This window comes from Streptomyces olindensis (assembly GCF_040645895.1).
In the GTDB taxonomy this organism is placed as follows: Bacteria; Actinomycetota; Actinomycetes; order Streptomycetales; family Streptomycetaceae; genus Streptomyces; species Streptomyces olindensis.
The window spans coordinates 173,014-221,304 of the sequence record NZ_JBEYZD010000004.1; the positions used below are offsets into that span (position 1 = coordinate 173,014).

At 72.5% G+C, this 48,291-nt stretch carries 41 protein-coding genes (1 of these 41 only partly in view); 14 read left to right on the forward strand and 27 right to left on the reverse strand.

Going from position 1 to position 48,291, the window contains the following annotated elements:
* Positions 1-605, forward strand: the final stretch of a protein-coding gene (locus ABZ948_RS03820) for a glycosyltransferase (RefSeq protein ID WP_359756936.1). 1,123 nt of this gene lie to the left of the window's left edge; the window shows 605 of its 1,728 coding nt (coding positions 1,124-1,728); the start codon falls outside the window, past its left edge; its stop codon occupies positions 603-605.
* A 72-nt stretch (positions 606-677) separates the two neighbouring features.
* Here the strand turns inward: ABZ948_RS03820 and ABZ948_RS03825 are convergent, their stop codons facing one another.
* From ABZ948_RS03825 to ABZ948_RS03850, 6 genes are all read right to left on the reverse strand, one after another.
* Entirely contained in the window at positions 678-2,102 is a 1,425-nt protein-coding gene (locus ABZ948_RS03825) for a polysaccharide deacetylase family protein (protein ID WP_359756937.1), read from the reverse strand.
* A 17-nt stretch (positions 2,103-2,119) separates the two neighbouring features.
* Positions 2,120-3,559 (reverse strand): cellulose binding domain-containing protein, encoded by a 1,440-nt coding sequence (locus ABZ948_RS03830; protein WP_359756938.1) that lies wholly within the window; start codon positions 3,557-3,559, stop codon positions 2,120-2,122.
* A 161-nt stretch (positions 3,560-3,720) separates the two neighbouring features.
* Entirely contained in the window at positions 3,721-5,850 is a 2,130-nt protein-coding gene (locus ABZ948_RS03835; protein ID WP_359756939.1) for a 3-hydroxyacyl-CoA dehydrogenase NAD-binding domain-containing protein, read from the reverse strand.
* Complete coding sequence (locus ABZ948_RS03840; RefSeq protein ID WP_359756941.1) at positions 5,847-7,064, reverse strand: thiolase family protein; 1,218 nt, start codon at positions 7,062-7,064, stop codon at positions 5,847-5,849. Before ABZ948_RS03840 ends, ABZ948_RS03835 begins: the two co-directional genes overlap by 4 nt.
* A gap of 100 nt (positions 7,065-7,164) precedes the next feature.
* Positions 7,165-8,211 carry a LacI family DNA-binding transcriptional regulator gene (locus ABZ948_RS03845; RefSeq protein ID WP_359756942.1) on the reverse strand — a complete coding sequence of 349 codons (1,047 nt, stop codon included), beginning with the start codon at positions 8,209-8,211 and terminating at the stop codon, positions 7,165-7,167.
* Positions 8,208-10,580: a glycoside hydrolase family 2 protein gene (locus ABZ948_RS03850; RefSeq protein WP_359756944.1), complete on the reverse strand. Its 2,373-nt coding sequence runs from the start codon at positions 10,578-10,580 to the stop codon at positions 8,208-8,210. Before ABZ948_RS03850 ends, ABZ948_RS03845 begins: the two co-directional genes overlap by 4 nt.
* 163 nt (positions 10,581-10,743) lie before the next feature.
* Here ABZ948_RS03850 and ABZ948_RS03855 point away from each other — a divergent pair, with 163 nt between their 5' ends.
* From ABZ948_RS03855 to ABZ948_RS03865, 3 genes are read left to right on the forward strand one after another with little or no spacing between them, the layout of a single operon-like run.
* Positions 10,744-12,057, forward strand: coding sequence for an ABC transporter substrate-binding protein (locus ABZ948_RS03855; RefSeq protein ID WP_359756945.1), 1,314 nt, complete (start codon positions 10,744-10,746; stop codon positions 12,055-12,057).
* On the forward strand, positions 12,057-13,004 hold the full coding sequence (locus ABZ948_RS03860) for a carbohydrate ABC transporter permease (protein ID WP_359756947.1): 948 nt from the start codon (positions 12,057-12,059) through the stop codon (positions 13,002-13,004). The genes ABZ948_RS03855 and ABZ948_RS03860 overlap by 1 nt, the downstream gene beginning before the upstream one ends.
* Positions 13,001-13,831, forward strand: coding sequence for a carbohydrate ABC transporter permease (locus ABZ948_RS03865; protein WP_359756949.1), 831 nt, complete (start codon positions 13,001-13,003; stop codon positions 13,829-13,831). The genes ABZ948_RS03860 and ABZ948_RS03865 overlap by 4 nt, the downstream gene beginning before the upstream one ends.
* Positions 13,832-13,901: 70 nt before the next feature.
* On the opposite strand, the gene ABZ948_RS03870 is transcribed toward ABZ948_RS03865, so the two are convergent.
* The 3 genes from ABZ948_RS03870 to ABZ948_RS03880 all read right to left on the reverse strand — a co-directional run bounded on the left by ABZ948_RS03870 (position 13,902) and on the right by ABZ948_RS03880 (position 17,053).
* On the reverse strand, positions 13,902-15,191 hold the full coding sequence (locus ABZ948_RS03870; RefSeq protein WP_359756951.1) for an HRDC domain-containing protein: 1,290 nt from the start codon (positions 15,189-15,191) through the stop codon (positions 13,902-13,904).
* Positions 15,192-15,377: 186 nt separating this feature from the next.
* On the reverse strand, positions 15,378-16,040 hold the full coding sequence (locus ABZ948_RS03875) for a response regulator transcription factor (protein WP_003993737.1): 663 nt from the start codon (positions 16,038-16,040) through the stop codon (positions 15,378-15,380).
* A gap of 338 nt (positions 16,041-16,378) precedes the next feature.
* Positions 16,379-17,053, reverse strand: coding sequence for a DUF3000 domain-containing protein (locus ABZ948_RS03880; protein ID WP_359756952.1), 675 nt, complete (start codon positions 17,051-17,053; stop codon positions 16,379-16,381).
* Positions 17,054-17,155: 102 nt separating this feature from the next.
* On the opposite strand from ABZ948_RS03880, the gene hemE reads away from it, so the two are divergent.
* Positions 17,156-18,223 carry a uroporphyrinogen decarboxylase gene (gene hemE, locus ABZ948_RS03885; protein ID WP_359756954.1) on the forward strand — a complete coding sequence of 356 codons (1,068 nt, stop codon included), beginning with the start codon at positions 17,156-17,158 and terminating at the stop codon, positions 18,221-18,223.
* Positions 18,224-18,245: 22 nt separating this feature from the next.
* Here hemE and ABZ948_RS03890 read toward each other — a convergent pair whose 3' ends face one another.
* The 4 genes from ABZ948_RS03890 to ABZ948_RS03905 are packed head-to-tail and all read right to left on the reverse strand — an operon-like array spanning position 18,246 to position 22,877.
* The gene (locus tag ABZ948_RS03890; RefSeq protein WP_359756956.1) at positions 18,246-19,463 is read right to left on the reverse strand and encodes an MFS transporter; all 1,218 of its coding nucleotides are present in this window, start codon (positions 19,461-19,463) and stop codon (positions 18,246-18,248) included.
* 49 nt (positions 19,464-19,512) lie between these two features.
* Entirely contained in the window at positions 19,513-20,586 is a 1,074-nt protein-coding gene (locus ABZ948_RS03895; protein WP_359756957.1) for a Gfo/Idh/MocA family protein, read from the reverse strand.
* Between the two features lie 58 nt (positions 20,587-20,644).
* Positions 20,645-21,508 (reverse strand): HAD-IIB family hydrolase, encoded by an 864-nt coding sequence (locus ABZ948_RS03900; RefSeq protein ID WP_359756958.1) that lies wholly within the window; start codon positions 21,506-21,508, stop codon positions 20,645-20,647.
* Positions 21,509-21,512: 4 nt separating this feature from the next.
* Positions 21,513-22,877, reverse strand: coding sequence for a DegT/DnrJ/EryC1/StrS family aminotransferase (locus ABZ948_RS03905; RefSeq protein WP_359756960.1), 1,365 nt, complete (start codon positions 22,875-22,877; stop codon positions 21,513-21,515).
* A gap of 391 nt (positions 22,878-23,268) precedes the next feature.
* Here ABZ948_RS03905 and ABZ948_RS03910 point away from each other — a divergent pair, with 391 nt between their 5' ends.
* On the forward strand, positions 23,269-24,057 hold the full coding sequence (locus ABZ948_RS03910) for a helix-turn-helix domain-containing protein (protein WP_359756962.1): 789 nt from the start codon (positions 23,269-23,271) through the stop codon (positions 24,055-24,057).
* Between the two features lie 175 nt (positions 24,058-24,232).
* Complete coding sequence (locus ABZ948_RS03915) at positions 24,233-24,562, forward strand: hypothetical protein (protein WP_359756964.1); 330 nt, start codon at positions 24,233-24,235, stop codon at positions 24,560-24,562.
* A gap of 68 nt (positions 24,563-24,630) precedes the next feature.
* On the opposite strand, the gene ABZ948_RS03920 is transcribed toward ABZ948_RS03915, so the two are convergent.
* The gene (locus tag ABZ948_RS03920; protein WP_359756966.1) at positions 24,631-26,022 is read right to left on the reverse strand and encodes an FAD-dependent oxidoreductase; all 1,392 of its coding nucleotides are present in this window, start codon (positions 26,020-26,022) and stop codon (positions 24,631-24,633) included.
* Positions 26,023-26,049: 27 nt separating this feature from the next.
* Positions 26,050-27,066, reverse strand: coding sequence for a DUF4349 domain-containing protein (locus ABZ948_RS03925; RefSeq protein ID WP_359756967.1), 1,017 nt, complete (start codon positions 27,064-27,066; stop codon positions 26,050-26,052).
* 156 nt (positions 27,067-27,222) lie between these two features.
* On the opposite strand from ABZ948_RS03925, the gene hemG reads away from it, so the two are divergent.
* On the forward strand, positions 27,223-28,746 hold the full coding sequence (hemG, locus tag ABZ948_RS03930; protein ID WP_359756968.1) for a protoporphyrinogen oxidase: 1,524 nt from the start codon (positions 27,223-27,225) through the stop codon (positions 28,744-28,746).
* Positions 28,747-28,751: 5 nt separating this feature from the next.
* A complete protein-coding gene (gene hemQ, locus ABZ948_RS03935; protein ID WP_359756970.1) occupies positions 28,752-29,495 on the forward strand; it encodes a hydrogen peroxide-dependent heme synthase in 744 nt (247 codons plus the stop codon).
* Here the strand turns inward: hemQ and ABZ948_RS03940 are convergent, their stop codons facing one another.
* The 3 genes from ABZ948_RS03940 to ABZ948_RS03950 all read right to left on the reverse strand — a co-directional run bounded on the left by ABZ948_RS03940 (position 29,496) and on the right by ABZ948_RS03950 (position 32,844).
* Positions 29,496-31,127: an alpha/beta hydrolase gene (locus ABZ948_RS03940; RefSeq protein ID WP_359756972.1), complete on the reverse strand. Its 1,632-nt coding sequence runs from the start codon at positions 31,125-31,127 to the stop codon at positions 29,496-29,498.
* A gap of 113 nt (positions 31,128-31,240) precedes the next feature.
* Positions 31,241-32,011, reverse strand: coding sequence for a TIGR04222 domain-containing membrane protein (locus ABZ948_RS03945; RefSeq protein WP_359756974.1), 771 nt, complete (start codon positions 32,009-32,011; stop codon positions 31,241-31,243).
* Between the two features lie 86 nt (positions 32,012-32,097).
* The gene (locus ABZ948_RS03950) at positions 32,098-32,844 is read right to left on the reverse strand and encodes a DUF4142 domain-containing protein (protein ID WP_359756976.1); all 747 of its coding nucleotides are present in this window, start codon (positions 32,842-32,844) and stop codon (positions 32,098-32,100) included.
* A gap of 570 nt (positions 32,845-33,414) precedes the next feature.
* Between ABZ948_RS03950 and ABZ948_RS03955 the strand changes: the two genes are divergently transcribed.
* The 3 genes from ABZ948_RS03955 to ABZ948_RS03965 are packed head-to-tail and all read left to right on the forward strand — an operon-like array spanning position 33,415 to position 37,976.
* Positions 33,415-34,881, forward strand: a complete 1,467-nt coding sequence (locus tag ABZ948_RS03955) for an aldehyde dehydrogenase family protein (RefSeq protein WP_359756978.1) — start codon at positions 33,415-33,417, stop codon at positions 34,879-34,881.
* 24 nt (positions 34,882-34,905) lie between these two features.
* Positions 34,906-36,477 (forward strand): GMC family oxidoreductase, encoded by a 1,572-nt coding sequence (locus ABZ948_RS03960; protein ID WP_359756979.1) that lies wholly within the window; start codon positions 34,906-34,908, stop codon positions 36,475-36,477.
* Positions 36,474-37,976, forward strand: coding sequence for an APC family permease (locus tag ABZ948_RS03965; RefSeq protein ID WP_359756980.1), 1,503 nt, complete (start codon positions 36,474-36,476; stop codon positions 37,974-37,976). Before ABZ948_RS03960 ends, ABZ948_RS03965 begins: the two co-directional genes overlap by 4 nt.
* Positions 37,977-37,998: 22 nt before the next feature.
* Here ABZ948_RS03965 and ABZ948_RS03970 read toward each other — a convergent pair whose 3' ends face one another.
* The 6 genes from ABZ948_RS03970 to ABZ948_RS03995 all read right to left on the reverse strand — a co-directional run bounded on the left by ABZ948_RS03970 (position 37,999) and on the right by ABZ948_RS03995 (position 43,729).
* Positions 37,999-39,399: an MbnB/TglH/ChrH family RiPP precursor modification enzyme gene (locus ABZ948_RS03970; protein WP_359756981.1), complete on the reverse strand. Its 1,401-nt coding sequence runs from the start codon at positions 39,397-39,399 to the stop codon at positions 37,999-38,001.
* 129 nt (positions 39,400-39,528) lie between these two features.
* A complete protein-coding gene (locus ABZ948_RS03975) occupies positions 39,529-39,990 on the reverse strand; it encodes a DUF7144 family membrane protein (protein WP_031119130.1) in 462 nt (153 codons plus the stop codon).
* Positions 39,991-40,060: 70 nt separating this feature from the next.
* Complete coding sequence (locus ABZ948_RS03980; protein ID WP_359756983.1) at positions 40,061-40,822, reverse strand: peptidyl-tRNA hydrolase; 762 nt, start codon at positions 40,820-40,822, stop codon at positions 40,061-40,063.
* 280 nt (positions 40,823-41,102) lie between these two features.
* The gene (locus ABZ948_RS03985) at positions 41,103-41,282 is read right to left on the reverse strand and encodes a hypothetical protein (RefSeq protein ID WP_031119132.1); all 180 of its coding nucleotides are present in this window, start codon (positions 41,280-41,282) and stop codon (positions 41,103-41,105) included.
* 18 nt (positions 41,283-41,300) lie between these two features.
* Positions 41,301-42,149, reverse strand: a complete 849-nt coding sequence (locus tag ABZ948_RS03990) for a polysaccharide deacetylase family protein (RefSeq protein WP_359756984.1) — start codon at positions 42,147-42,149, stop codon at positions 41,301-41,303.
* 62 nt (positions 42,150-42,211) lie between these two features.
* Positions 42,212-43,729 carry an FAD-dependent oxidoreductase gene (locus ABZ948_RS03995; protein WP_359756985.1) on the reverse strand — a complete coding sequence of 506 codons (1,518 nt, stop codon included), beginning with the start codon at positions 43,727-43,729 and terminating at the stop codon, positions 42,212-42,214.
* A 98-nt stretch (positions 43,730-43,827) separates the two neighbouring features.
* Here ABZ948_RS03995 and ABZ948_RS04000 point away from each other — a divergent pair, with 98 nt between their 5' ends.
* Positions 43,828-44,280, forward strand: a complete 453-nt coding sequence (locus tag ABZ948_RS04000) for an ArsR/SmtB family transcription factor (protein WP_359756987.1) — start codon at positions 43,828-43,830, stop codon at positions 44,278-44,280.
* Positions 44,277-44,762 carry an SRPBCC family protein gene (locus ABZ948_RS04005; protein WP_359756988.1) on the forward strand — a complete coding sequence of 162 codons (486 nt, stop codon included), beginning with the start codon at positions 44,277-44,279 and terminating at the stop codon, positions 44,760-44,762. Before ABZ948_RS04000 ends, ABZ948_RS04005 begins: the two co-directional genes overlap by 4 nt.
* Before the next feature lie 7 nt (positions 44,763-44,769).
* On the opposite strand, the gene ABZ948_RS04010 is transcribed toward ABZ948_RS04005, so the two are convergent.
* The 3 genes from ABZ948_RS04010 to ABZ948_RS04020 form a co-directional block, all read right to left on the reverse strand.
* The gene (locus tag ABZ948_RS04010) at positions 44,770-45,624 is read right to left on the reverse strand and encodes a PPK2 family polyphosphate kinase (RefSeq protein WP_359756990.1); all 855 of its coding nucleotides are present in this window, start codon (positions 45,622-45,624) and stop codon (positions 44,770-44,772) included.
* A 90-nt stretch (positions 45,625-45,714) separates the two neighbouring features.
* A complete protein-coding gene (locus tag ABZ948_RS04015; RefSeq protein ID WP_359756991.1) occupies positions 45,715-47,097 on the reverse strand; it encodes a PhoX family protein in 1,383 nt (460 codons plus the stop codon).
* 90 nt (positions 47,098-47,187) lie between these two features.
* Positions 47,188-48,057 (reverse strand): slipin family protein, encoded by an 870-nt coding sequence (locus ABZ948_RS04020; protein ID WP_359756993.1) that lies wholly within the window; start codon positions 48,055-48,057, stop codon positions 47,188-47,190.
* Positions 48,058-48,291: the final 234 nt, after the last annotated feature.

Below are 48,291 nucleotides of genomic sequence, written 5' to 3' on the forward strand. Positions count from 1 at the left end.
TCCTGAACCACATCGGGGACTACCTGATCTTCATGGTGCTCATGGGGTACCTGCGCAACGTCCGCTACCTGGACTTCCCGCGCCGCGGCATGGGCTTCGTCAAGCGCTTCGGCATGTTCCTGCTCGCGCCGATCTACGGCGTGATCCAGCTGACCCTGCTCACCCCGCTGCGCTTCTACGCCCTGTTCACCCTGCACAAGGGCAGTTGGGGCACCCGCCAGGGCGGAGTCGAGGTGTCCGTGGCCGGCGACCACGAGCACGACGTGACGGAGATCTTCGAGGAAGAGGACCCGTACTCCGACAAGAAGGTCACCGAGACGCTCCAGCTGATGCGGCTGGAGGGCGTGGCGCTGCGCACCCGGCCCCGCCCGGCGGGCGGCATCCCTGCCCAGCCCCAGCCGCTGCCCGGCTACGACGAGCAGCACGCGCACGTACCCCAGCAGCCCGTGACCTGGGGGACGCCCGCACCGGCCGGGCAGCAGCAGTGGCAGGGCGGGTACGAGGGCTATCCCGACCCGTACCAGCAGCAGTATCCGCAGCAGGGCGCCTACCCGTACCAGGAGAACCCCAACTGGCAGCAGGGGAACGGTCAGGGCGGCTGGTAGAGCCGTGGAAGAGCGAAGAGAGGGGCGGCCCCGTGGCCGCCCCTCTCTCGTGCGTACTCGTGTGGCCGGGCCTCAGGTGTAGGAGGCCATCGCTTCCTCGACCGTCAGCACCGGGATGTCCCGGTCGTCGATCGCCTTCATCAGCGTCTCCAGGCCCGCCTTGCCGATCTCGGTGCTCGTCGCCGGGGCGCCGTCCACGACCTTGTGCAGGCAGAGGATCAGCCAGTCGCCGCTGTTCACGCACCGGTCGAGCCGGCCGCCCGCGCCCGTCAGCTTCGACAGCGCCGTACCGCCGATGCCCGTGCCGTCGTTGATGCCGGTCAGCGCCTTGAGGCGGTAGGGCATCGCCGGGGCGAAGGACTCGATGGTCTCGGAGATGATCGACCGGGCGGTGGTGAAGTGCCGGCTCGCGATCTGGTCCACCGGGACGCCGTCGGAGGTCTTCTGGAACGCGCCGTGCGGATAGGCGAAGTGCTCGCTGGTGAAGCCGTTGGACACCAGCCACTCGCGCAGCTTGCGGAAGTCGTCGTCGGCCTGCTCGGCGGTCAGCTTGGGGTAGCTGGCCGTGTGGACGGCGTTCGCGTACGAGTGGCCCGCCATCTCCCAGCCGGAGAAGTCCTGCATGGAGCGCATCTGGCCCATCGTCAGGAAGCTGCCGGTGCCGATGGCGTCGGCGATGTTGTAGACCGTGCCGGGGAAGCCGAAGCGGTCCATGACCGGCCGGGCCAGGTCGTGGACCGACTTGTGGGAGTCGTCGAAGGTGATGGAGACGACGCCCTTGGGGAAGACCGAGACGGTGTCCGGGATCAGCTCCACGGCCTGGAGGCGGTAGGTGACCGGGCCGCCCGCGTTGTCGTACACCGCGAACGACATGTCGGTGAAGCCGGTCTTCGTGGACGGCTTGCCGTCGGCGCCGATGGAGTACGTACCGGCCGCCCCGGCGACGTCCGCCCACTGGAGGTGGACCGTCACCCACTCGCCGGACTGGACGTAGTTGGCCGCCGTCTTGGAGTGCGCGTGGAACGTCCAGGAGAAGTGGTTGGCGAGGGAGCCGCTGCCCAGGTAGAAGACCATCTTGGCCAGGTTCGTCACGTCGTCGACGCGGAAGACCAGCCGGATCATCTTGCCGGTCAGGCTCATCGCGGTCATGCCGGTCCTGCGGACGTAGGACTGCTTGCCGGTGCCGTTGGTGGTCACCCGGACCGACTGGGTGCCGCGCACGAACTGCGTCTTGTCGTTCGCCTCGGCCGAGGCCGTGCCCGCGCCGCCGGGGGTCCAGCCGTGGCCGGACTGGAACTGCTGGGACCAACTGGCCCGGCGGTACTTGGGGCGGCGGCCCGAGGGCGCGTAGGCCGGCGGGGTGGTCAGTCCGCCGATGGCCGCCTCGACCGCCGGAGCGGCGGCGGGCTGCGCCGCCACGTTCCCCAGCCAGGCGCCACCGCCCGCCAGGGCGGCCCCTCCCGTTCCGCCCAGGAGCAGCGCGTTGCGCCGGCTCACCACTGGTTGTTTCTTCCTCACCCGGACCCCCGGACCGTGTCGAAGTAGTGCATGCCGTCGTTCGTGAAGCCCTCCACCTCGGACTGGACTTCCTTCGCCGACAGCGTTTCGTTCGCGTTGTAGTACAGCCAGTCGACCTTCATGTCCCAGGCGCGTTCCCCCTTGAACGGCAGATCAATGAACCAGTGGTTGAAGTTCACGGACATGTCAGCTCGCGGGGCGTACTTCCCGCTGCTGACGAAGAGCTTCCTGCCGTCGAGCCAGTAGGCGACGACACCGTCCTTCACCCTGATCAGCATGGTGTGCCAGGCGTCGAGGCTCTTGTTCGTGGTCTCGTAGACGCGGTCGTTCGTCTTGTGGTCGTACCAGGTCACGGTGTCGAGCTTGGGCCCGGGCCGGCCCCAGCCGCCGTTCGGCATGTACTCGTTGTCCAGCTCGCTGTACTTCGAGCCCTTGCCGCCGATGGTGTAGAAGGTCTGGTTGACGTGGTCGCCGCTGTCCCCGGTGGCCGGCTCGTCGCTGAGATGGATGCGGGCCGCGTAGGTGCCGTCGCGGAACTTGGCCGCGGCCGTGCCGAGGCTCGCCTGCCTGGTCCCCGCCTTGGTGCCGTCCGTGCTCGCCCGCAGGTTGAGCACCTGGCCGTCCGCGTGGGAGCCCTCGGCGGTGGGGAAGCTGACGCCCTGAGCCGACCAGGTGTTCTCGATGCCGGGGCCGCCCTTGCTGGTGCGGACCAGCCAGCCGTGCTTGAACAGGGCGGGGTCCTTGGGGCCCAGGTAGGAGAAGTCGTCGAACAGCACTCCGGCCGGCGGGGCCGGCAGCGCCTGAGGTGCGGCCTTCGCCGTGGCCTTCTTCTCGTCGCTCGCCTTCGTGCCGTCCGGCTCCTCACCCCAGGCGAGGACGCCCCGCTTGTACGCGGTGACCTTCTCGGCCTCCTTGTAGGACGTCATCCCGGCGTCGAAGGAGCGGTCGTCGGACTGCTTCAGCTTCTTGTGGTCGGTGCGGAACAGCTGGACGTCGATGCCCTTGCTGTTGGCGCCGGGCTTCAGGTCGCCGGCGCCCTCGGTGAACCGGAGCTCCAGGTAGTGGTCGGCGGTGTCGGTGGGCTTGTCCATCGCGACGATCCGCCCGGCCACGTTCGAGCAGCCGAAGACGGCGTTCACACAGTTGAAGGCGTACGCGGCGGAGTCCTCGGCGGTGAACCAGTACCGGAGAGTGACGTCGCTCAACGGCAGGGGCTTGCCGGTGTCGTTGAAGACCTCCAGCGACGGCTTGGCCGCCGCGGCCGTGGCCGGGGTGTCGGTCCGGTAGCGGACCTTCAGCTCGGGCGGGTCCGGGTTCGCGGCCTTCCACACGGGATAGAGGGCGGTGCCGCCGGCCGCGACCACGGCCACGAGGAGCAGGAGCCTGATCTTGGGCCAGACCCGGCGTCGGGGTGTTCGGCGACGGGAGGACGCCACGGAAGACTCCTTCGAGGACACCCGGCGGTCTCTGGTGGAGACCGTCAGAGCCAGGTAAACAATGGTCGGATTGTGTGAGGATCCTATCTGTGGCGGCATACGCAAAGGGGGGCGGGTGTGCGGATTGTTACCGCACACCCGCCCCCCTCAGGGGTGGCGCGTTACGCCGGGACGCTCGCGACGCCCGGAGCCAGGAACTTCTTGCCGTTCACGCGCTCGGAGACGCCCTCGCGGTCCAGGTACGGCGTGATGCCGCCCAGGTGGAAGGGCCAGCCGGCGCCCGTGATGAGGCACAGGTCGATGTCCTGGGCCTCGGCGACCACGCCCTCGTCGAGCATGATGCCGATCTCCTGCGCCACCGCGTCGAGCACGCGGTCGCGGACCTGCTCCTCCGTCAGGACGGTGTCGCCCTGCTTCAGCAGCGCGGCGACCTCGGGGTCCAGCTCCGGCTTGCCGGAGTCGTAGACGTAGAAGCCGCGCTTGCCCGCCTCGACGACCGCCTTGAGGTTCGGGGAGACCGTGAAGCGGTCCGGGAAGGCCCGGTTGAGGGTCTCCGAGACGTGCAGGCCGATCGCCGGGCCGACGAGCTCCAGCAGCACCAGCGGCGACATCGGCAGACCGAGCGGCTCGACGGCCTTCTCGGCGACCTCGACGGGGGTGCCCTCGTCGATGACGTTCTGGATCTCGCCCATGAAGCGGGTCAGGATGCGGTTCACGACGAACGCCGGGGCGTCCTTCACGAGGACCGCGGTCTTCTTCAGCTTCTTGGCGACGCCGAACGCCGTGGCGAGGGAGGCGTCGTCGGTCTGCTCACCGCGGACGATCTCCAGCAGCGGCAGCACGGCGACCGGGTTGAAGAAGTGGAAGCCCACGACCCGCTCGGGGTGCTTCAGCTTCGACGCCATCTCCGACACCGACAGCGAGGAGGTGTTGGTGGCGAGGACCGCGTGCGCCGGGGCGACCGCCTCGACCTCCGCGAACACCTTCTGCTTGACGCCCATCTCCTCGAACACGGCCTCGATGATGAAGTCCGCGTCCGCGAAGCCCTCGGCCTTGTCCAGCACACCGGACACCAGCGCCTTCAGGCGGTTGGCCTTGTCCTGGTTGATGCGGCCCTTGCCGAGCAGCTTGTCGATCTCGGCGTGGACGTAGCCCACACCCTTGTCGACGCGCTCCTGGTCGATGTCGGTCAGCACGACCGGCACCTCCAGGCGGCGCAGGAACAGCAGCGCGAGCTGGGAGGCCATCAGACCGGCGCCGACGACACCGACCTTGGTGACCGGACGGGCCAGGGACTTGTCCGGGGCACCGGCGGGGCGCTTGCCGCGCTTCTGCACCAGGTTGAAGGCGTAGATGCCGGAGCGCAGCTCACCGCCCATGATGAGGTCGGCGAGCGCCTTGTCCTCGGCGTCGTAGCCCTGCTGGAGGTCGCCGTTCTTGGCGGCGGCGATGATGTCCAGGGCGCGGTAGGCGGCCGGGGCGGCGCCGTGCACCTTGGAGTCGGCGATGAAGCGGCCCTTGGCGACGGCCTGGTCCCAGGCCTCACCGCGGTCGATCACCGGGCGCTCGATCTCCAGCTCGCCCTTGAGGACGGAGGCGGTCCAGATCAGCGACTGCTCCAGGAAGTCCGCGCCCTCGAAGATCGCGTCGGCGATCCCGAGCTCGTAGACCTGCCTGCCCCCCAGCTGCTTGTTCTGGTTGAGGCTGTTCTCGATGATCACCGAGACGGCCTTCTCCGGACCGATCAGGTTCGGCAGCAGCGTGCAGCCGCCCCAGCCCGGGACCAGGCCCAGGAAGACCTCGGGCAGCGAGAACGCCGGCAGGGCCGCGGAGACGGTGCGGTAGGTGCAGTGCAGACCGACCTCGACACCGCCGCCCATCGCGGCGCCGTTGTAGTAGGCGAAGGTCGGCACGGCCAGCTTGGAGAGCCGCTTGAAGACCTCGTGGCCGCCCTTGCCGATGGCGAGCGCGTGCTCGTACTCCTTGAGGATCTCCACGCCCTTGAGGTCGGCGCCGACCGCGAAGATGAACGGCTTGCCGGTGATGCCGACGCCGGTGATCTCGCCGTCCGCCGCCTCCCTCTCGACCTGGTCGATCGCGGCGTTCAGGTTCGCCAGCGAGGCCGGGCCGAAGGTGGTCGGCTTGGTGTGGTCGTGGCCGTTGTCCAGGGTGATCAGGGCGAAGCGCCCGGCACCGAGGGGGAGGTCGAAGTGGCGTACGTGCGCACTCGTGACGACCTCGTCCGGGAACAGCTCGGAAGCCTGCTTGAGAAGCTCGGCGGTGGTGCTCACTTGTCCCCCTCGAAGTGCGGGTTCTCCCAGATGACCGTCGCGCCCATGCCGAAGCCGACGCACATGGTGGTCAGGCCGTAGCGGACGTGCGGCTGCTCCTCGAACTGGCGGGCCAGCTGCGTCATCAGGCGGACGCCGGAGGAGGCCAGCGGGTGGCCGAAGGCGATGGCGCCGCCGTACTGGTTGACGCGCTCGTCGTCGTCGGCGATGCCGTAGTGGTCGAGGAAGGCCAGGACCTGGACGGCGAAGGCCTCGTTGATCTCGAACAGGCCGATGTCGGAGATCGACAGACCGGCCTGGGCCAGCGCCTTCTCCGTCGCCGGGATCGGGCCGTAACCCATGACCTCCGGCTCCACACCCGCGAAGGAGTAGGAGACCAGGCGCATCTTCACGGGGAGGTCGTGCTCCCGCGCGAACTCCTCGGAGGCGATGAGGGAGGCGGTGGCGCCGTCGTTCAGACCGGCCGCGTTACCGGCGGTGACCCGGCCGTGGACGCGGAACGGGGTCTTCAGACCGGAGAGGTTCTCCAGCGTCGTGCCCGGGCGCATCGGCTCGTCGGCGGTGACCAGGCCCCAGCCCGTCTCACCGGCCTCGGGGGAGGTGCGGCGGACCGAGATCGGCACCAGGTCGGCCTGGATCTTGCCGTTGGCGTACGCCTTGGCGGCCTTCTCCTGGGAGCGCACGGCGTACTCGTCGGCGCGCAGCTTGGTGATCTGCGGGTAGCGGTCGTGCAGGTTCTCGGCGGTCATGCCCATGAACAGGGCGGACTCGTCGACCAGCTTCTCGCTGACGAACCGCGGGTTCGGGTCGACGCCCTCGCCCATGGGGTGGCGGCCCATGTGCTCGACACCGCCGGCGATGGCGATGTCGTACGCCCCGAAGGCGACGGAGCCGGCCACCGTGGTGACGGCGGTCAGGGCGCCGGCGCACATGCGGTCGATGGAGTAACCGGGCACGGACTGCGGCAGCCCGGCGAGGATGCCCGCCGTGCGGCCGATGGTCAGGCCCTGGTCGCCGATCTGCGTGGTCGCGGCGATGGCGACCTCGTCGATCTTCTTCGGGTCGAGTCCGGGGTTGCGGCGCAGCAGCTCCCGGATCGCCTTCACGACGAGGTCGTCGGCACGGGTCTCGTGGTAGATGCCCTTCGGGCCCGCCTTGCCGAACGGGGTGCGGACGCCGTCGACGAAGACGACGTCCCTGACGGTACGAGGCACGATGGCTCTCCTCCAGGGTCCAGGACGCTGAGCGCTTGCTCAGCCCATGCTACTTATGAGTAACGTAGCTGCCCAGTCCCATGGCCGGGAGCGGTGAAGGTCACACACGAATGCCGGGCGGCGCGGTGGACCCCCGAGGGGTCAGCACCGGCGTCGCCACGGGATGCGACTCGGCCTCGCCGCTCCCCGTGATCACCGAGAACAGGGTCCGGGCGACCTCCGCCCCGAACCCGTGCACATCATGGCTCATCGCCGACAGCGTCGGATGCGTCAGCCGGCACAACTGCGAGTCGTCCCACGCCAGCAGCGACACGTCCTGAGGCACCCGCAGCCCCATCTCCGCCGCCACCGACAGCCCGGCCACCGCCATGATGTCGTTGTCGTACACGATCGCCGTCGGCCGGTCCGGCGGCGCGGCCGTCAGCAGCGACCGCGTCGCCCGCGCCCCCGCGTCCCCCGAGAAGTCCGTCGCCACCTGCCACGCCCCGGCCAGCGCCAGCGCCCCCGCCGCCTCGTCGAACGCCGCCGTCCGGATCGACGTGTGCCCGAGGTCCGCCGCCCCGCCCACCCGGGCGATCCGCCGGTGCCCGAGCGCGGCCAGGTAGCGCACCGCCTCCGTCACGGCCGTGGCGTCGTCGGTCCACACCGAGGTGAGCCCCCCGGTCAGCGACGGGTGCCCGACGGCGACCACGGGCAGCCCCAGCCGCCCCACCAGGTCCACCCGGGGGTCGTCGGCCCGGAAGTCGACCAGGATCGACCCGCCGATCTGCCGTCCCCTCCACCACGCCGCCTGGACGGCCACCTCCTCGTCCAGACTCCGCACGAGCCGCAGCAGCAGCGAGCAGGAGTGCTCGGCCAGCACGCTCTCCACGCCCGAGACGAACTCCATGTACCAGGGCTCCAGGCCCAGCATCCGCGCCGGCCGGCACACCGCGAGCCCCACCACGTCCACGCGCGACCCGGCCAGCGTCCGCGCCGTGAGGTTCGGCGCCCAGCCCAGCTCCCGCGCCGCCCGGAAGATCCGGTCCCGGGTCGCCTCGGACAGGCCCGGCTTGTGGTTGAACGCGAGCGACACGGCCCCCTTGGACACGCCCGCCCGGGCGGCGACGTCCTTGATGGTGACGCGGGGGGCCGGCGTCGCCGTCATCGGGTGGGCTCCACGCAGTACAGGGCGGAACGGGCGGCCTCCCGGTCCGGAGTCCGCCAGCCGCTCACTTTGATGGTCACCTCTTCGCCCGGCAGCAGCGTGACCAGCCCCCGGTCGGCCCGCGCACCCGGATCCAGCCGGTCGGCCTGGAGGAGGAGGTCCCGTACCAGGGTGCGGGCGGTCACCGTGATCCCCTCCGGGGCGAGGGCGACCTCGAACTCCGGCCGGGGACAGGCGACCTCGCGGTCGGGCACCGGGAAGTGCACCGCCCGCAGCCCGTCCAGGTCCGCGACCAGGAACTCCTTCGGCCCGGCGGGCGTCAGCTCGTCCGGCACCCCGACCCGCGCCACGGTCCGCCCCCCGGCGGCCACCTCCATCCGCGCCCGCGCCAGCACCTCGCCCTCGACGGACATCCGGCGCAGGGTCAGCGTCCCCGTCCAGTCCCCGGCCGCCTGGTTGACGGCGGCCACCTCCAGCGCGGCCTCGCGCGGCTGCAGCGTCAGCAACCGGTCCGCGTACAGCCGCTTCAGCTCGTGGTACAGCGGCTTCTCACGCCCGTCCCCGTCGATCGCCGCCCAGGAGGTCACCGGCCAGCAGTCGTTGAGCTGCCAGACGACCGTGCCCGCGCACACCGGCCAGTGCGCGCGCCAGTGCTCGATGCCGGCGGCGACCGCCCGCGCCTGGTTGACCTGCGTCAGGTAGTGCCAGCGGTCGAAGTCCCCGTCCGGAACGGCGAAGTGCCGGGCCAGTCCGCGCTCCAGCTTGCCGTTGCCGTCGTCCGCCTTCTGGTGGTGCAGCATGCCGGGGGAGTCCGGCGCGAGTTCCTCCCCGGGCAGCGCCCGGCGCAGCGTGGCGTACGCGGGCGGGGCCTGCCAGCCGAACTCGGCGACGAACCGCGGCACGCTCAGCCGGTAGTCGGCGTAGTCCTCCCGGTTCCACACCTCCCAGGAGTGGTGCGTGCCGTGGTCCGGGTCGTTCGGGTGGTGCCGCCAGGAACCGGACCACGGACTGCCCGCCGTGTACGGCCGGGTCGGGTCCAGCTCGGCCACCACACGCGGCAGCAGGCCCAGGTAGTAGCCCTCGCCCCAGGAGTCCCCGGCCAGCCTCGGCTCCCAGCCCCAGTCCCGGAAGCCCCACAGGTTCTCGTTGTTGCCGTTCCACAGCACCAGCGACGGGTGCGGCATCAGCCGTACGACGTTCTCCCGCGCCTCGGCCTCCACCTCACCGCGCAGCGGCTGCTCCTCCGGGTAGGCCGCGCACGCGAAGGGGAAGTCCTGCCAGACCAGCAGGCCGAGTTCGTCGCAGGCGTCGTAGAAGTCCTCGCTCTCGTAGATCCCGCCGCCCCAGATCCGTACGAGGTCCACACCGGCGCCGGCGGCCTGCTCCAGCCGCTCCCGGTAGCGCTCGCGGGTGATCCGGGACGGGAAGACGTCGTCTGGGATCCAGTTGACGCCCCGCGCGAAGAGCCGCTCGCCGTTGACGACGAGGGTGAAGCCGGTGCCGTGCGCGTCGGGCCGCCGGTCCAGCCCGACGGTCCGGAAGCCGATCCGCCGCCGCCACACGTCCAGCGCGTCGTCCCCGTGCAGCAGCGTCAACTCGACGTCGTACAGCGGCTGTTCGCCGTACCCGCGCGGCCACCACAGCCGCGCGCCGGGCACCCGCAGCCGTACGGTCCCGCCCGCCCCCTCGACCTCCGCGCGGACCCGCACCCCGGCGACGGTCGCCTCCACGGCGAGCGGTGCCTCCACCCGGGTCCGCTCGACCTCGACGGCCAGCTCGACGACCCCGGTGCCCTCCTCGACGCTCACCAGGGGCCGCACCCGGGCGATCCGGGCCGTCGACCAGTGCTCCAGCCGCACCGGACGCCAGATCCCGGCCGTCACCAGGGTCGGCCCCCAGTCCCAGCCGAAGGAGCAGGCCATCTTGCGCAGGTACTGGTAGGGCTCCGCGTAGGCGGCGGGCCGCTCGCCCAGCCGTCCCCGGACGGCCTCCGCCTCGGCGTAGGCGGAGACGAACCGCACCGACAGCCGCCCGGACAGGCCCGTCACGTCGAACCGGTACGAGCGGTGCATGTTCCGCACCGTGCCCAGCAGCCGCCCGTCCAGGGAGATCTCGGCGACGGTGTCGAGCCCGTCGAAGACCAGGTCGGTCTGCTCCTGCGCCGAGGACGGGGCGGGCAGCTCCCGCTCGTACGTCCAGTCCCGGCGCCCCACCCAGGCCACGTCGGTCTCGTTCCGGCCCAGGAAGGGATCCGGGATCACCCCGGCCGCCATCAGGTCGGTGTGCACACAGCCCGGCACCGAGGCCGGCAGCGCCTCCGACTCGTGCCGCAGGATCCATCCGTCGCCGAGCGGTGTGGCCTGAAGCATCCGCACTCCCTAAACCGGTGTAGTGACGAGTCCTGATCCGATTTCACATCCTTGGCGGGAATGGGACTTTACCGGTTGAGAAAGCGCTGTCAGAGTGCCGAACCAGCCATACCGCACGTGCTCGTCCGTCCCGAGTTCCTCTCCGCGAACGGAGCTGATGCACATGAACCGCCGTACCGTCCTGGCCCTGGCCGTGGGGGCCGCCCTGCTGGCCTCCGGCTGCACCGGCACCGGAGGCACCGCGAAAGGCGCGGATGCCGAGGCGCCCGACGATCCCGCCAAGGTCAGTGGAACCATCACGGTCCTCACCCACCGCACCGACCTCGTGCAGGACGGGACGATGAAGAAGTACGCCGCCGCGTTCAACGAGACGTACCCCAAGGTGAAGGTCGAGTTCGACGCCATCACCGACTACGAGGGCGAAGTCAAGATCCGCATGAACACGGAGAACTACGGCGACGTCCTCATGATCCCGGGCGTGATCGAGAAGAAGGACTACCCCAGATTCTTCGCCTCGCTGGGCAGTCAGGCCGAACGCAGCGAGAAGTACCGTTTCACCGACTACACGACCGTCGACGGCAAGGTCTACGGCCAGAGCCCGCTCGGCGCGGTCCCGGGCTTCATCTACAACAAGAAGGTGTGGCAGCGGGCCGGCATCACCGACTGGCCCACCACGCCGGCCGAGTTCCTCGACGATCTGAAGGCGATCAAGTCGAAGACCGAAGCGGTCCCGTACTACACCAACTTCAAGGACATGTGGCCGCTCACCCAGTGGACGCAGGTCAACGGCTCGGTCGGCTGCGACGAGCAGGCCACCACGAAGCTCGCGGAGGGCGATCCGTGGGCGGAGGGCGCCGATCTGCGCACCGCCGACACGCTGCTGTACGACATCGTGAAGTCGGGCCTCGTCGAGAAGGACCCGACCACCACCAACTGGGAGGCGTCCAAGCCCAAGCTGGCGAAGGGCGAGATCGCCACGATGTGGCTCGGCTCCTGGGCCGTCATCCAGATGCAGGGCGCGGCGAAGCAGGCCGGCGCGGACCCCGGCGACATCGGGTTCATGCCCTTCCCCGCCCAGAAGAACGGCACCTTCTGCGCGGTGGCGCTGCCCGACTACAACCAGGCCGTCAACATCCACTCCGAGCACAAGGCCGCCGCCCGCGCGTGGATCGACTGGTTCACCGACAAGTCGGGCTACGCGGCGGACAACCTGGCACTGTCCCCGCTCAAGTCCGCCCCGCTGCCCGACGTCCTGAAGCCCTACGAGGAGGCGGGGGTCAGGATCCTCGACCTCGACGACACCAAGGGCGCCCAGGTGAAGTCCATCGACAACCAGTCCGAGGTCGGCATCAACAAGCCGGACTACCGCCAGGACCTCGTCGACCTCGCCCGCGGCGCCACCAAGGGCAGCCTGGACGAGTTCCTCAAGGGCCTCGCCGAGAAGTGGACCGAGGCGCAGAAGTCGCTGGGGTCCTGATGACGGACACGACGGAGAAGGCGGCCGTCGAGCCCGCGCCGGGTCCGGCCGCCCCCGAACCGGCTCCCGCCCCGCGCCCGGCACGTCTGTGGCGCGGGGCCACCCCCTGGCTCTTCCTGCTCGCCCCGCTCGCCCTGCTGATCGTCTTCACCTACGCGCCGATCGCCAACATGGTCGCGTACAGCTTCACCGACTGGGACGGCGTGAGCCCCGAGCTGCGCTACACGGGCGCCGAGAACTACACCGAACTCTTCACCCGCCCCGACCTGTTCGAGGTCTTCTGGGTGAGCGGCTACTACCTGGTCGCCTCGGTCGTCCAGATCGTCGCTGCGCTCTACTTCGCGACGATCCTGAGCTTCAACGTCCGCTTCCGGAACTTCTTCAAGGGCGTGCTGTTCTTCCCGTACCTGATCAACGGGGTCGCGATCGGCTTCGTCTTCCTCTACTTCTTCCAGGACGGCGGCACCCTCGACTCGGTGCTGGGCCTGTTCGGCGTGGAGACGGACCGCGCCTGGCTGGGCACCCCGGAGTCGGCGAACACCTCTCTCGCCGCCGTCTCGGTCTGGCGCTACCTCGGCCTGAACTTCGTCCTCTTCCTGGGCGCGATCCAGTCCATCCCCGGGGAACTGTACGAGGCGGCCGAACTCGACGGCGCCAACCGCTGGCACCAGTTCCGGCACATCATCGCGCCGGGCATCAAACCGGTCCTGAGTCTGACGGTGATCCTCTCGATCTCCGGCTCGCTCTCGGTCTTCGAGATCCCGTACATCATGACCGGCGGGGCGACCGGCACCGAGACCTTCGTGATCCAGACCGTGAAGCTGGCCTTCCAGTTCAACAAGACGGGGCTCGCCTCGGCGGCCGCGATCGTGCTGCTGCTGATCGTCCTGGCGGTGACCTGGGTGCAGCGCCGCCTCGTCCCCGACGACAAGGTGGACCTCGCATGACACGACGTGCGGTCTCCCGCGCCCTGGTGTACCTGTCCCTGATCGCCGCGACGGTGGTGGTCCTGCTCCCGCTGGCCGCCGTGCTCCTGACCTCCCTGAAGTCGGAACGGGAGATGGCGGACGACAGCGGGGCTCTCGCCCTCCCCGACGACCTGCTGAACTTCCAGAACTACGTGACGGCCTTCCAGGACGGCCGCATGCTCTCGGCGTTCGCCAACACGGCGGTGATCCTGCTCTTCGCCATCGGCGGCACGGTCCTCATCGGCTCGATGACGGCGTACGCGATCGACCGGTTCACCTTCCGCTTCCGGAAGCTGGTCGTGGGGCTGTTCCTGGTCGCCGCCCTGGTCCCCGGCGTCACCACACAGGTGGCGACCTTCCAGATCGTCAACAGCTTCGGCATGTTCGACAGCCTCTGGGCGCCGGTCGCCCTCTACATGGGCACGGACATCGTCTCGATCTACATCTTCCTGCAGTTCGTCCGCTCCATCCCGACCTCACTGGACGAGGCGGCCCGCCTGGACGGTGCCAACGCCTTCACCATCTACCGCAAGATCATCTTCCCGTTGCTGAAGCCGGCGGTCGCGACGGTGGTGATCGTCAAGGGCATCACCACCTACAACGACTTCTACATCCCGTTCCTCTACATGCCGTCGGAAGATCTTGGCGTGATCTCGACGTCCCTGTTCCGCTTCAAGGGCCCCTTCGGAGCCCACTGGGAGACGATCTCGGCAGGAGCGATCCTGGTCATCCTCCCGACCTTGATCGTCTTCCTGTGCCTGCAGCGCTACATCTACAACGGCTTCACGAGAGGGGCCACCAGGTAAGGGCCTCAGGGGCGCGGGGAACGGCGCGACCGGCCAAGGACGACCCGCACCCGCCGTACGGGAGAACCCCCTACGGCGCCTTGGCGGACAGAGCAGTCACCAGCACAGGCGTGACCTGCTCCACCTGCCAGGCCCGAGCCCCATGCCCGGCCAGCGCCTCCGCGACGGACGCGGCGTCCACCACCGCCGGAGGCTCCCAGCACACCCGCCGCACCGTGTCCGGCGCGATCAGATTCTCCTGCGGCATGGTGAGCTCCTCGGCGAGCGCGGAAACCGCGGCCCGGGCGGCGGACAGCCGCGCCGCCGCCGCGGGATCCTTGTCGGCCCAGGCACGGGGCGGCGGCGGCCCCGCCACCGGCTGTCCCGGCTGCGGCAACTGCGCCTCGCTCAGCCCCTTCGCCCGGTCTACCGCCGCCTGCCACTGTTCCAGCTGCCGCTTGCCCATCCGGTGTCCGAAACCGTTCAGTGCGGCGAGGGCGTGCACGTTGGCCGGAAGGGCCAGCGCGGCCTCCACGATGGCCGCGTCCCCGAGCACCTTGCCCGGCGAGACGTCCCGCCGCTGCGCGATCCGGTCCCGGGTCTGCCACAGCTCCCGGACGACGGCCAGCTGCCGCCGCCGGCGGACCTTGTGCATGCCGGACGTGCGCCGCCAGGGGTCCTTGCGGGGCTCGGGCGGCGGGGCCGAGGCGATCGCGTCGAACTCCTGCCGGGCCCACTCCAGCTTGCCCTGCCGGTCCAGCTCCTTCTCCAGCGCGTCGCGCAGGTCGACGAGCAGCTCGACGTCCAGCGCCGCGTACCGCAGCCAGGGCTCGGGCAGCGGCCGGGTGGACCAGTCGACGGCGGAGTGGCCCTTCTCCAGCACGAAGCCGAGGACGCCCTCGACCATCGCGCCGAGGCCGACCCGGGGGAATCCCGCCAGCCGCCCGGCCAGCTCCGTGTCGAACAGCCGCGTCGGCACCATGCCTATCTCGCGCAGGCACGGCAGGTCCTGGGTGGCGGCGTGCAGCACCCACTCGACGCCGGACAGGGCCTCGCCCAGGGCGGACAGGTCGGGGCAGGCCACGGGGTCGATCAGCGCCGTGCCGGCGCCTTCGCGGCGCAGCTGCACGAGGTAGGCGCGCTGGCCGTAGCGGTAGCCGGACGCCCGCTCGGCGTCGACGGCGACGGGGCCGGATCCCGCCGCGAAGGCGGCGATCGTCCGGGCCAGGGCGTCCTCGTCCGCGATCACGGGCGGAATGCCCTCGCGCGGCTCCAGCAAGGGGATCGGCGCCTCCGTAGCAGAAGATCCGCCGTCGTCCGGAGGGGCGCCTCCGGTGGTTCGCAGTGAGCTGTCTGCTGCGGTGTCGTGGGCGTCGGTCACCTGTCAAGGGTATCCATGTATGGACAGCGCCCGTCGACGGAACGTTCCGTCGACGGGCGCCCGGGGGTCGCAAACCAGTCATGTCGGGGAAGTGGCGGATTCGCGAGCCGTGAGTGACGTGATCGGGACCGGCGGCCGGGCCCGGTCACCTGAGTGAGGGGTCATCGGGGGTCGGGGCGGAGCGGGTCAGTGGATGATCCCGGTGCGCAGCGCCACCGCGACCATCCCGGCCCGGTCGCCCGTGCCGAGCTTGCGCGCGATGCGGGCGAGGTGGCTCTTGACGGTCAGCGCGGACAGGCCCATCGAGACGCCGATCGCCTTGTTCGACTGGCCCTCCGCGACCAGGCGCAGCACCTCGACCTCGCGGCCGGACAGCTCGCGGTAGCCGCCCGGGTGGCTCGGGGCACCCGGGGGGCGGCGGTGCAGGCGCGCGGCGGCGGCGCCGATGGGGGCGGCGCCCGGCCGGGTGGGGAGCCCGACGTTGGTACGGGTGCCGGTGACGACGTAGCCCTTCACACCGCCGGCGAGCGCGTTGCGCACGGCGCCGATGTCGTCGGCCGCGGAGAGAGCGAGGCCGTTGGGCCAGCCCGCGGCGCGGGTCTCCGACAGCAGGGTGAGGCCGGAGCCGTCGGGCAGGTGGACGTCGGCGACGCAGATGTCGCGGGGGTTGCCGATGCGGGGACGAGCCTCCGCGATGGACGAGGCCTCGATGACATCGCGCACACCGAGCGCCCACAGGTGGCGGGTGACGGTGGAGCGGACGCGCGGGTCGGCCACGACCACCATGGCGGTCGGCTTGTTCGGGCGGTAGGCGACCAGGCTTGCGGGCTGCTCGAGGAGAACGGACACCAGGCCTCCTGGGGTGCGGGACGGGGCCGGCTCGTGGGGGTGAAGCCGGGACGAACCGTGCTTTCAAGGTCACAGTCGTCTTCGGCACCGAACCCGTCCGCCTTTAGAGAATGATCACGATTCGGTGATAACAATCCGTGCAATTCGGACACGCGGTCGATCATTCGAAGGCCGGACGGTTTCGGTCTGGGTCGCTACGCGGTCGAAAGTGGCCGTATCGACAAAGTGATTCGGCCAAGAGGGGGACGCAGGTGTGATCGTCGACAGGGCAGCGTTGACCACCCCGTACAGGTTCGATCAGTACGGGGTGGGAAGCGGGTCGGTCAGCGGGACTGGGATCAGCGGGACTGGGGTCCGCGCCGCTGGGGGAGCGTCACCACCGAGGCGTCACCCGGGCCGGCCGGCGGCAGCCCCGCGACCTGGGCGAGCAGATCACACCAGGACGCCAGGTGCGCGGCGGTGTCCGGGACGTCGCCCAGGCCCTCGCGGGGCGTCCAGGACGCACGGATCTCGATCTGCGAGGCGGCCGGCCGGGCCGACAGACCCCCGAAGTAGTGGGAGCTCGCGCGCGTGACCGTGCCGCTTGGCTCCCCGTAGGTCAGCCCGCGCGTCTGGAGCGCGCCGGTCAGCCAGGACCAGCACACCTCCGGCAGCAGCGGGTCCGCGGCCATCTCCGGCTCCAGCTCCGCGCGCACCAGCGTCACCAGCCGGAACGTGCCCTGCCAGGCGTCGTGCCCGGCCGGGTCGTGCAGCAGCACCAGGCGGCCGTCGGCCAGGTCCTGGTCGCCGTCGACGACGGCGGCCTCCAGCGCGTAGGTGTAGGGGGCGAGCCGCTTGGGCGGGGGCGTCGGCTCGACCTCGATCTGGGGCCGCAGCCGCGCCGCCCTGAGCGCCTCGACGGCGGCCCGGAAGGGCAGCGGGGCGGAGTCCGCCTCCCGCCGGTCGTTCTCGGTGTCCTTCGCTTCGTCCATTCCGCCAGCGCCGTCCGACAGTCGTCCCTGAGCCGCAGCCATGCCGGAAGGTTACGGGGACCGGAGCCCGGGTGCCGGGCTAGACACCCCGCGCCTCTCCAGGGGCTGAATCGCGCTGTCCGGCGGCGTGCGAAACTTGGCCCCGTGAGTGCCAACGACGCCCCCCGGGCCCCGCAGCCGTCCGCCCCGTACGACTCCGCCTTCCTCAAGGCGTGCCGGCGCGAGCCCGTGCCGCACACGCCGGTGTGGTTCATGCGGCAGGCCGGGCGCTCACTGCCGGAGTACCGCAAGGTGCGCGAGGGCATCCCGATGCTGGAGTCCTGCATGCGTCCCGAGCTGGTCACCGAGATCACGCTCCAGCCCGTCCGCCGGCACGGCGTGGACGCGGCGATCTACTTCAGCGACATCGTCGTCCCGCTCAAGGCCATCGGCATCGACCTCGACATCAAGCCCGGCGTCGGCCCGGTCGTCGAGAACCCGATCCGCACCCGCGCCGACCTCGCCCAGCTGCGCGACCTCACCCCCGAGGACGTCTCCTACGTCACCGAGGCCATCGGCCTGCTCACCGCCGAACTCGGCGAGACCCCGCTCATCGGGTTCGCGGGCGCCCCGTTCACCCTCGCCAGCTACCTCGTCGAGGGCGGCCCGTCCCGCACGTACGAGAACGCCAAGGCGATGATGTACGGCGACCCCGAGTTGTGGGCCGACCTGCTCGACCGCCTCGCCGAGATCACGGCCGCGTTCCTGAAGGTGCAGATCGAGGCCGGCGCCTCGGCGGTCCAGCTCTTCGACTCCTGGGCCGGCGCGCTGGCCCCCGTCGACTACCGGCGCTCGGTGCTGCCCGCGTCGGCGAAGGTCTTCGAGGCCGTGGCCGGCTACGGCGTGCCGCGCATCCACTTCGGCGTCGGCACCGGCGAGCTGCTGGGCCTCATGGGCGAGGCCGGCGCGGACGTCGTCGGTGTCGACTGGCGCGTCCCGATGGACGAGGCCGCCCGCCGCGTCGGCCCCGGCAAGGCGCTCCAGGGCAACCTCGACCCGACCGTGCTGTTCGCCCCGACCGAGGCCGTCGAGGCCAAGACCCGGGAGGTCCTGGACTCGGCGGCGGGCCTGGAGGGCCACGTCTTCAACCTCGGCCACGGCGTCATGCCGTCCACGGACCCGGACGCGCTGACCCGGCTCGTGGAGTACGTCCACACGCAGACCGCCCGCTGACCCGGGTCCGCGCTGCCGGCCCTCAGGGCCGCACGCGCGTCGCCCGGATCAGCCACCAGGTCGCCGCCAGGCAACCGGCCGCGGGCAGGGCCAGCAGCACCGGCACGGCGTCGACGCCGGCCAGTTCGATGCCCTTGCCCAGGACCGGCCCGGCGGCGACCCCGCCGATCATCGAGGCGGCGATCACATACGCCCCGGCCCGTCGCGCCCGGGGCACCGCCCGGGACAGCCACGGCAGGCCCGTGGGGAAGATCGGCGCGTGGAACAGGCCGACGCCGGCGTACGCGTACGGGGCCGCCGCCGGGATCAGGGCCAGCAGCAGGCAGAGCACCATGCCGACGGAGCTGACCACCATGATCGTCTGCACGGACCAGCGCAGCGTCAGTGGTGCGACCAGCAGCCGTCCCACGGTCACCATCAGCCAGAACGCCGAGGTGGCCGTGGCCACGGTCGCCGCGTCGTGCCCGACGGACTCCAGGTGCGTCGGCTCCCAGCCGCCGACCCCCGTCTCCACCGCCACCATCAGGACGTACAGCACGATGAAGACGGTGACGACCAGGGCCGCCGAGGTCCGCAGCCCGGGTCCCCGCCCACCGGTCGCCTCGGTGTCCCCGGCCTCGTCGGCGGGTTCGGCGGATGCCTCCCCGCCCTCGCGGACGCCGCGCTGCGCCAGCACCAGGACGGCGGACAGCGCGGCGAACCCCGCGAAGACGGCGGGATAGCCACCGGGGCCGAGCAGCCCCAGGAGGGCCGGGCCGCCCACGGCACCGAGTCCGTAGGCGGCGCCGATGATGTTGAGCATCGCCGGGCTGCGGCGGCCGAACCCCACCGAGAACAGCTGGTTGAGGCCGTAGTCGATGCCGCCGAAGCCCACCCCGGTGACCAGCGCCGAGGCCAGCGCCCACCCCCAGGCGGGAGCCAGCGCGAAGCCGGTCCCGCCCAGGGCCATCAGCGCGTACGAGGCGGACAGCAGCGTTCTGTTGCCCAGCCGCCCGTGCACCCGGTTCAGCAGCAGCACCCCGGCCACGCCGCCGACGAAGTGGGCGCTCAGGCTCAGCCCGGCGGCGGCCGGCGACAGGCCGAACTCCGTGCGGAACGCGGGGATCGCCGGGCCGTACAGCGCCTGCAGGGCCCCGATGAGGGCGAAGCCCACGCAGGAGGCGACGACGGCGAACGGGCTGAACAGGGGCCGCGCCAGGGTGGTGCCGGGCGGCGCGGCCTCGGTGGAGGTGCCGGTCAAGGGACGTTCCTCTTCCCTGTGTCGCGTGGGCCGGGCCGCTGCCGCCGGATCACCGGCTCACCGGAGCGGCGAGCGCGTCCCGCTGGTCGCCGGCCAGCAGGCGTTCCAGCACCCGCTGGCTGCGCAGCCCGTCACCGAACCCGGCCAGGGCGCTGTCGGCGCTCCGCCCGGTGCCGCCGTCCCGCGCGGTGACCGCGTCGCGCCACTCCCGCAACTGGTGCCGGAAGGTGTCGCTCCACCCGGGCACCTCGCCGGGCGGCGAGGCGAGCACCTCCTCGCGGGCGAAGGTGCCCTGCTCCCAGGTGACCCGGGACTTCAGGAAGTACGTCGTGTCGTCCTTGGAGTGGTAGTACAGCTCCTTGCGGTCGCCGATGATCTTCAGGGAGAAGCCGAGCTCCTCAGGCAGCGAGGACTTGGACGTCGTCAGGTTGAAGAACGTGCCGTTCTCCAGCCGGCCGCTGACGAAGGCGTAGTCGTCGACCTGGACGTCCTGGCCCTCCTTCTGCGGCACGTTCACCTGGAGCTTGGTGCGGCAGCTCGTGCTGTCGACCGGGCTGTCGAAGAGCCGGTCGAGCATGTCGACCAGGTGCACGCCCAGATCACCGAGGGAGCCGCTGGTCGACCGGCCCAGGGCGCTGTCCCGCCAGGTGAAGCGGGAGCGGGTCAGGGCGCTGCCGCGCCGGAAACCGGCCTCGGCGAAGAGGACGGAACCCAGCTCCCCGCTCCGCACCAGGTTCCGGATCTCTCCGACGGCGGCCAGGTAGCGGTAGTTGAAGCCCATGGCGCACACCAGGCCGCTCTCCTCGGCCAGCGCGGTGATCCGCTCGGCCTCCGCCACCGTCGTCGTCATCGGCTTCTCGCACAGCACGTGCCGGCCGTGCCGGAGGGCCTCCTCGGCGTAGTCGGCGTGCGTGTGGTTGGGCGAGGCGATGACGACCGCGTCCACCCGCTCGTACAGCTCGGTCGTCGTGGAGAAGGCGGCGCAGCCGAAGCGTTCGGCCAGCTCCGCGGCCTTGTCGGGCATCACGTCGTACACACCGGCGCATGTGACGCCGGGGACGGTCTCGGCGGCCCGCAGGTGGGCGAGGGCGATGCCGCCGGCGCCGATGATTCCGATCTTCATGGTCTTCCTCTTTCAGGGACGGCCCTCCGGCCCGGAGCGGCCGGGCCGGGGGAGCGGTTCAGTGGCCGAGGTGGTGACGGAAGGCGTGCAGGAGGGCCTGGGTGTGCGGGTGGGGCGAGACCCGCGGGAAGCGGTCGCGGGCCTCCGGTGTGCAGTTGGCGACGAGGTAGCCGTGGCGCACGGCGCCCAGCATCTCCAGGTCGTTGCCGCTGTCGCCGAACGCGAGGGTGCGCTCCGGGTCGACGCCGAAGCGGGCGCACAGGTGCCGGACGACGTTGCGCTTGCCGCACACCGGCGGCAGGAAGTCGACGTCGTAGCAGTCCGCGGGGTCGCCGGTGGCCGGGTTGCAGCGGCTGATGTTGAGGCCGAGGCCGTACTCGGCGGCCAGCTCGCGCACCAGACCCAGGCCGTGCTCGTCGCGCCGCGGGTCGCCGAGGGAGCGGAAGTAGTAGTTGACCAGGAACTCGGTGCGGTGGCCGGTGTCCTGCGGGAACAGGTCGACGCCGTGCCGGGCGAGCCGTTCCACGGCCTGTTCGACCCGGGCCCGCTCGAACCCGCTGTCCCGCAGCACCTGCCGCCACTCGGGGTCGGGGCGGGCGACGCCGTCGGGGAAGAACGTCAGCTCGGTGCCCAGGGCGCCGGCCACGAAGTGCGGCAGCACGCGGGCGCCGCAGCGGGCCATCTTCTCCCGGACGGAGGCCGCGGAGCTGCCGGTGACCCAGCCGAACAGCAGGCCGTGCCGCACGGCCTCGGTCAGCAGGTACTCCTCCAGGGCGGCCAGGTGGGCGCGCTGTTCGGGGGTGGCGGCATGGGCCAGGTAGGTCTCGTCGAAGTCGGAGAACGCGGCCCAGCCGACCCGGTCCGGGAGCCGCAGCGCGGGCGACGGGGCGGGGGCGCCGTCGAGCGACAGGGTGTCGGTCACGGCGTCACCGGCCCGGGCGGGTCGCCGCGTACAGGGCGTCGACCACGCGGTCCTGCTCGCCGAGGGACAGCCCCGCGTGCAGCGGAAGGTGCAGCACCCGGTCGTGCAGCCACTCGGTCCGCGGCAGCCGCGCGTGCCCGAAGAACCGCTCGCGCACCGGGGTCTGCTGCCGGTGCGTCAGAACGGGGTAGTAGACGTCCGTCTCCACGCGGCTCCGCAGCGCCAGCTCGTCCCGCAGGGCGTCGCGGGTCGGCGCACCGCCGTCCACCAGCACCGGGAACAGGTGCCAGGAGTGGTCGGGGGCGAAGGCGGGCGTCTCCAGGACGCCCTCCTCGGCCAGCGGGCGCAGCGCCTCCACGTAGCGCCGGGCGAGGTACGTCCGCCGCAGTCCCCGCAGGCCCGTGAAGGGCAGCAGGGCCAGGCCGATCGCGGCCATGGTGTTGTCGATGCGCGCGTTGAGGCCGAACGCCTCGCACTTGACGTTCTTCCGGCCCGGCTCGAAGCCGTGGTAGCCGGCCACCCGGCAGCGCTCGGCGATCTCGGCCGAGTCGGTGACGACCGCACCGGCCTTCCCGCACAGCCCGACGTTCTTGTACGGGTTGAAGCTGAGGGCCGCCGCGTCGGAGTACCGCCCGACACCGCTCACCCCGATCGCCTGGCAGGCGTCCTCGACGATCCGCAGCGCGTACCGGTCCGCGACGGCCCGCAGCCCGGCCATGTCGGCGAGCTTGCCGTAGAGGTGGACGGGCAGGACCGCCACGGTGCGCGGGGTGACGTGCTCCGCCACCGACACCGGGTCCAGGTTGCCGTCGGGCGTGGTCACGTCGGCGAGGACGGGGACCGCGCCGCAGGCGAACACCGCGTTCTCGGTGGCGGCGAAGCTGTTGGCCGGGAGGATCACCTCGTCGCCCGGCTCGACGCCCACGGCGCGCAGGGCGATGACGAGCGCGTCGGTTCCGCTGCCGGTCGCGACCGCGCAGTTCGTGCCCGAGAGGTCGGCGACGGCGTCCTCGAACGCGGTGACCGCCGAACCGCTCGTGAACTCACAGCTCTCCAGGACCCGCGCGAAGGCCTCGGCGGCGGCGTTCTTCTCCCGCGGCGACAGCAGCCGTTCCTTCGGCAGGAACGGGACGTGCGCGACCTGCGCGGGCTCCGGGAACAGGGAGGCGACGAACAGGTCGGGGTCCCCGGGAGCGGAGTTCCACGACGACAGGGCGCTCGCCAGCTCCTGGTCGGCGAGGGCGTCCCGCCCGGGGTGGGTGGTCCTCACGCCGCCGGCGAGGTCCTCGACCACCCGGTGCAGGCTGCCGCTGTCGCTGAGGAGGGCGGAGCCGGTGGTCGTGGTGGGGTCGGCGGTGGAGACGGTCATGCGTACTCCTTGCGTTCGAAGAGCGGAGAAATCCTGCGCCGAAGCGCGCGCACGGGCATCGGGAATACGGAGGGAATGACTGTCGAAAACTGCTCGGATCTATTTCCGTGTGGGATGGGGGAGCGGCTCACGTCGGCGATGCTGGCAGCGGTCTCCAAGCTCCGTCAACCGGCATCTTTTTGCCGCGCCCAAGGGTCGAGGAAATCCCTGGAAAACCCGGTGATCGGCCCTGGAAAACGGGGCGGACAACCGGTCGAAAACCGGCAGAATTCTGCCGGTCCCCTGGGTGCACCCCGACGAGCAGGGCATATGCGACCCGCTTTCGCCCGCCCCGACAGGCCTTGTTACGGTGTGTTTCCCCGGCAATACGCAGAGGGAGTGTGTGCGAGCCGTGTCACGAGATGCCCTGCCGGATCTGCTGCGCGCTTGGCGGGTCGATGCGGGAAACAAAATGAACAGGGGAAGACAGTTACCTCAAAAAGAGGTGGCGCAGCGCATGGGGGTGAGTGAGCGCTGGTATCGGAATCTCGAGACCGGGGCACACGTACCGCTTTCCATGGAAATCCTGGAGCGTCTTTCCCGGGCGCTGCTGCTCGGCCCCGACGAGCGCATGGCCCTGCACGGCCACGCCCTCGGCGGTGCCGGCGGACGGCAGCCCGGTGAACAGGACCCGCGCGACGCCACCGACGAACTGGCCGCCCTCACCTCGGCGCGGATCGGCTTCCCCAGCTATCTGACCGACCAGGCGTGGAACGTCCTCGACCACAACGCCGCCATGGCCCGCTGGTTCCCCTGGGTCCGGGAACCGGGCGCCAACCTGATGCGCTGGGCCCTGACCACGAACGCCGCCCGCGAGCAGATCGTGGACTGGCCCCGGCACGCCGCGCAGTACCTCGCCCTGCTGCGGTTCGCGCTGGTGACCCGGCCCGAGGACACCGGCCTCGGTGCCCTGCGCGACGCCGTGCTGGCCGACCGCGCCTGCCGCGACCTGTGGCACCGCGCCCCCAAGGTCCTCGCCTACCGGCACGGCCACCGCTACGAACTGCGCCTGCCGCACGTCCGCCGGGAGACCATCAAGGTCACCTCGCAGGTCCTGCTCCCCGCGTACCGGCAGGAACTCCGCTACGTCCTGCTGCTGCCCGCGGACGACCCGCCGGACGACCCGCCGGACGACCCCTGAACCGCGCGGGCGCGCTCACGGTCGGGAACGGGGACGACCACATCACGCGTGTGCCCGGGGCGCCGCCGGTGAATCGGCGGGGCCGGTGAACGCGGCCGGTTGGGCGTGCGTATGTGTCGGCAACCGCCCGCGGCGCGGGGAAGGCGGGTCGCGGGGCCGACGTGAGGATCAGGCGATGAACGACCGAGTTACTCCTCCCATGCACGCGCTGCCGGACGGCGAGGCGGAGCTGACGCTGGTGGTGAAGCTGCCCTGGGAGGACGTGGCCCGCCTCGGCCAGGAGGCCGGGCGGCTGGCCGCGCAGTGGCGGCGTTCGGTGACGCTGGAGGAGGCGGTGAGCCACCGGCTGCGGTCGTCGCGGGTCGCCGCGCACGCCAAGCCGGCGGGGGAGCAGCCGCCGGCTGTGACTTCTTCGGCCTCGGTGTCGTCGTTGCCGTCGCGGCCGCCGGCGGAGCAGGCTCGGCAGGCCATCGACCGGATCAACGGGACTGCCGGGACCGCGTAGCGTTTCGCCGTCGGGGTGCGGGTTCCGTTGCGGGGTGCGGGCTCGTGGTGGCTGCTCGCGCCCACTCCCTACGCAGAACCGCGCACCTTCGTCGCCGCCTTGCGGGCCGCCACCAGGACCGGGTCCCAGACGGGGGAGAACGGTGGGGCGTAGCCCAGGTCCAGGGTGGTCATCTGTTCCGCCGTCATGCCCGCCGTGAGGGCGACCGCCGCGATGTCGACGCGCTTGCCCGCGCCCTCCCGGCCCACGATCTGCACGCCGAGCAGGCGGCCGGTGCGGAGTTCGGCGAGCATCTTCACCGTCATGGGGGAGGCGTTCGGGTAGTAGCCCGCGCGGCTGGTCGACTCGATGGTGACCGCCTCGAAGCGCAGCCCGACCCGGTGGGCGTCCTTCTCGCGCAGACCCGTGCGCGCGATCTCCAGGTCGCAGACCTTGCTGACCGCCGTGCCGACCACCCCCGGGAACGTCGCGTAGCCGCCGCCGACGTTGGTGCCGATGACCTGGCCGTGCTTGTTGGCGTGGGTGCCGAGGGCGATGTGCCGCTCCTGGCCGGAGACCAGGTCGAGGACCTCGACGCAGTCGCCGCCCGCCCAGACGTTCTCGTGGCCGCGCACCCGCATCGAGCGGTCCGTGAGGAGCCCGCCGTGGGTGCCGAGCGGGAGTCCGGCCGCCCGCGCGAGGGCCGTCTCGGGGCGCACGCCGATGCCGAGCACCACCACGTCCGCCGGGAATTCGCGCTCCCGCGTGGCCACCGCCCGCACCCGGCCGTCGTCCCCCGTCAGGATCCCGGTGACCTCGGCGTCGTTCACCATCGTGATGCCCAGGCCCTCCATGGCCTCGTGCACCAGGCGGCCCATGTCCGGGTCCAGGGTCGACATGGGCTCGCTGCCGCGGTTGACGACCGTCACCTCGTAGCCGCGGTTGATGAGCGCCTCGGCCATCTCCACGCCGATGTACCCGGCGCCCACGACCACCGCGCGGCGGCCACGCGTGCGTGCCAGCGAGTCGAGCAGCTCCTGGCCGTCGTCCAGCGTCTGCACGCCGTGCACCCCGGGGGCGTCGGCCCCGGGCATGTCCGGCCGGATCGGCCGGGCCCCGGTCGCGATCACGAGCTTGTCGTACGACGTCCAGGACTCGGCGCCGGAGTCGACGTCACGCGCGCGGACCCGCCGCCCGTCGAGGTCGAGCTCCGTGACCTCGGTGCGCAGCCGCAGGTCGATGTCCCGCGCGCGGTGCTCCTCGGGTGTGCGGGCGATCAGCCGGTCCCGGTCGGTGACGTCGCCGCCCACCCAGTACGGGATGCCGCACGCCGAGTACGACGTGAAGTGGCCCCGTTCGAACGCCACGATCTCCAGCTCGTCGGGGCCCTTCAGGCGGCGCGCCTGCGACGCCGCGGACATCCCCGCGGCGTCACCGCCGATCACGACCAGTCGCTCCCCGCGCGTACGGCTCTTGTTCATGCGGACACGCTACGGGAGCAGGGCACTTCAGTCCTGCTCGCCGGACTCCCGGGCGGGGCCGGACTCCGGGGCGGTCCGGGCCACCGGCAGCGGGCCCAGGGCGCTCGCCGCGGACGACGCGGGAGCGGGCCACGGGCGGCGCGGCAGGCGGGGCCGTACGACGCGCAGCCACAGCAGGACGAGCAGGGCCGCAACCGCGGCGAACGGCAGGACCGCGCCGAGCACCACCGCGAGCCAGCGCAGCATCGTCACGAACGCGTTCCAGCCGCCCGCGAGCGCGTCGAGGAACCCCGGGTCCTCGTCCTTCTTCTCCTGCTTCCGCACAGGCGTCTCGGACAGCGACAGCGTGATGGTGGCCAGGCTGGTGCGGTCCTTCAGGGACGCCTGCCGGGCGAGCAGCGCCTCCAGGTCGGCCTGGCGGGAACTCAGCTCGCCCTCCAGGGTCACCACGTCGCTGAGCTTGTCGGCCCGGTCCATCAGCTCGCGGATCCGGGCCACGCTGGCGCGCTGCGAGGTGATCCGGCTCTGCACGTCCACGACCTGGTCGGTGACGTCCTGCGCCTTCGCGCTGCGGTCGATGAGCTTCCCGGCGCCCTCCAGTCCGGCGAGGACCTCGTCGTACTCGGCGGCGGGCACGCGCAGCACGACCCGGGTGCGCTCGTGGCCCCGCGTGTCCCGGGTGGTGGTCTCGTTGCCGACGTAGCCGCCCGCGTTCTCGGTGCGGGTGCGGGCCTCCTCCAGGGCCTTCGGGACGTCCTTGACCTGCACGGTCAGCGAGGCCGTGCGGATGATGTGCTGCGTGGGGAGCTTCGCCGGCGCGGTCGCCCCGGCGTCGCTGCCGGCCCCGCTTCCGGCGCCGCCCGGGGCGGCCTCCTTCGCTCCGGCCCCGTTGTCCGCCTCGGAGCCGGCGTAGCCGCGGTCGGCCGCGGTGCTGCCGGCGGAGTCCTCGCCCCCGGCGCTGCACCCCGTGAGGGCGACGGCCGCGGCGAGGAAGAGCGCGGCCAGGGCCGTGGCAGGGCGTCGTACGGATCGTCGTGTGCGCATGGGCATCCCCCGAGCGTCGGTTCGGCTGACGCTTCTTCGACGCCCGAGCCGCGCCGGACGTTTGGCCCGGGAGGGTTCCGATGCGGTCACGGTCCGGACTCGTCCGGGACACCGGGTCGCCGCGGCGCTGTCAGTGGGGTCTGAGAGGCTGGGGCCATGCGCGAAGTTCAGACCCGTGCGGGCACGGGGCAGGTCGTCGTCATCGGGGCGGGCATCGCGGGCCTGGCAGCCGCCCACCGGCTGCTGGAGCGCGGGGCGCGGGTCACCGTGCTGGAGGCCTCCGACCGGATCGGCGGCAAGCTGCTGCCCGGGGAGATCGCGGGCGCGCGTGTGGACCTCGGCGCCGAGTCGATGCTCGCCCGCCGCCCCGAGGCGGTGGCGCTCGCGCGCGAGGTGGGCCTCGCCGACCGCCTCCAGCCGCCCGCGACCGCGACGGCCTCGATCTGGACGCGCGGCGCCCTGCGCCCCATGCCCAAGGGCCACGTCATGGGCGTGCCCGGGACCGCCGCCGCCCTGTCCGGCGTGCTGTCCGACGAGGGCCTCGCCCGCATCGAGCGCGACGCCGACCTGCCCCGCACGGAGGTCGGCGACGACGTGGCCGTCGGGGAGTACGTGGCGGCGCGCCTCGGCCGCGAGGTCGTCGACCGCCTGGTGGAGCCCTTGCTGGGCGGGGTGTACGCGGGCGACGCGTACCGCATCTCGATGCGCTCGGCCGTCCCGCAGCTCTACCAGGCCGCCCGGTCCCACGCCTCCCTGACGGAGGGCGTCCGCGAGATCCAGGCCAAGGCGGCCGCCGCGCAGCAGACCGGCCCGGTGTTCATGGGCGTCCAGGGCGGTGTGGGCACCCTGCCGCTCGCGGTGGCGGAGTCGGTCCGGGCCCGCGGCGGCGAGATCCTCACCGGCGCCCGGGTGACGGAACTGCGCAGGGCGGCGCCGCCGGCCGGTGCGACCGAGTCGCCCGCCCCGGGTGACGACGCGAGCGCGCCCGACGGGTCGCCCTCGGCCTGGCGCGTGGTCGCCGGTGACCGCGTGCTGCATGCCGACGCGGTCGTGCTCGCCGTCCCCGCGCCCGCCGCCGCCCGGCTCCTGCGCGCCGAGGCCCCCGGGGCCGCCGCCGAGCTCGACGCCGTCGAGTACGCCTCCATGGCCCTGGTCACCCTCGCCTACCGCCGCGCCGAGGCGGACCTGCCCGACGGCAGCGGCTTCCTGGTGCCGCCGGTCGACGGGCGCACCATCAAGGCCTCCACCTTCGCCTCCCGCAAGTGGGGCTGGATCGCCGAGGAGAACCCCGGCCTGATCGTCCTGCGCACCTCCGTCGGGCGGTACGGCGAGACGGAGATCCTCCGGCGCGACGACGAAGAGCTCGTGGACGTCTCCCGGCACGACCTGAAGGCCGCGACCGGTCTGGCCGCCACCCCCGTCGCCACCCGCGTCACCCGCTGGGACGACGGCCTGCCCCAGTACCCGGTCGGCCACCACGCGCGCGTGGCCCGCGTCCGCGAGCGCGTCGCCCTGCTCCCCGGGCTCGCCGTCTGCGGCGCCCCGTACGACGGCGTCGGCATCCCGGCCTGCATCGCGAGCGCGTACGCCGCCGTCGACCAGATCCAGGGTGACCTGCGCGGTGTGGAGGAACTCACCGCCCACCCGGTGCAGAGCCTGCACGGCGGAGCGGGAGAATGAGAACCATGAGTGACGACGCCTCCACCACGCCCTCCGGCACCGCGCCCGACCGCATCCCGAACAAGGGCAAGCTGGCCAAGGACCTCAACGAGGTCATCCGCTACACGCTCTGGTCCGTCTTCAAGCTGAAGGACGTGCTCCCCGAGGACCGCGCCGGGTACGCCGACGAGGTCCAGGAGCTGTTCGACCAGCTCGCCGCGAAGGACGTGACGATCCGCGGCACGTACGACGTCTCGGGCCTGCGCGCCGACGCCGACCTGATGATCTGGTGGCACGCGGAGACCAGCGACGCGCTGCAGGAGGCGTACAACCTCTTCCGCCGGACGAAGCTCGGCCGCGCCCTGGAGCCGGTCTGGTCGAACATGGCGCTGCACCGCCCCGCCGAGTTCAACCGCTCGCACATCCCGGCGTTCCTCGCCGACGAGACGCCCCGCAACTACGTGAGCGTCTACCCCTTCGTGCGCTCCTACGACTGGTACCTGCTGCCCGACGAGGACCGCCGCCGCATGCTCGCCGACCACGGCAAGATGGCCCGCGGCTTCCCGGACGTGCGCGCCAACACCGTCGCCTCCTTCTCCCTCGGCGACTACGAGTGGCTCCTCGCCTTCGAGGCCGACGAGCTGTACCGCATCGTCGACCTCATGCGCCACCTGCGTGCCTCGGAGGCCCGCCGGCACGTCCGCGAGGAGGTCCCCTTCTTCACGGGCCGCCGCAAGGACATCGCCGAGCTGGTCGCCGGTCTGGCCTGATCAGCGCGGCTGTCCGGCCGTCCCGGCCCGGTCCGGGACGGCCGGCCGCCGCTCGGCCGCGGGAGCCGGCTCCGGCTCGGCGTGCGGCGCGCACTCCGCGCGCCGCCCCGGCAGCCGGCCGTTCAGCAGATACGCCTCCATGTGCCCGTTGACGCAGGCGTTCGGTCCGCCCGCGAGGCCGTGGGTGCCGGCGTCCCGCTCCGTCACCAGGACGGAGCCCGCGAGGCGGCGGCGGAGTTCGAGGGCGCCGTCGTAGGGCGTGGCGGCGTCCCGCTCGGCGGCCAGGATCAGCGTCGGCGGCAGCTCGCCCGGCCCGGTGCCGACGTCCAGCGGCTGCTGCCGGGGCGCCCGCCAGTAGGCGCACGGCAGGTTCGTCCACACGTTGTGCCAGGTCTCGAAGGGCGCCACCCGCGCGAGCCGGGTGTTGTCCCGGTCCCACACCTCCCAGTCCGTCGGCCAGGGGGCGTCGTTGCACTCGACGGCCACGTAGACCGCGCGCGAGTTCTCCGCCTCGGCGGCGGCCTCCGGATGCCGGGCCGCCTGCTCGACCAGCGGCCCGGGGTCGCCCTTCAGGTACGCCGACAGCGCGTGCGCCCGGTGCGGCCACTGGTCGTCGTAGTACCCGGCCTGGAGGAACGCCCCCTGCAACTGGCCCGGCCCGACCTTGCCGCCCGCCGGTTCGGCGGCCAGCCGTGCCATCGCCCGCTCGTAGCTGCGCCGCACCTCCCGCGCGGTCCTGCCCAGCCCGTACACGCCGTGGTGCCGGGCGATCCACGTCCGGAAGTCGAGCCAGCGGCCCTCGAACGCCGCCGACTGGCCGAGGTTGTTGCGGTACCAGATCCGCTCCGGGTCGGGGTCGACGGCCGAGTCGAACACCATCCGCCGTACGTGCGCGGGGAACAGCGTCGCGTAGAGGGCGCCGAAGTACGTGCCGTACGACGAGCCCAGGAAGGTGAGCCGCTCCTCGCCGAGCGCGGCGCGCAGCACGTCGAGGTCGCGGGCGTTGTTCAGCGAGTGGTAGTGCCGCAGCGCGTCCCCGGTCCGCTCGGCGCAGCCGCGCGCGTACGCCCGCGCCTGCGCGATCCGTTCTCTCTTGTACGCCTCGGAAGGATGTGTCGGTGCCTGCGTGGGCCCCTTGAAGAACTGCTTCGGGTCCTTGCAGGACAGCGGCGCCGAAGGGCCCACCCCGCGCGGGGCGTAGCCGACGAGGTCGTACGCGGCCGCGATCCGCTTCCACTCCGGGAGCAGCCCGATGAGCGGGAAGTACAGCCCGGTGGCGCCCGGTCCGCCGGGGTTGTACACCAGGGCGCCCTGCCGGGGGACCGCGCGCTCGCCCTGGTGCGGGTCCTTGCGCGTGGCCCGGGCCCGGCTGACGGTGAGTTCGATCTGCCTGCCGTCCGGCCGGGCGTAGTCCAGCGGGACGGTCACCGTGCCGCACCGCATGCTGCCCGGCAGGTCCTGCGCGTCGGGGCACCGGCCGAAGTCGACGCCGGCCGCCTTCGCGCGGGCGGCGGCCACGGCGGTGCCGCGCATCTCGGCCGTCCCCGACCGGTCCGCGGCGGCCTCCGGGGCGGCGGTGAGGGCGCTCAGCAGCAAGGACCCGGCGGCCGAGTAGAGGAGGGCGGCTCTCATCGCGTATCCCTTCGGTGCACGGTGGCGACGGAAGGGATGCTTCGTCCGGCGAAGGGGGAAGGCAAGCACTGTCCGCCGGTGTCGGCGCCAATGCCCCCGGTGCGCCCCCTGCGTCAGTCGCGTGCCTCGCGGTGCGTGAAGGCGGCGCGCAGGTCCGGTTCGCCGATCGCGCTGACGCCGCGCACGGCCACGGAGGTGAGGTACGTACGGTCGTCGGCGGTGCCGTCCGCGTGCCGGGTCAGCGCGCCGAGCAGCCGCTGACCGGCCGGGGAGGCCCAGCGCGAGTACGGGTGGATCTCGATCCGCGCGACCGCCAGGCAGCTCAGGGCCAGGGCGAGCGGCAGCGCGAACCACAGGGCGACCAGATGCCGCGGCATGTCCGGCGGAAGGGGCGTCAGCAACGCGGCCGCGCCCAGCCCGAGGACGGCGACGGCCGCGCCGCGCACCTGCCGGACCGCCGCGGCGACCGTCGTACGGGCGCTGTCCGGCACCGCCAGGCCCGCGCGCACCAGCCCGTCGGCGATCCCGCGCACCGCGTCCGCCGCCGCTGCGGTGGCCCGCACCGGCGCGATACGGGACTGCCCCTCGGGGCCGATGGCCCCTATGACCGACCGCTCCATCTCGTCCCGCCCGCGCGGATCGACGACCGTGGCCCAGCCGGTGTGCGCCAGGAGCAGGCGGCGCTGGCGCGCCATGGCGACGAGGGTCACGTCGGCGACCCGCCCGGGTCCGCCGGAGAGGAACGCGGCCTCGTACAGCGTGAGTTCACGGACGCGGCCGGTGTCCGCGTCGATGGCCGCGGCGCGCACGGCGGCCAGGCACAGGCGCGTGCACGCCGTGCCGGCCACGGCCCAGGCCGCCAGCAGGAAAAGAACCCAGAGCATATGTTGTTTGTATGTGACACGGTCGTGAGAGCACCATGCCTCGTTCACGATCCGGACGGAGTGTTGTCGGTATGTGACGTTCCGCTTCACCGCTCCGGAGGCGGGCTGAAGGTGGGCGGCGGAAGCGGGAAGGTCGAGCCGGGCTGCGGGCCGGAGGGCGGGACCGGGGCCGGGGCCGGGGTGGCGGGCGTGCCCCCGCCGGCCAGGTCGCGGGCCACCGCGTCGAAGTCGACGTAGCCCGTGGCCTCCAGGACCTTGATGTGGTCGAGGACGGTGGTGTTGGCGTCGTCGGCGAGTTCCCGCACCAGGGAGTTGCGGGTGCTCGCGCGGACCTGGGCGACGACCGAGAACACCCTGCCGTGGGCGATGCGCGCGATGTTGGCGAACCGGCGGTCGTACTCCGCGCCCCGCGCCGCGTCCAGGGTGGCCAGCCACTGCTTCTGCTCGTCGCCGGGCTCGTCCGGCAGGGCGAGGTCCAGCCGGGAGGCGACGTCGAGAACCCGCTCGTCCAGGAACCGGTGCCCCTCGACGAGGTGCCGGCCCGCCGTCCGGACGGCCGGAGTGGTCCCCTTGGTCTGCGCCTGCCGCCCCGCGGGCAGCTCCCACAGCCCGGCCAGCCGCACCTTGACGAGGAAGTCCTGGTCGAGGGCGGACAGGGGCCCGTAACTCGTCTGCAGGGTGTGGGCGCTCAGCAGATTCGGTGCCGTCCCCGGCCGGTCGGTGAAGGACCAGAACGAGAGGACCAGCGCGGCGAGCGTCGCCGTCAGGCACGTGACGATGAGCCCCGTGCCGCTGAAGATGCCTCGCCCCTTGACGGGGGGTCGCGGTCGCATGGTGGTGCCTCCTGGTACGGCACCGCACGCTAGTGCGCTTCGGGTGCGGAGTTGACATGTTACTGGGGCGTCTACGTCAACTGCCGTACAGAACCGAAGGGTTGCATCGGGGGCAAGACGGGACGATTGGGGGAGGTGCGAGGGGGGACTCACCGGGGCAAAGAGGAGCAAACCATTCCATGGCTTCGGGCGGGCGTGCCGCGGGTGTTAACCCCGGCACAGTCGGCCCCGCACGGGTGGGGTGGGACGACTAGGGCCTGTCGTTTGGATCAGGTCGCAGGAAATCGACGGTGCTGTTCAGTGCCGGTGAGCGGGGTCTGGTGCGTGCAGCTGCAAGGCGGAGGAGGGAGTCGACGCGGAGCGTCGGCGAGTGACGACAACGCGGCAGATGCGCGTGCCAGGCCCCGCGTCTGCGGCGTGATCCAAACGACAGGCCCTAGCCCACCCGGGTCCTTGGGGCCGTCCGGACGCCGGCGCGGCGGTGTGGCCCGTGGCCGCCGCCCGTCCGATGGGCCATGTTGCTGACCGTCGGGCCGAACGGCCCGGGCCGGAAGCGAAGGAGGCCCCGCGGTGGGTGAGCTGTACATCGACGGCAAGTGGACGGCGGCGGCGGCCGGCGGACGCCGGGACGTGATCAACCCCTACGACGCGTCCGTCGTCACCACCGTCGACGAGGCCGACGCCACCGACGTGGACCGCGCCGTGCGCGCCGCCCGGCGTGCCTTCGCCGAGGAGGACTGGGCGAATGCCCCCTCCCGCCGCCGGGCCGACCTGCTGATGCGCGTCCACGACCTGCTGCTGCGCGACCGGGAGGACATCGCCCGCACCGAGACCCTCGACACCGGCAAGACGCTGACCGAGGCCCGCATCGACGTCGAGGACGTGGCGAACGCCTTCCGCTACTTCGCCGAACTCGCCGGCAAGGACGGCGGCCGGGTCGTCGACGTCGGCCCGGACGTCCTCAGCCGCGTCGTCTACCAGCCGGTCGGCGTGTGCGCGCTCATCGCCCCCTGGAACTACCCGCTGCTGCAGGCCTCCTGGAAGGTCGCCCCGGCGCTGGCCGCCGGCAACACCTTCGTCCTCAAGCCCAGCGAGACCACACCGCTCACCACGATCGCCATGATCCGGCTCATCGAGGAGGCCGGCGCCCCGCCCGGCGTGGCCAACCTGGTGCTGGGCTCCGGTTCGAGCGTCGGCGCGGCCCTGACCGAGCACCCCGAGGTCGACCTGGTGTCCTTCACCGGAGGCCTCGCCACCGGACGCCGGATCATGGCCGCCGCCGCCGAGGGGCCGAAGAACATCGCCCTGGAACTCGGCGGCAAGAACCCCAACGTCGTCTTCGCGGACGCCGACTTCGACGCCGCCGTCGACTACGCCCTCGACGCCGCCTTCCTGCACTCCGGGCAGGTCTGCTCGGCCGGCTCGCGCCTGCTCGTCGAGGACTCCCTGCACGACCGGTTCGTCGACGCCCTCGCCCGCCGGGCCGAGGCCATCCGGCTCGGCGACGGCCTGGAGGAGGGCACCGAGAGCGGCCCCCTCAGCTCAGCCGAGCACCGCGAGAAGGTCGAGGGCTACATCGCCGTCGCCCAGGAGGAGGGCGCCCGGCTCGTCACCGGCGGCACCCGTCCCGACGACCCCGCCCTGAGCCGCGGCTTCTTCCTGCTGCCGACGATCTTCGCCGACTGCGACCGCACCATGCGCATCGTCCAGGAGGAGGTCTTCGGACCGGTGGTCACCGTCGAGCGCTTCACCACCGAGGACGAGGCGGTGGAGCTGGCCAACGACACCCGCTACGGCCTGGCCGGCGGCGTGTGGACCTCCGACGCGAGCCGCGCCCAGCGCGTCGCCCAGCGACTGCGGCACGGCACCGTGTGGATCAACGACTTCCACCCCTACGTGCCGCAGGCCGAGTGGGGCGGCTTCGGCCGCTCCGGCGTCGGGCGCGAACTCGGCCCCACGGGGCTGCGGGAGTACCAGGAGGCCAAGCACATCTACCAGAACCTCGCCCCCGCGCCCTCCGGCTGGTTCAAGGGCTGACCCGCACAGAAAGCAGAGCACCGCATGGCCACCACCCCCGCGCACGGCACCGAGTCCGCCTACGACTACGTCATCGTCGGCGGCGGCACCGCCGGCTGCGTGCTAGCCGCCCGGCTGAGCGAGGACCCCGACTGCCGCGTCTGCGTCATCGAGGGCGGCCCCAGCGACGTCGGCGACGAGCGCATCCTGCGCCTGCGCAACTGGATCAACCTGCTCGGCTCGGAGTTCGACTACGGCTACACCACCGTCGAACAGCCCCGCGGCAACTCCCACATCCTGCACTCCCGCGCCCGCGTGCTCGGCGGCTGCTCCTCGCACAACACGCTCATCAGCTTCCTGCCGCTGCCGCAGGACCTCGACGACTGGGTGAGCCGGGGCTGCTCCGGCTGGGACCCGGCGACGATCCTGCCCTACCGCGACCGGCTGCTCACCGAGATCGTCCCGGTGGCCGAGGCCGACCGCAATCCCATCGCCAAGGACTTCGTCACCGCGGCCTCCCGCGCCCTCGGCGTCCCCGTCGTCGACGACTTCAACGCCGAGCCCTTCGCCGACGGCACCGGCTTCTTCTCGCTGGCCTACCAGCCCGAGGGCAACCTGCGCTCCTCCGCGTCCGTCGCCTACCTCCACCCCGTCCTGGACCGCCCCAACCTCACCCTCCTGCTGGAGACCTGGGCGCACCGGCTGATCCCCGACGAGTCGGGGCGGCCGACCCGCGTCGCCGTCCGGGGCGCCGACGGCGAACCCGCCACCGTGCGCGCCGAACGCGAACTCCTGCTGTGCGCCGGGGCCATCGACACCCCGCGTCTGCTGATGCTCTCCGGCATCGGACCGGCCGACGACCTGCGGGCCCTGGGCATCGACGTCCGGGCGAACCTGCCCGGCGTGGGGGAGAACCTGCTGGACCACCCCGAGTCCGTGATCGTCTGGGAGACCGAGGGCCCGCTGCCGCCCAACTCCGCGATGGACTCCGACGCCGGCCTGTTCCTGCGCCGCGACAAGGGCCAGCCGCGCCCCGACCTGATGTTCCACTTCTACCAGGTGCCGTTCACCGTCAACACCGAACGCCTGGGCTACCCCGTGCCGCGGCACGGGGTGTGCATGACGCCGAACGTGCCGCGCGCCCGCTCCACCGGCCGCATGTGGCTGCGCAGCAGGAACCCCGCGGAGCATCCCGCCCTGGACTTCCGGTACTTCACCGACCCCGAGGGCCACGACGAGCGCACGATCGTCGACGGGCTGCGGGTCGCCCGCGAGGTCGCCGCGACCGACCCGCTGCGCGACTGGCTCGTCCGCGAGGTCGCGCCCGGCCCGGACGTCGTCTCCGACGCCGACCTGTCCGCGTACGGGCGCCGCGCGGCACACACCGTCTACCACCCGGCCGGCACCTGCCGCATGGGCTCCCCGGACGACCCGGCGGCCGTGTGCAATCCCGACCTGAGACTGCTCGGCGTCGAGGGCGTGCGGATCGTCGACGCGTCGGTGTTCCCGACGATGCCCACCATCAACCCCATGGTGACCGTGCTGCTCGCCGCCGAACGCGCCGCCGACCTGATCACCGGCCGTCCCGGGCCGGCGGAACGGGGGGCCGTGCGGTGACCGGTCCGCAGTCTCCCGCCCCGGCGACCGGCACCCCGCAGGGGGAGCCGGGCTCGGAGTTCCGCAAGGACATGGGCCCGTGGGCCAACTTCGCCCTCGGCTTCACCTACCTCTCCCCGGTGGTGAGCACCTACACCCTCTTCGGCACCGCGCTCGTCGACGGCGGGCCGCCGATGGTCTGGGCGTTCGTGCTCGCCGGCTGCGGCCAGTTCCTCGTCGCGCTCGTCTTCGGCGAGATCGTCGCCCAGTACCCCATCGCGGGCGGCGTCTACCCGTGGGCGCGCCGGCTGTGGGGCAAGCGCTGGGCGTGGATGACCGGCTGGGTGTACATGTGGGCGCTGCTGGTGACCATCACCTCGGTCGCCTACGGCGCGGGCCCCTACATCGCCATCCTCTTCGGCTTCGACCCCACCGTGCACACGACCGTGCTGTGCACCGCGGTGCTGATCGTCGTCGCCGTCCTCATCAACTACGCGGGCACCAAGGCGCTGTCGGCGGCGGCGGTGATCGGTTTCGCCGGTGAGCTCATCGGCGCGCTCGTCGTCGGCGTCTACCTGCTGGTGACCCACCGCCACCACGGCCTCGGTGTCGTCTTCGACTCCTATGGCGCCGAGGGGGACGGCTCCTACCTGCCGGCGTTCCTGGCCGCGGCGATCATCGGCTTCTACCAGTACTACGGCTTCGAGGCCTGCGGCGACACCGCGGAGGAGGTCGCCCACCCGGGGCGCGTCATCCCCAAGGCGATGCGCCGCACCATCTACGTCGGCGGCGCGGCGGCCACGTTCACCTGCATGTCGCTGCTGCTGTCCGTGACGGACTTCGGCGCGATCATCTCCGGCGAGCAGGCCGACCCGGTGGTGGACGTGCTGTACGACGCGATGGGCGAGACCGGGGCGCGGCTGGTGATGGCCGTGGTGCTGATCTCCTTCCTGTCCTGCACGATCAGCCTCCAGGCCGCGGCCGGGCGGCTCATCTACTCCTACGCCCGCGACGAGATGGTCGTCGGGCACCGGCTCCTGCGGCGCTTCTCCCACGCCCGCGCGGTGCCCGGGTACGCGCTGCTGGTGGCGGCCGCGGTGCCGCTGCTCATCGCCTTCGGCTCGCTGCTCTCCGAGGACGCCCTCACCAACATCGTGTCGTTCGCGATCCTCGGCATCTACGGCTCGTTCCAGATGGTGGTCCTCGCGGCCCTGCGCGCCCGGCTCAAGGGGTGGCGCCCGGCCGGGGAGTTCACCCTGGGCCGCTGGGGCCTCGCGGTGAACGCCGGTGCGCTGGCCTACGGCGTCTTCGCCATCGTCAACATCTGCTGGGCGCGCAGCCCCGAGAAACCCTGGTACGAGAACTGGATCGTGCTGCTGTGCGGCGGGGTGGTGCTGGTCACCGGCCTGCTCTACATGTTCACCACCCACCACTACGGCCGCGGCGACGCACCGGCGGGCGACGCCGTGCCGGACAAGCGGGAGACGACGCCGGCCGGGTCCCGGCCGGGGCGCGAGTGAGGCGCGACGGGCGCGGGTTCCGTCAGCGGCGCAGCAGCGCCCTGCGCGTGGCGCGGACGAGGCGCTGGGCGGGGCGGCGGGAGCGCGGGGCGGGCCCGGACCGGTCCCGCCACCACTGGCGCAGTTCCCGCCGCGCCCGCGGGTCCCCGGGCCGCCCGGCGTGCAGCAGGTGCTCGGCGAAGGTGAGGGCGTCGCGGCGGTAGCCGCCGGTCATCGGCTGGGTCTGGGCGTAGCCGAGGAAGGCCGGGCGGTAGTCCGCCCCGAGGATCTCCGGTAGTTCGGGCGCGACCTTCGCCACGACGTCCGCCCGCTTTGCGGCGAGCGCCCGCGCCTGGACGCCGACCCGCACCCGGTCGAACCCCTCGGGCACCGGCGTCCCGGCGACCAGCGCCGACAGCAGCGCAGCCTGCGCCAGCCCGAGCCGCTGCCGGGCGGCACCGGCGTCCGCCGGGTGGGGCAGGCCGGAGGCGCCCCGTGTCGCCCCGGCCGCCCCGGTCTCGTCGCCCTGCGGCGGGGCACCGGCCCCGGCCACGGGCGGGTCCGCCTCCCGGAGGGCCGCCCGGCCCGCCGAGCGGAGCTCCGACTTCACGCGCTCCACGGCTCCCGCCTCCAGGGCCCGCCGGATCGAGGCCAGCTCGCCCTCCAGCTCGGCCGGTTCCGGGAAGTTCTCGTCGCGTTCCAGCAGGACACCCGGCGGCGAGACGCGGGAGGCGAGGTCGGTCAGGATGCCGAGGACCGGCTCGGGCACCGGGTGGGCGTGGCTGTCGTGCCAGACGCCGTCGCGTTCGAAGCCGCCCGCGACATGGACGTAGGCGATGGCCTCCAGCGGCAGCTCGGCGAGGGCCTTGGCCGGGTCCTCGCCGCGGTTGACGTGGTTGGTGTGCAGGTTGGCCACGTCGATGAGGAGGCGGACGCCCGTGCGGTCGGCCAGCTCGTACAGGAACTGGCCCTCCGTCATCTCCTCGCCCGGCCAGGAGATCAGCGCGGCGATGTTCTCCACGGCCAGCGGCACCGGCAGCGCCTCCTGCGCGATGCGCACGTTCTCGCACAGCACGTCGAGGGCGTCCCGGGTCCGGGGGACGGGCAGCAGGTGGCCCGCCTCCAGGTGCGGGGACGCCGTCAGGGCGCCGCCCGCCCGGACGAACGCGATGTGCTCGGTGACCAGCGGCGAACCCAGCGCCTCCACCCGCTCGGCCAGCGCGGCCAGGCGGCCCTCGTCGGGCCGGTCGGCGCCGCCGAGACCGAGCGAGACGCCGTGCGGCACGACGGTGACGCCGCGCTCGCGCAGCCGCCGCAGCGACTCGGGCAGATGCCCGGGGCAGACGTTCTCGGCCACGGCTTCGACCCAGTCGATGCCCGGCATGCGCTCCACGGCGTCCGCGATCTCCGGTCGCCACCCGATGCCCGTCCCCAGTCGCTCCATCGTCCCCTCCTCCGCACGGCGCGATCCTCGAACGTGAGGGGGGTATGGCCCAGGCGCCCGCCGCCGAACCCCGCGGGGGGCGCCTTCAGAGCAACATTTGAGGTTTCCGGCCGCCGCCGAGGGGCGCGGCTACACCGCGCGGGTGGAGCGGTAGTTGAACACCGACCACAGGACGAACAGGCCCGTCACGATCATGATGATCGACCAGAACGGCTGGTACGGCAGCCACATGAAGTTCGCGATCAGCGCCAGTCCGACCACGACCGCGCCCACCATCCGGGCCCAGGTGGCCCCGGTGAACAGGCCGAACCCGGCCGCCACGACGAGCACGCCGACGACCAGGTGGATCCAGCCCCACGCGGTCAGGTCGAACTCGAAGACGTAGTCGCCGAAGCTCGTGTACACCTCGTCGTCGGCGATCGCCGTGATGCCCTGGAGCACCGCGAAGAGGCCGTAGACGACCATCAGGGTGCCGCCGAGAGCGAGGCCCCCGGCCGCCCACGAGTCACCGGAACCGCGTGGGCCGCCCCCGCCGGGCATCCGGTCGTCGGGGGCGGGAGGGGCGGGGGGAGGGGGCGCGGCGCTGGTCATGGCTGCCTCCTGGGTCGGGGTTGTCCGGTAACCCCACTGGAGCACCCGTCCCCGCCCGGCGCGCCCGCGGCTACTCCGAACGGGTGGCCGCCGGGCCGCCGCTCCGGTGCGGTTCCCGGCGCAGCGCCGGGTGGTCCGCGACGACCGTGCACGAGCCGGGCGCGATCTCCGTGAACCCCGCGTCGCGGACCAACGGCAGTCCGGCGCCGGTCAGTCCGGACCAGCGGGCCGGGGCGGCCGTCCGTACGGCGAGCGGGAAGCCCGCCTCGCGCCAGGCGGTCCGCTCCGCGTCGGACAGCTCCCACCAGGCCAGTTGGGCGGCGTGCCCCGCCTGGGCCATCGCCTTGCCGGCCGACATGCCGAGGTCCGGGTTCATCCACAGCACGGGGGCGGCCGGGTCCGCGTCCATGGGCGGTTCCGGGTCGTCCAGGTCGGTGCCGGAGACCTGGAGCCGGGCCAGGTCCTTGGGCCAGCCGTCCAGCGGGACGGGCGGGAAGACCCGTACCTCGGCGGACGCGCCGGTGACCGTGATGCCGGGCAGGGCCCCGGCCCGCCGCCACTCGGCGCCGCGGGCCCGCCGCACCACCTTGCGGATCCGGGCGTCCTGCCAGTCCCGCATCGACCGCGCCCACGCGCCCTCGCCGGCCGACCGCTCGTCGCTCAGGATCGTCAGCACGGCCCGGGCGGCCGTCTCCAGCGCGTCCGTACGCGCCGGCGGGTCCCCCCGCTCGATCCGCACGACCAGCGGCAGCACGAACTGCGGCGCCGTGTCGCGCGCGGAGGGCTCGGACCGGAAGGGGCTGTCGCTCACGGGCGTCGCGTCTTGGCTCACGCACCCCAGTGTGCCAGCCGGAAGATCGCACAGACGGGGGCCGGTGCGGCCCACCCGGGCCGGGAGAACCAGGACCGCACGGCTGCCGCCCTCGCTCATCCGCCGGGCGTGGCCGCGCCCGTGGGACCTGGCCGTTCCGGCCCTGCCGCCCAGCCCCCAGCGAGGGGACGCCGGGCCCCGTGACCGGCTCGTGGCCGGAGACCGCCCCCGCAGCGCCGCCCGGCGCCGTCGCCCCCACCCTCGGCGTCCGCACGGGCGTGACGTACTCGGCTCCCGTCGGTCAGCCCGAGCAGGACGTCCGCTCGGCCTCCTGCCACTCGCAGACCGGGCAGAGCGTGATGCCCTTGTACGACTCCGGGTACTCCGTCGGCTCCCGGCACAGCACGCACTCCGCGTACGGCGGTCCGTCCGCCCGGGGCGGCCTCGCCGCGTCGATCAGGCAGTAGTCGTCCTCACTCATACGTCCAGCGTAGGACGGTCACACCCGATCGCCCACGGCCCCGATCAGCTCGGACACCTTCACGAACCGGAAGCCCTCGCGGCGCAGCCCGGGCACGATCTCCCGCACCGCCCGCTCCGTCGCAGGGGCGGCGCTGCGCGTGCAGTGCAGCACCACCACCGACCCCGGCCGGACCCCGTCCAGCACCTGCCGGACGATCGCGTCCGCGTCGGTCTCGAACGCGTCGCCCCCGACCACGTCCCACTGCACGGCGGTCACACCGGTCGGCGTCAGCGCCCTGAGCGCCCGCCGGTCGTAACAGCCCCCGGGGAAACGGAAGTACGGCATCGGCTCCGGCACGCCCACCCGGCGGAACGCCGCGTACGCCCGCTTCACGTCCGTCCGCATCCGCTCGGCGGGCACGGTCGGCAGGCCGTAGCAGTCGGGGGTGAAGGCGTAGTGGCTGTAGGAGTGGTTGGCGATCTCGAAGAGCGGGTCCCGGCCGATGGAGCGGGCCTGGTCCGGGTACTGCTCGGCCCACCGCCCGGTCATGAACACGGTGGCCGGCACGTCCAGCGCCCGCAGCGTCGCGATCAGCCGGGGGTGGTCGAACCGCTCACCCGCCGCCGCCCGCGCCCCCTGCCCGGCGGTCATGTCGGCGTCGAAGGTGAGCGCCACGGTCCGGCCGCCCGTGCGGGGCCCGTGCTCGAAGACGGGGGTCAGACCGGCCGGGCCGGGTGCGAGCGTCGGGGGTCTCGACGGCGCCGCCGGCACCGGCGGGGAGGCCGCCTGCGGGGGAGCCGCCTGAGGGGCCCGGGCGGTCCCGCAGGCCGCGAGGGCCGTGCCCAGGGCGCACACGGCGGTGACACGGCGAAGGAGGGCGATCACCGTATGAAGATATGAACGGGGTCGTCCTCTTATGCGTGCCGGAACCGGGTGTCACCCGGCCGTCAGATGTCCCGCTGCTCCAGCGGCTTGGTCGCCGGGCCCTGGATCACCTTGCCGTCGGTATCGAAACGGGAGCCGTGGCAGGGGCACTCCCAGGCGGTCTCGGCGGCGTTGAAGGAGACCAGGCAGCCCAGGTGGGTGCAGCGCGCGGAGACGGCGTGGAGGGTGCCGTCGTCGTCGCGGTAGACCGCGAGGCGGTGGCCTTCGGCGCGGACCACGGCCCCCTCGCCGGGCGGCAGGGACTCCACCGGCGGCGAGGGCCGCAGCCGGTCGCCCACGAAGTGCCCGGCGACCTTCGCCTGGGTCTTGAGGAACGACGGCGCCTCACGCACCGCGGGCTTCAGCCGGCGCGGGTCGTACAGTCCGCTCCAGGCGCACTCCTCGCCCAGGATCTGCGCGGTGAGCAGCCGGCCCGCCATCATGCCGCCGCTCATGCCCCAGCCGCCGAAGCCGGTGGCGACGTAGGCGTGCCGTGCGCCCGGGTGCAGCGGGCCGACCATCGGCACGGTGTCGGTCGGGTCGTTGTCCTGCGTGGCCCAGCGGTGGGTGACGTCCAGGTCCGGGAAGTGCTCGGTGGCCCAGGCGGTGAGGTGCTCGAACCGGGCCCGCGGGTCGCCCGTGCCGGGCGTGAAGTGCTCGCCGGTGACGATGAGCAGGCGGCGGTCTCCCTCGTGCGGCGCGGTGCGCACCGAGCGGATGCCCTCGTCGGGCGTGATGAACATGCCGTCCGGGTCCTGGTCCGCCGGGATCGTCCCGGCCACGACCAGCTCGCGGCGCGGGGACAGCCGGGTGAAGAGCAGGGCCCTGTCGAAGATCGGGTAGTGCGTCGCGACGACGACGTCCCGGGCCCGGACCGTCGCCCCGGTGGTGGTCGACAGCCGGCACGGCTCGCCCTCGTCCAGACCGAGGACGGTGGTGTCCTCGAAGATCCGCCCGCCGCGTCCGGCCAGGTCGGCGGCGAGGGCCAGCAGGTACTTGCGCGGATGGAACTGGGCCTGCCCGGTGACCCGGACCGCGCCCGCCACCGGGAAGGGCAGCCCGGTCTCCTCCACGAACGAGGCGGGCAGTCCGGCGTCGGCGGCGGCGCGTGCCTCGGCGCGCAGTTCGTCCACCCGGCCCGGGTCACAGGCGTAGGTGTAGGCGCTGCGGCTCTCCCAGTCGCAGTCGATGCCCAACTCCTCGACGATCCCGGCCGCGCGCTCGATCGCCTCCGACTGGGAACGGGCGTACAGCCGGGCGCCCTCGGGGCCGCGGGTGCGCCGCAGCTTGTCGTAGACGAGCGTGTGCAGGGCGGTGACCTTGGCGGTGGTGTGCCCGGTGACCCCGGCCGCGACCCGCCCGGCCTCCAGCACCGCCACGCTCCGCCCGGCCCGCGTCAGCTCCCACGCCGTGCACAGCCCGGCGATCCCGCCGCCGATCACCGCCACGTCGACGTCCAGGTCCTCCGCCAGCGCGGGGTGGTGGCCGTCCGGGGCGGTCTGAAGCCAGTACGAGCTGCTGACCTGCTGCTTCTCGCTCATGCGGCACCGAGTACCCCCGTGCGTCCGCTTCAGTGTCCGGCGTGCCGCCGCACGGGGGAGCTTTACAGAAGAGGCCGGCAGGGCTAACGTACAACCAAATGGTTGTAGATGTTGCAGACGAGTCGAGTGACGAGACGGTGGACCGGCTGTTCCACGCCCTGGCCGACACCACGCGCCGGGACATACTGCGCCGCTGCGTGCGCGGGGAGCTGTCCGTGTCCCGGCTGGCCGAGGCCTATCCGATGAGCTTCGCCGCGGTGCAGAAGCACGTCGCGGTGCTGGAGCGGGCCGGTCTCGTCACCAAGCGGCGCAGCGGACGGGAGCAGCTCGTGCGCACCGACCCCGACGCGGTGGGGCGTGCGCGCCAGGCCCTCGACGAGCTCGAGTCGGCATGGCGCGGGCGCGTGGACCGCATGGCCCGGCTGCTCGCCGACGAGCCCCGAAGCGACGATCCCGGAAGCGACGATCCCGGATCCCAAGAGCCGCGAACCTTCGAGCCCCGAACGCTCGACCCCGACGAGAACGACACCACGGAAGGACCCGAGAGATGAGCGTCACCAGTGTCGACAAGGACCTCGACAACCTCACCCTCACCCTGATCGCCGACTTCGCCGCCCCGGTCGAGCGGGTGTGGCGGCTGTGGGCCGACCCCCGGCAGCTGGAGCGCTGGTGGGGCCCGCCGTCCTACCCGGCGACCGTGGAGGAGCACGACCTGACCCCCGGCGGGGAGGTCGGCTACTACATGACCGGCCCGGAGGGCGACCGGCACCGCGGCTGGTGGCGGATCACCACCGTCGCCGAGCCCACGTCCCTGGAGTTCACCGACGGCTTCGCCGACGACGACGGCAAGCCCAAGGACGACATGCCCACCATCTCCGTGCGGGTGCGGCTCACCGAGCACGAGGGCGGCACCCGCATGGAGCTGCGCTCCCTGTTCGACACCCGTGAGCAGATGGAGCAGCTGGCCGCCATGGGCATGGAGGAGGGCCTGAAGGAGGCCGTCGGCCAGATCGACGCCCTGCTCGCCGCCTGACCGGCACTCAGGACTGCCGCAGCAGCCGCTCGCGGCACTCCGCCACGTCGAAGTCCGGCTCCGGATACCGCGGGTCCAGCTCCCGCAGGTGCTCCAGGAGCAGCGTGCTGACCGCCCAGTTGCGGTACCACTTGTGGTCGGCCGGAACGAGGTACCAGGGCGCGTACGAGGTGCCGCAGCGCTCCAGAGCGATCTCGTAGGCCTCCTGGTACGCGGGCCACAGGGCGCGGTCGTCGACGTCGGACGGCGCGAACTTCCAGCGTTTCTCCGGCCTGTCGAGGCGCCTGAGCAGCCGGCGGCGCTGCTCGTCGTAGGAGAGGTGCAGGAAGCACTTGATCAGGGTGACGCCGTCGTCGGCGAGGGACTTCTCGAAGCGGTTGATCAGCTCGTAGCGGCTGTCGACCTCGGCGACGGGGGCGAGGTCGCGGACGCGGGCGATCAGGACGTCCTCGTAGTGGGAGCGGTCGAAGATGCCCAGCTCGCCGGGGAGCGGGAGCGCCTTCTCCACGCGCCACAGGAAGGGATGCGCCCGCTCCTCCTCGGTGGGGGCCCGGAACGCGGTGATCCGGCAGCCGGACGGATTGAGCAGCCCGATGACGTGCTTCACCGTGCCGCCCTTGCCGCTGGTGTCCATGCCCTGCAGGACCAGCAGGACGCGGCGCCGGTCGCCCGCGGTGCTCGCGGCCCACAGCCGTTCCTGGAGGCCGGCGAGGTGTTCGCCGATCCTGGCCGTGGCGGCCTTGCCCGCCGCCTTGCCGTCCGGGCCGCCGGGGGTCGCGGCGGCGTCGTGGGCGGACAGGTCGACCGGCTCGCCGCCGGGCAGACACAGCCGCTTCCGCAACGAGGTCCTGTCCTTCCCCACCGCAGGCCCCCTTTCGCTGCCTGTGCCTCGATGGTCCGGCGGGGCGCCGGGCTGCGCACCCGGCGCCCCGGCCGGCGGCGGCTGCCGCGCCTACCGGCGCCAGGGGCCCGTCACCGCGAACGTCGTGCCGGGCCGGTAGCAGTTGACGTACATCGTGCCGCCGTCGGGGGAGAAGGTCACCCCGGCGAACTCACCCCATTCCGGTTCCTCCGGCGTGCCGATGTTCTGGCTGTTGCGGGCCATCGCGTACACCTCGCCGCGCCTGGTCACGCCGTACACGTGCTGGGCGCCCTCGCCGTCCTCGCAGACCATGAGGCCGCCGCTGGGCGCCAGGCAGATGTTGTCCGGCGACTCGCCCGGCAGCTGCACGTCGGTGTCCGGTCCGAAGACGATCACCAGGGTCAGCCGCCGCCGGTCCGGGTCGTAGCGCCAGACCTGCCCGAAGTGGTCGGCCGCCGAGCCCTCCGCGCTGCGGGCGAAGGACGACACGAAGTACACCGACCGGCCGCCCCAGTAGCAGCCCTCCAGCTTCTGCGCGTGCGTGATGCCCCGGCGGCCGAAGTCCTGCAGCCGGATCGGCGTCCGCGCCGCCTGCGGGTCCGGTACGTCCACCCACTCGATGCCGTCGAACGAGGCGCCGGTCTCCTGGATCGAGGACAGGTCGGGTACGCCGGGCACGCGCATGGCCTGCAGCCGGCCGCCCGCGCGCAGCGAACCCCGGCCGCCCAGCGGCCGGTCGGGCAGGAAGCGGTAGAAGAGGCCGAACGGTTTCTGGAAGGCGTCCTCCGTCTCGTACACCACGCCCCGCCGCGGGTCGACGGCGATCGCCTCGTGCTGGAAGCGGCCCATCGCGGTCAGCGGCACGGCGCCGGTGCGGTGCGGGTCGACCGGGTCCACCTCGAAGATGAAGCCGTGGTCCTTGGCGTAGCCGTTGGTGCCCGCCTTGTCCTCGGTCTCCTCGCAGGTCAGCCAGGTGCCCCACGGGGTGGGTCCGCCCGCGCAGTTGACGGCCGTGCCGGCGATGGCGACGCGCTCCGACAGGACGTGGTCGCGGGAGTCCAGCGTCAGGGCCGTGCAGCCGCCCTTGCCCGCCGGGTCGTACGTGAGGCCCTCGACCGCCGGGACCGGGACCTTGCCGTCGGCGCGGTTCTCGTGGTTGCGGACCAGGTGGACCCGGCCGCCCCTGCCCTCGAAGGCCGACATGCCGTCGTGGTTGGAGGGGACCTTGCCCTCGCCGGAGCGGAGCGGGTCGCCCTCGCGGGAGAGGACCCGATAGCGGAAACCTTTCGGCAGGTCGAGCAGTCCCTTCGGGTCGGGGACGAGCGGGCCGTAGCCGGTGCGGCCGAGGTCCTGCGCGGCGGCGGTACCGGCGAAGAGTTCGGACAGGGCACCGGAGAACGCGATCCCGATGCCCAGGGCGCCTGCCCCGGCGAGTGCCTCACGGCGGGTGGCGGAACGACCGGTCGTGGTCATGCGGAAACCTTCCTGCTGGCGGACAGGAACTGTGATCCCGCTGTGTCTACCACCTGAGAAGGATGGCGGGAACCACGCGCGTAGCACGCGTCACTGCTCCACGGCGTGCCGCAACTCCTCCAGGGCCTCCTGGGCCTGTTCCGCGTCGGCGACGGCGTGTTCCGCCTGCTCCGCATGCTCTGAGGAGGGTGCCCGGCTCGCCTCGGGGCCCCGCTCCAGGAACCGGAGCAGCTCCACCGGGATGGGCAGCACCAGCGTGGAGTTCTTCTCCGCCGCCACGGCCATCACGGTCTGCAGCAGCCGCAGCTGGAGCGCCGAGGGCGTGTCCGCCATCTGGTGGGCGGCCTGCGCCAGCTTCTTCGAGGCCTGGTACTCCGCGTCGGCGTTGATCAGCCGGGCCCGCCGCTCGCGGTCGGCCTCGGCCTGGCGGGCCATGGAGCGCTTCATGGTGTCCGGCAGGGACACGTCCTTGATCTCCACGCGGTCGATGGTCACGCCCCACTCCACGGCCGGGCTGTCGATCATCAGCTCCAGGCCCTGGTTGAGCTTCTCCCGGTTGGACAGCAGGTCGTCCAGCTCGCTCTTGCCGATGATCGAGCGCAGGGAGGTCTGCGCCATCTGCGAGACCGCGAAGCGGTAGTCCTCGACGTTGACGACCGCGGCCGCCGGGTCCACGACCTTGAAGTACACCACCGCGTCGACCCGCACGGTCACGTTGTCGCGGGTGATGCCCTCCTGCGCGGGTATGGGCATCGTCACGATCTGCAGGTTGACCTTGCGCATCCGGTCGACGGCCGGCACGACCAGGTTGAACCCGGGCCGCCGCACCTCCCCGTGCAGACGCCCGAGCCGGAAGACGACCCCGCGTTCGTACTGCTTGACGACCCGTGCCGCCGCGGCGAGATACACCAGGCCGCCCGCGCAGACCGCCGCCACCGCCCCGATCAGCTCTTCGACCATGCCGACCTCCCCGTCCAGAGGTCCCGTTTCGTCTGTTCTTGTAACGATATGCCTCGATCAGGGTGTGGGGCCATGCCCCGGGGCCGGAGGGCCGGGGCTGAGGGCCGTGGGCTGAGGGCTGTGTGCGGGGCCGGACGCACGAAGGGCCGGGGCGCGGGGGGGGTGGGCGCCCCGCCCCCGGGGGTGCGGGGGGGGGGGTGCGGCTAGGGGGGGGGGTCCGTTTCGGGCGCCGGG

Coding starts and splice junctions, on each gene's coding strand:
- hemG (WP_359756968.1), top strand. CDS start 27,223: ATGCGCGAAGTTCAGACCCGTGCGGGCACGGGGCAGGTCGTCGTCATC.
- ABZ948_RS03920 (WP_359756966.1), bottom strand. CDS start 26,022: ATGAACAAGAGCCGTACGCGCGGGGAGCGACTGGTCGTGATCGGCGGT.
- ABZ948_RS03940 (WP_359756972.1), bottom strand. CDS start 31,127: ATGAGAGCCGCCCTCCTCTACTCGGCCGCCGGGTCCTTGCTGCTGAGC.
- ABZ948_RS03975 (WP_031119130.1), bottom strand. CDS start 39,990: ATGACCAGCGCCGCGCCCCCTCCCCCCGCCCCTCCCGCCCCCGACGAC.
- ABZ948_RS03950 (WP_359756976.1), bottom strand. CDS start 32,844: ATGCGACCGCGACCCCCCGTCAAGGGGCGAGGCATCTTCAGCGGCACG.
- ABZ948_RS03985 (WP_031119132.1), bottom strand. CDS start 41,282: ATGAGTGAGGACGACTACTGCCTGATCGACGCGGCGAGGCCGCCCCGG.
- ABZ948_RS03855 (WP_359756945.1), top strand. CDS start 10,744: ATGAACCGCCGTACCGTCCTGGCCCTGGCCGTGGGGGCCGCCCTGCTG.
- ABZ948_RS03880 (WP_359756952.1), bottom strand. CDS start 17,053: ATGGCTGCGGCTCAGGGACGACTGTCGGACGGCGCTGGCGGAATGGAC.
- ABZ948_RS04020 (WP_359756993.1), bottom strand. CDS start 48,057: ATGGTCGAAGAGCTGATCGGGGCGGTGGCGGCGGTCTGCGCGGGCGGC.
- ABZ948_RS03945 (WP_359756974.1), bottom strand. CDS start 32,011: ATGCTCTGGGTTCTTTTCCTGCTGGCGGCCTGGGCCGTGGCCGGCACG.
- ABZ948_RS03995 (WP_359756985.1), bottom strand. CDS start 43,729: ATGAGCGAGAAGCAGCAGGTCAGCAGCTCGTACTGGCTTCAGACCGCC.
- ABZ948_RS03850 (WP_359756944.1), bottom strand. CDS start 10,580: ATGCTTCAGGCCACACCGCTCGGCGACGGATGGATCCTGCGGCACGAG.
- ABZ948_RS03970 (WP_359756981.1), bottom strand. CDS start 39,399: ATGGAGCGACTGGGGACGGGCATCGGGTGGCGACCGGAGATCGCGGAC.
- ABZ948_RS03915 (WP_359756964.1), top strand. CDS start 24,233: ATGAACGACCGAGTTACTCCTCCCATGCACGCGCTGCCGGACGGCGAG.
- ABZ948_RS04000 (WP_359756987.1), top strand. CDS start 43,828: ATGGTTGTAGATGTTGCAGACGAGTCGAGTGACGAGACGGTGGACCGG.
- ABZ948_RS03905 (WP_359756960.1), bottom strand. CDS start 22,877: ATGACCGTCTCCACCGCCGACCCCACCACGACCACCGGCTCCGCCCTC.
- ABZ948_RS04015 (WP_359756991.1), bottom strand. CDS start 47,097: ATGACCACGACCGGTCGTTCCGCCACCCGCCGTGAGGCACTCGCCGGG.
- ABZ948_RS03860 (WP_359756947.1), top strand. CDS start 12,057: ATGACGGACACGACGGAGAAGGCGGCCGTCGAGCCCGCGCCGGGTCCG.
- ABZ948_RS03925 (WP_359756967.1), bottom strand. CDS start 27,066: ATGCGCACACGACGATCCGTACGACGCCCTGCCACGGCCCTGGCCGCG.
- ABZ948_RS03895 (WP_359756957.1), bottom strand. CDS start 20,586: ATGAAGATCGGAATCATCGGCGCCGGCGGCATCGCCCTCGCCCACCTG.
- ABZ948_RS04005 (WP_359756988.1), top strand. CDS start 44,277: ATGAGCGTCACCAGTGTCGACAAGGACCTCGACAACCTCACCCTCACC.
- hemQ (WP_359756970.1), top strand. CDS start 28,752: ATGAGTGACGACGCCTCCACCACGCCCTCCGGCACCGCGCCCGACCGC.
- ABZ948_RS03865 (WP_359756949.1), top strand. CDS start 13,001: ATGACACGACGTGCGGTCTCCCGCGCCCTGGTGTACCTGTCCCTGATC.
- ABZ948_RS03960 (WP_359756979.1), top strand. CDS start 34,906: ATGGCCACCACCCCCGCGCACGGCACCGAGTCCGCCTACGACTACGTC.
- ABZ948_RS03845 (WP_359756942.1), bottom strand. CDS start 8,211: ATGACGGCGACGCCGGCCCCCCGCGTCACCATCAAGGACGTCGCCGCC.